The organism is Arthrobacter sp. MDT1-48-3, from assembly GCF_054511015.1.
This window is the reverse complement of record NZ_JBTNDL010000001.1, coordinates 893,633-947,658: the sequence shown is the minus strand read 5'-3', so window position 1 is coordinate 947,658 and position 54,026 is coordinate 893,633. Positions and strand designations below refer to the sequence as shown.

Here is a 54,026-nt window from a genome sequence, read left to right as displayed (position 1 = left end):
GATGAGCGATGCCACGAGGAGCCCGGCACCGAAGGCGATCAGGCCGGCTGCGAGGGGGTTCCCCGCGGCCTTGTCGGACAGCTGGCGAGGGGCGTCCTGCACGGCGTGTCCGGCGTGGAGGGCCTTGTCCTTCGCGGTCCCGGTGGCGGACTGGGCGGCACCCCGTCCACTGCCGGCGGTGTTCGCGAAACTGTCCTTGACGCCGGAGGCCTTGCCGGTGACGGAGTCCTTCACATCCCCGGCGGTGCCCATGACGGAATCCTTGACGTCTTCGGCCTTACCCATGACGGTCTCCTTCACGTTGCTGAAGCTGTTCTTGACCTTCTCGGTCTGCCGGTGCGCGATGTTCGCAGGGTTCACCTTGTCGGCCACCGCGTCGACGTCGGTGCCCAGTTCCTGGCGGGTGCGTTCGATATCTGCACGGATCTCATCTGGCGTCTGGCTCATCGGGTGTGCTCACCTGGTTTCAGTGTCGGAGGGATCTCTTTGACGGTCTCCGCTGTCTGAGGGAGACCCTTGATCTGCTTCATTTCCTTCTTGCCCTGCAGGGCGAGGACCGCTGCGATGATGCCCCAGATCACTGCGACGATGACGGCGGCCCAGCCGATCGGCATCAGCGCATCGAGTCCCCACATGAGTGCGAGGGAGAGGAACAGGAGGACGAAGTGGCCGCCGATCGCCGCACCGGCGAACATGCCGGCGCCCTTCCCGGCGTTCTTCGCCGATTCGGTCGCCTCGGCCTTCGCCAGGGCCACCTCCTGCCGCATGAGCTTGGAGAGGTCCTTCGTCACCTCCCCGAGCAGTTCGCCCACCGAGGCGTTGGCGGAGCGCTGCTCGGCCTCGGATGGTGGTGGAGCGGCGGCCTGGTGGGCGCCACCTGTGTATGCCTCACTCATCAGCGCAGGCTCCCGTCATTCGGCAGGGTGCCCACGGGAGGGGTGCCCGGGGGAATGGTGGGGTAGTCGTCCGTCGGGTCGACGAAGGCGGGGTTGGAGCCGGCGACATGCTGGCCCCGCGTGGTCTCACCGAATCCACCGGTGGCGGGAGTTCCGCTGTGCAGGTCGGAATCGACCTCGGTGTAGCCGGGGTAGGAGCCCGTGGTGGAGGTGCCGGTCGAGCTGGAGCTCCGGCCCGTGCCGGAGGTGCTGCCCGACTCGCGGTTGCCCGTGAGGCCCTTTGTGAGACGGCCCACGACCAGGCCGGATCCTGCCGCGATGGCGAGGAAGGTGCCCGGCTTGCGCCGTGCGAAGGCCTTGACGTCCTCGAGGATGTCGGAGGCGTCGCGACCCTCGAGCCAGCTCGCCGCCGAATCCGTGCGCTGCGATGCCTGCTGGACGATGTTGGCCACCATGTGGTTGTCCGACTTCTCAGCCATGGACTTCAGCTCGTCGGAGATGCCGCGGATGCCCTCGGTGATCTTCTGCTGCTGCGAACCGGCCTGGTTCTTCACCTCGGAGGTCACGGTTCCGAGCAGGTTCTTGGCCTGCGATCCGGCCTCGGCAGCAACGCTCTTCGCCTCGGAGGCTGCGGTGCCGGCTACGTTCTTGGCTGCTTCCTTGCCGTCCTGGCCCACCTGCTTGGCCTGGTCCTTGGCGACGGAACTCTTCGAATCACCGGATCCCGAGTTGCCACCGGTGAATTCCGTGGTGCCGAGCTCGGTGGTCTCCAGGTTCGAGGTGGACGACTCGTTGCCGGTCGTGGAGGGAACCAGGGGGTCCTGCGGCCAATTCTGCGTAGTCATGGTTCTTCCTAACGTTGATATTGCCGTTAAAGCGGACGTTCCATCGTGTTCTCGATGCGACGGTCCGGCATGTCGTGCTGGACTTATCACTGAAGCTAAGCATGCTTACATTCGACGGCGCAAGTCCTTTCTCCAGATCGCGCAACCTCTAAATAAGTACGCTTAGTATCTTCCGGAAATCCTAGGCGCACGGTTAGCGTCGGATCAAGAGGCCCTGCCTGCGGCCGCTTCCAGAAGGAGCGGACCCAACCCGGGCGGGGCCCGATGTGGGGAGGGTAAGCACCAGTGTTTTTCCACAAGCAAGAGCTCCAGTACAAGGCCAGCCCGGACAAGCCGGATGCCGTCTACGCGCGGAAGCTGCAGGAGGTCCTGGGCGGCCAGTACGGTGAGATTACCGTCGCCCTGCAGTACAGCTTCCAGGCATGGAACGCGCACATTCCCGGCAAGTACCGTGACCTGCTGTTCGGCATCGGCGCGGAGGAGATGGGACACGTGGAGATGCTCGCGACGATGATCGCGCAGCTCCTCGAGAAGGCCCCCCTCGGGATCACCGAGGACGCGGTCCAGTCCGATCCGGCCATCGCTGCCGTGCTCGGCGGGACGGACATGCAGCATGCGATCGTCGCCGGCGCCGGCGCCCGGCCGGTGGACAGCATGGGCAACCCGTGGCAGGGCAGCTATGTCACGGCCAGCGGCAATCTGCTGGCGGATTTCACGGCGAACGCGAACGCGGAGATGCAGGGCCGACTGCAGGTGGCCCGGCTGTACCACATGACGGACGACCACGGGATCCGGGACATGCTCTCCTTCCTCCTGGCCCGCGACACCATGCACCAGAACCAGTGGATCGCGGCAGCCCGCGAACTCCAGGAATCGAAGCTGGAGGAACTCCCGGTGCCGAGCAACTTCCCGCTCAAGAAGGAAGCCAGGGAGGTCTCCTACCAGTACCTCAACTTCTCGGACGGCAAGACCGCCTCCGAGGGCAGCTGGGCGGCCGGGCCGACGCCCGACGGCAAGGGGGAATTCACCTACCACGAAGGCCCCACCACCGGTGCCCCCATGCCGCCCGCAACCCATCCGGACTCACGCTTCTACGGCACCACGGAGATCCCGAACACCGTCGAGAAGATGGCCGGCACCGTGCAGGACAAGCTCAACCGCGAGTAACGCATCGCAGTACCCGAAGGAAAGGAGATCGTCATGACGAATACGAACAACCGCACGGTGGAGAGCGGACGTACCACCCTGCAGCGCACTGCCCAGGCCGTGGGCGTCGTCTTCCTGCTCGTCGGGATCCTGGGGTTCATCCCGGGGATCACCTCGAACTACAGCACGATGATGTTCGCCGGCCACCAGTCCGAGGCGATGCTGCTCGGCATCTTCCAGGTGTCGATCCTGCACAACATCGTCCACCTGCTCTTCGGCGTCGCCGGACTCGCCATGTCGAGGACGGTGTCGGGAGCACGCTCGTACCTCCTCGGCGGCGGGATCCTCTACGCCATCCTGTGGATCTACGGACTCGTGATCGGTCAGGAGTCGGCCGCCAACTTCGTGCCGGTCAACACGGCGGACAACTGGCTGCACTTCCTGCTGGCGGTCGGGATGATCGGCCTCGCCCTCGCCCTGAACCGCGGGAACCGTACGACGCGACGCGCCTGAGGCCGCAGCTCCCGCGCCAGGGCGCCAGGGTCCCGGGAGCAGGGATCACGTCGGCCCGGCGGGCATCCGTGCCCGCCGGGCCGGCGTCGTCCGGTGCAGGGACCTCCGGCCTCTGCACCCCCACGCGGGCAGAAGCGAAGTACGCTTAGCATCACTGCTCCGGATGGACGGTGCAGGTACGACGAACAGAAGAGGTCCTCGATGCAGCAGCCCTCCCCGCGCGGAGAGATCAGTGCCCTCGTCCTGGCCATCATCGCCGGCACCGCCGCGTCCGGGCAGGACTCCCTGGAGCGGCTCGATGCGCTCGTCGGTGCAGCGGTCCACGAGACGGCCGACATCCTGTACGACGACGACCTCCAACTCGCCCTCTTCTGCATGTACGAGCTGCACTACAGCGGTATCGACGGCGCGGGGGACGACTGGGAGTGGAATCCGGACCTGCTGCGGGTACGGCACCGGATCGAGGCTGCCTTCGAGCGCAGGGTGCGCGACGAGGTCGTCCTGCCCGAGCTGCCCGCAGCGACCAGCGAAGCCGTCTGCGCGGAACTCTTCCGCATGACCGGGGAGGACTCCGGCCCCAGTATGTCCCGCTTCGTGGCCAGGTCCGCGACGAACGACCAGTTGCGGGAGTTCCTCGTGCACAAGTCCGTCTACCAGCTCAAGGAAGCCGACCCGCACACATTCGCGATCCCGCGGTTGGCCGGCCGGGCGAAAGCAGCCCTGGTGGAGATCCAGGCGGACGAGTACGGGAACGGTCTGCCGGCCCGCATGCACTCGGCACTGTTCGCCCGCACCATGCGCGAACTCGGGATGGATGACACCTACGGCGCCTACCTCGATGCGGCTCCGGCGATCACGCTGGCCACCAACAACCTGATGTCGCTCTTCGGCCTCAACCGTCGGCTCCGAGGAGCGATCGTCGGGCACCTCGCCGCCTACGAGATGACGTCGTCCCAGCCCAACCGCCTGTACTCGCGGGGCTTCAAGCGCCATGGCTACGGCGAGGACACCCTCGAATACTTCGACGAACACGTCGAGGCCGACGCCGTCCACGAGCAGATCGCCGGGAGGGACATGGCGGGCGGACTCGTGGAATCGGATCCGCGCCTGCTGCAGGACGTGCTGTTCGGTGCCGCAGCCGGGCTCGCGATCGACACCCTCATGACGGTCCACATCATGGCGGCGTGGGAAGCCGGCCGATCCTCGCTGCGCGCCTCGGAATCGATGGCGTCGTGAGCGCCGGCACCACTCCTGCAGCCTCCGGACCGCTGCCCGAGCGTGCGCTCGGCTCCGGCAAGGCGGCTCCGGTCTCCGTCGTCGCCTGCCCCAACGGCCCACTGCTCATCCGGGGGGATTTCGAACTGGTCGGCGCGGACGGCGACGCCCTGCCCCGCACCCGGCGTACGGTCGCGCTCTGCCGGTGCGGAGCGTCCGTGCTGAAGCCGTACTGCGACGGGTCGCACAAACTGACGGGTTTCCGTTCCGAGCCCTGAACCGCACCATGGGACAGGATCGTCGACCGCATGACCAGTCCGGCATGCCGGACTGGAACACGAGAGGTGGGGGCACATGATCGACCTGAACAGCGACGTCGGTGAATCCTTCGGCAACTGGACGTTCGGCGACGACGCACGCATCATCGAGTCGGTCTCGAGCGTGAACGTCGCCTGTGGATTCCATGCCGGTGATCCCACCGGTATCCGGACCACGTGTGCGGCGGCCGCCACCGCCGGCGCCACGGTCGGCGCGCACCCCGGCTACCGCGACCTGGCCGGCTTCGGGCGGAGGTTCATCGACGTCAACCCGGTAGAGCTGACCGACGACGTCGTGTACCAGATCGGTGCGCTCCAGGGCCTGGCCCGGGCGGCCGGTACCGCAGTGAGATACGTGAAGCCCCATGGCGCCCTGTACAACACCATCGCCGTGCACGAGCGACAGGCGCGGGCGGTGGTGCAGGCGGTGCGCGAGGTCGACGGGACGCTGCCGCTGCTGGTGCTGCCGAACACGGTCATCGAGGCGGAGGCGCGGGCGGCCGGACTCCGCACCGTGGTCGAAGCCTTCGCCGATCGTGCCTACACACCCGACGGCGCGCTCGTGTCGCGGCGCGAGCCCGGAGCCGTGCTCCACCACGAGTCCGACGTCGTCGAGCACGTCCTCCGCATGGCGGCCGACGGCGAAGTGGTGGCGGTCGACGGATCCCGCATCCGCATCGCCGCCGAGAGCATCTGCGTCCACGGTGACACCCCCGGTGCCGTCGCCATGGCCGCAGCGGTACGGCGGGCACTCACGTCCGCTGGGATCACCGTCGGTGCATTCGCCTGAGGTGGCCGGCCCGGGAGGGCCGGCCGGCATGATGCTCCGGCCCGTCGGCGACCACGGGCTGCTCATCGAACTGCCCGGCCTAACGGAGGTGCTCAGTGTCCAGGCGCAGTTGCAGGCGGACCCGGTCGAGGGCCAGGTGGACGTGGTCGCGGCCGCCTGCACGGTCCTCGTCACGGTGCAGGAGGCACGGCAGGTGGCGGTGCTCGCGGCCCGGCTCCGCTCGGTCGACCCGTCGCTGCCCGTCGAGCGCGAGGACACGCTGGTCACCATCGGGGTGAGCTATGACGGCGCGGATCTCGCCGAGGTGGCCCAGCGCACGGGACTCAGCGAGGAGGCCGTCGTCGCAGCGCACACGGGCACACCCTGGGTCGCGGCCTTCGGAGGTTTCGCACCGGGCTTCGCCTACCTCACCGGCGGCGATCCACGGCTGGAGGTGCCGCGCCGGGTCTCGCCGCGCACCGCCGTCCCTGCCGGTTCGGTAGCACTGGCGGGGACGTTCTCAGCCGTCTACCCGCGCGAGTCACCCGGCGGCTGGCAGCTCGTCGGGCGGACCGATGCGGTCCTGTGGGACCCCACCCGTGCCGAGCCCGCGTTGATCCGGCCCGGCAACCGCGTGCGGTTCACCGCGGTCCGGGAGCTGGTCGAGCTCCCCGTCCGGACGGCCGGCACCCCGGTCGGTCCTTCCTCCGGGACACCCGACCGAGGCGAGGGGCTGTCCGTCGTCGCGCCCGGTCTCCAGAGCACGCTGCAGGACTTCGGCCGGCCCGGGCTCATGGCGCTGGGCGTCGCTGGAGCAGGAGCGCTGGACCGTGCCGCGCTGCGGCAGGTGAACAGGCTGGTGGGCAATGCGAGCGGGTACGCCGCCATCGAGAGCCTCAACGGCGGGCTCGCACTCGAGGCCGCGGGGGACCAGGTGCTGGCCGTCAGCGGCGCGGACGTGGACCTCACCATCTCGATGCCCGACGGGCGGGAGCGTACGCCGTCGCTCGGCGCTCCTTTCCTCCTGCGGGACGGTGAGGTGCTGCGGCAGTCGGTGCCGGCGTCCGGATTGCGTACGTACACGGCCGTCCGCGGCGGCTTCGCCGCGGACGAGGTGCTGGGCAGCCGTTCCACGGACTCGATGTCCGGGCTGGGGCCGCCCGCCCTCGCGGCGGGCATGTCGCTCCCCGTAGGACCACCGGCACCCGGCTCGACGGTCGGCGACCCGGAGGTCCCGCGGGAATCCCGCTCGCCGGCCACCCTGCGCGTGATCCCCGGCCCCCGGGCCGACTGGTTCGACGACGACGGCGGCCTCGACCGTCTGTGCGGCACGGACTGGACGGTGACGTCGCAGTCCAACCGCATCGGCCTGCGGCTCGACGGCCCTGCGTTGCAGCGGACGCGGCAGGGGGAACTCCCGAGCGAAGGAACGGTGCCGGGTGCCCTGCAGGTGCCGCCGTCGGGCCTGCCGGTCCTGTTCCTCGCCGACCACCCGGTCACGGGAGGCTACCCGGTGATCGCCGTCGTGATCTCCGAAGACCTGGACCGCGCCGCGCAGCTGCCGCCGGGATCCGTGGTGCGCTTCCGGTTCCCAGGCCCGGATCCAGGGGCTGTCGGACCCGTCGGATCGTAGGGGCATACCGGGCCTCGTAGGTCGCTTCCTCCACGAGAGCAGACGTGGCGCGCTCGTCGCCTCCGGGACGGTCCGGATCCTTCCCCGCACCGGCGGGTCGTCGCCACAGAGTGTTTCGCGGCCGGAAATACAGGCGAAACCGGAGGCCCATAGCGTTGGGAAGCACACCGAGTGCACAGGAGGCTGCCATGCAGACGCTGAGGGTTCGACAGGTTCCCTGGACCAACCCGGTAGCCATGGGGCTGCGGGAAGCGCTGCGGGCCGAGACGAACAAAGGCCACGCGCCGGGCACGCCCGAAGCGACCGACGACGACGGCGACCGGATCGCCGTCTTCCTCATCGCCTACGAGCTGGCCACCGGACAGCCGGTCGGCTGCGGAGGGCTGCGACTCCTGGATGCGCTGCGCGCAGATGTCGACTCCGTCTACGTGCTGCCCTACGCCCGCTGGTCGGGCGTCTCCCAGGCCATCATTCGGGAGCTGATCTCGTGGGCGCGCGCGCACGGCATCGCCGCCGTCGGACCGGACGCGTCCCTGGCGCAGCTGAACGCCCTGCAGCTCTGACCACGCCGGGGTCGGCCTGGAACCGCCGCCGTGCGCGCGTGTCCCCGGCCGGCGGGTAAGGCCAACCCGCGGGGAAGGCGCACCCCGGATCCGAGGGAGTCGTCCCCATGGCGAAGCGCCAGTGGCAGGGTCCCGACGGATTGCCTGCCACTGGCGCGAACGGCGCGATCACCGCCCGGGCGATGAGGACGCAGAGCGGTTACGTGCGCGGCGGTGCCCCGAGGTCCACGGGATCCTCGTCCGTCAGGTAGGCGAACTCGGAATGGGCAGAGATGTCGATGCCACGCAGCTCGTCCTCCTGCTCGATGCGGAGGCCCACCGTGCGCTGGATGACCTGGGCGATGACCCAGGTGACCACGAAGGAATAGACCAGGACAGCCACAGTGGCGAGCACCTGGATCCCCAGGAGGTCGAACCCGCCGCCGTAGAAGAGTCCGGAGACACCGTTGGGGGCGTCCTCGGTGGCGAAGAACCCGATGAGCAGGGTGCCCAGGATGCCGCCGATCAGGTGGACGCCGACGACGTCGAGGGAGTCGTCGAAACCGAGCCGGAACTTCAGTTCGATCGCGAGGGAGCAGACGGCTCCGGCGATCGCACCGATGGCGAGGGCGCCCAGCGGGCTCACGGCACCGCAGGCCGGGGTGATGGCGACGAGCGCGGAGATCAGGCCGGACGCCGCACCCATGCTGGTGGCGGCACCGTGCCTGAACCTCTCCACGAGCGCCCAGGCGAGCAGCCCGGCCGACGCGGCGACGGCCGTGTTCAGGAAGACGACCGACGCGGACTGGCCCGCGGACAGGGCGGACCCTGCATTGAAGCCGAACCAACCGACCCACAGGAGCCCGGCTCCCACGAGGACGAGCGGCCGGCTGTGCGGCTTGGCATGGTCCACGGTGGGCCAGCCGTGGCTGCGGCCAAGGACGAGCGAGAGGGCAAGGGCTGCGATGCCCGCGTTCATGTGGACCGCCAGGCCGCCGGCGAAGTCGATCGCACCGAGGTTGTTGGCGATCCAGCCACCCACCACGGAACCGTCCTCGGAACTGAAGGCGAAGACCCAGTGGGAGATCGGGAAGTACACCAGGGTGGCCCAGACGCCGGCGAAGATCATCCACGCCCCGAACTTCATGCGGCCCGCAGCGGCACCGGCGACCAGCGCCGTGGTGACACAGGCGAAGAACAGCTGGAATGCGGCGAACAGGATGGGCGGTATCGAGGCGGTGGGATCATCGGCGAGCAGCTGGCCGAGGCCGGCGTACTCGGCGACATCGCCGATCAGTCCGAGGCCGCCCACCGAGTCGCCGAAGGCCATCGAGTAGCCGAAGAGCACCCACAGCACGGCGACGAGGCTCGCCCCGCCGAAGCACATCATCATCATGTTGAGGATGCGGCGTGAGCCGACCATTCCTCCGTAGAACAGGGCCAGGGCCGGGATCATCAGACAGACGAGCGCGGCGCTGGCAAGAATCCAAGCGACGTTTCCAGAATCCATGGGAGGTCCATTTCCGTGATGGCGCCTGCGCGTGCCCGAGGGACGGAGCCCGGGGTCGCATGAGGGGTGGGTGCGGAGCCGGGATGGCACGCGGCGCTCAGCCATGGTAGTCAGCGGCACGTTTCAGCATCCGGCGGGCACCGTTAACTCTGTGTTACGACTCGCCCCGTCCCTAGCCGCCGGCAACCGACTGGATGATCAGGACCGTCGCGCCCGAGGGTACGGCGGTGCCGAGCCCGTCCAGGCGCCGTACGTCCTCGCCGTCGACGTAGATGTTCACGTAGCGTCGCAGCGCTCCGGTCTCCTCACGGATCCGCTGGTCGAGCAGCGGACGTCCGGCGCCCAGCCCGTCGAGCAGTGCCGCCACGTCTCCGGCGTCCGGCACGTCCAGCCGGACCTCGCTCCGCCCGTCGACGTAGGGGCGGAGGAGCGTGGGGATGAGGACGGTCACGGCAGCCATGGTGGGTCCCTGTCAGGAGGGAACGACCGCTGCGCGGACGGAGAGCACATCCGGGAGGTGACTCGCGACCTCGCGGAAGGTGCGGCCCTCGTCCGCGCTCGCGTAGACGGCTCCTCCGCGGGTCCCGAAGTAGACACCCGGGACATCCGCGGTGTCGACGCAGGCCGCGTCGCGGAGGACGGCGTTGAAGTCCGCCTCGGGCAGGCCGGCGGAGCTCGCCTCCCAGGTCGCACCGCCGTCGTCGGTCCTGTGCACCAGAAGACGCCCGTCCGGCGGGATGCGCTCGCCGTCGGCCTTGAGGGGGATGACCCAGGCCGTTCCGCTCCGGTGCGGGTGGGCGAGCATCACGAAGCCGAAATCCGCCGGCAGGCCCTCGGCGATCGACTGCCAGGAGTCCCCGCGATCAGTGCTCGTGTAGACGCCGTGGTGGTTCTGCGCGAACAGGCGGTCGGGATCGACGGCGTCGCGGGCCACCTTGTGCACGCACTGGCCGAACTCCGGGTTCGGGTCGGGCATGAAGTAGGCGCTGATGCCGCTGTTGCGGGGCTGCCAGGAGATCCCGCCGTCGTCGGAGCGGTAAACGCCTCCGGTGCTCATGGCCACGTGCAGAGTGTCGTCGGCGGGACTCGGCAGGACGGTGTGGGCGGCCGCCCCGCCGAAGCCGGCACCCCATTCGGTGCGGTGCGGGTGGTCCCACAGGCCCCTATTGAGCTCGAACGTCTCGCCGTGGTCGGTCGACTTCCAGACTGAGATGGGCTGACATCCGGCCCACACCACGCCCGGCCGGTTCTCCGCGTCGGGTTGGATCTGCCAGATCCGTTCGAGGGCTGCGCCGTCGTCCGCGCCGAAGCGGATACTGCCTTCCTTCGGCTCCGTCCAGGTCTCTCCGAGATCGTCCGAATGGGCGATGCAGGGGCCGAAGTGCCAGGACATCCGGCCGGCGAAGAGACGGGTCCGGCCGCCACGCGTATCGATCCCGACGCTCGGGATCTCCTCCATGAGGAACTTCGGCTCCGACAGCGTCCAGTTCTCCCGATCGGAGCTCCGCGCGAGCCACAGCCCCTTCTTGGTGCCGATGGCGAGGACGGTCGTCCCTGCTGCTGTCATGGCTGCCCCCGTTGGCATGGAACCGGTCGCGGACCGGAGATCGTGATGCGGATCACTTGGAAGGGTGCCATCCACCACTCGTTTTGTACAGGGCCGGCTACCCGCTTCTGTCCGCATGGGCAGCCGCCCGGCGAGACCGTGTCAGAGTGGGCATATTCGGTCACTGGGGGCGGAACACCCGTTCATCCTGGAGGAACCGTTGAGTCAGATCGTCCTTGCGAATGCCGCGCCGGCACGGCCGTGCCGCGGTACCGAGCACCCCCCGGACGGACGCCGCTGGTGCGTCGGCAAGTGCTGTATCGAAGCGCGTCCCGGGCTGCTCGTCCTGTGGTGGGCTCCCGGTTCCCTGCTCACACTCGCGGACATCCTCTCGTCCTACGACGGCATCCGTGAACTCTCGGACGGCTACCGCCTGCCCCTCGTGGTCCACGTGCAGGGCATGGTGGGGATGACCGCGGGCGCACGCGCCCTCCTGCTCGAAGGGGACCTCTCCTCCCGTGTCGGATTCGTCGGCACGGGACCGGTGGACCAGGTCATCGTGGCCTTCCTCGAGCAGGCATTGTCGGAGACCTGCTACTTCCGCAGTCCGGCCAGGGCCGAGGCGTGGGCCCGCGGGGCGGGGAGCGACGATTGACGGGTACGCCATCGGATCGGTCGTCGCTGCGGAGCGGCGCGCCTCCGGTCGCCGGCGGGGAAGAGGGCATACGTGACACCGCACCCGCCGTCGACCGGCAGGAAATAGCTCCGCTGATTTCCGGGGCTCTCCCTCGGGCTGGATCCGCGACTCCCTATTCCTTGCCGGCCGCTTCGTCCGGGTGCACACCGCGGCGGAGGACGGCCATTCTGTTCTCCGGTTATCGTGTCGTCACATGGACTTCCCGCCACCCGGATCGGGAAAGGACGCGTCAGCGACTTTCGTTATAGGCGTCGATGATCGATTGTGTGATGCGGCCGCGGGAACTCGGGTTGAATCCGTTCTCCTGGGCCCACTGACGGATCTGCTGCGTGTCCTCGCGCTTGGATCGGGAGGAGGAAGCCTTCGGGCTCCCGGCCGACTGCTTCCCCGAACCGGCTTTCCGGCCCTTGTCCACGTAGCCGGAGAGGGCGGAACGTAGCGCATTCGCGTTCTGCTCGGTGAGATCTATTTCATAATTCGTGCCGTCGAGGGCGAAGCGCACCGTTTCCTGCGCTTCTTCCCCACTGAGGTCGTCGACCAATTGGACCTGTACCCGCTGCGCCATCACATTCTCCTGTGTTGTCCGGATGAATTCGTCAGCCCCATATTCCCGACCCTATCCTGCAAACTCGCCGAGAGGAATGAATTGCACGGATGGTGGACGGCAGGTCCATTGTCGCCGAGGGCTTGACGGACGCTGCGACCGGCGGGCTCTGCTATTCCCCGCGCCCGGGCGTCCCGCGCTCGTCGATCACCGGGGGCAGCCCGAACGTCTCGAACATCTCGGGATACAGGAAATTGTGGTGGCCGACGATCAGTTTGCCATCGGTCTCGATGACCTGGATGGCCCAGGGCTTCCAGAGCCCGGGCTCCACGAGGTGGTAGTTGGCGAACCCGCCTGCGCCGTTGACGTCCAGCGGGAGGAGGCGCCCGCCCTCGCAGACGCTGCCCTCACCCACGAACCAGGCGCGGACATCCGCCGGGCCGCTGAGCCACAGATCGAAGGGCGGCATGGAGAGGACGACGTCGTCGCGCAGGAGCGAGACGAGCACCTCCATGTCGTAGGCCTCGAACGCCCGCAGATACCTGGCGAGCAGGTCCTTGTGCGCCGGATCCTCGAGGGGCATGGAGGTGGTCGGCTCGAAGCCCGCCATGGTCTTGCGGGCACGCTGAAGCGCGCTGTTGATCGAAGCGGTGGTCACCTCCAGCAGGGTGGCGACCTCGGCGGCGGACCAGCGCAGGACCTCGCACAGGATCAGGGCGCTGCGCTGCAGTGGCGGCAGGTGCTGCAGCGCAGCCACGAAGGCCAGCCGGATCGTGTCACGGGCCTCGGCGACGACGGCGGGATCACCCGAGGTGTCGATCACCCTCTCGTTCCGGATCGGCTGCACGAAGGCGCTCTCCGTGAGGGGTGCGCCGAGCACCGCGTCCGCGGTCCGCGTGGAGGGCCCGAGGTCCATGGGCCGGGCCCGGCGCTGGGGGCTCCGGAGCATGTCGACACAGACGTTGTGCGCGATCCGGAAGAGCCAGGTGCGCAGGGCGGACCGCCCGGCGAAGGAGTCCCTGCTGGACCAGGCCTTGATCATGGTCTCCTGCACGGCGTCCTCGGCCTCCGACGCCGCCCCCAGCATCCGGTAGCAGTATCCGGTGAGGTCGCGCCGGGACTCTTCCAGGAGTTCCTCGAACGGCACCCCTTCCCGCTGCATTCCTGGCGTCGTCCCTCGGGCGGTGGCGGGTTGCATGCACTGAGCCTAGCGATGGCTGTCCCTGCGCGGGAGGAGGGCTGCGCAGAAAATTCGGCCGGTATCGATGATTCTCCGGCCTCCGTGGCGTCTACTGGGACACGTTGCCATCACCGACGAACGGAAGCACCTCATGCGCAGACTCACAGCAGGACTCTTCTCCTCCGTGGACGGAGTGGTCGAATCACCCCATCTGTGGCAGTTCGACAGCTTCGACGCGGAACTCGGCGCCGGCATGGGCGAGATGATCGCCAGGGTGGACACCGTGCTGCTCGGCCGCCACGGCTACGAGGAGTGGGCGCAGTTCTGGCCCGCAGCGGAAGCCGCCGATCCCTTCGGTGGCTTCATCAACCCGGTCCGGAAGTTCGTCGCATCCCGGACCCTCAGTGGTGACCTGGGCTGGACCAACGCGTCCCTCATGGACGCACCCCTCGAGGAGTTCGTCCGCTCGCTCAAGCAGACGGACGGCGGGGACATCGCCGTGTGCGCCAGCATCTCCCTCGTCCGCCAGCTCCTGTTCGCCGGGTTGCTCGACTCGCTCATGCTCATGATCCATCCCGTGGTGGCGGGCACGGGCCGCCACCTCTTCGAAGCATCCGACCCGGTGACCCGCCTGGAACTGCAGGAGACGACCACCACCAGCAAAGGCAATGTCCTGGCCTCGTACGGGCTCCGCGGCGAATAGGAGGGAAAGACATGTCATTTCAGGCATACCTGGATGCGATCGAAGTGAAGACGGGGCTGACACCGCGCCAGCTGCTCGAGCGGGCGACCGCGCGCGGCCTCGCCACGCCGGGGACGAAGGCCGGGGAGATCGTCGCCTGGCTGAAGGAGGACTACGACCTCGGGCGGGGCCACGCCATGGCCCTGGTGCACGTCATCAGGAACGGCGCGACGATCAGTGGAAAGCATGTGGGCGCCGACGGTGCCCACCGGGACGAGTCGGCGGAGCTGTGGCTCGACGGCAGGGCGACCAGGCCGGCGGGTGAGGCGCCCTGACGCTGCGGCGATCCACCTAGACTTCTGGTCATGGCCGTCCTCATCGATCCGCCGTCCTGGCCCGCCCACGGGACCGTCTTCTCCCACCTGGTCTCGACGTCGTCGCTCGATGAACTGCATGCGTTCGCGGAGGCGGCGGGCATCCCGCGCCGGGCCTTCGACGAGGACCACTACGACGTTCCCGCGCGGCGCCATCGGGACCTCGTCCTCCGGGGAGCGCGGGAGGTCAGCGGGACGGAACTGGTGCGTGCGCTCATCGCGAGCGGGCTGCGGATCCCCGCCCGGCAACGGGCGCCCCGGCTCCGAGCCGCCCTGGCGTCCCGCTGGGAGTCGCTCCTGCCGGCGCAACCAGCCCTGGGTCGGGAACTGCTCGACCGATGGAGTGAGCCGCACCGGAAGTACCACACCCCCACCCATCTGATCGCCGTCCTCGAGGCGCTGGACGTCCTGATGGAACCGGCCGACGCGCTCCTGCGCCGGTCCGTGCTGCTCGCCGCCTGGTTCCACGACGCCGTGTACGAGGGATCGGCGGGGACGGACGAACAGGCGTCCGCACACCTCGCCGTCGAACGCCTCCGGGAACCGCTGGGCACGTCGGCGGCGCAGGAGGTCGGGCGCCTGGTCCTGGTCACCGTGGCACACGATCCGGCCCCCGACGACCGTTCCGGCCACCTGCTCTGCGATGCGGATCTCTCGGTGCTCGCGAGCCCTCCCGAGGCCTACGCCCGCTACACCGACGCCGTCCGGCAGGAGTACGCGCATATTCCCGATGATGCATTCACAACGGGGAGGCGGGCCGTGCTGCTGCGGCTGCTGGCCCTCGACCCGCTGTACCGCACGGCTGCAGCGCAGGGCCACTGGGCGGAGCGCGCGCAGCGGAACCTGATGCAGGAACTCGAGTCCCTGGTGTAGCCACGGGATGCCTCCTCCGGAGCACGGGTCTAGGATCGCCGCATGGACCCGATCGGCGCGGCACTGGCAGAACTGCAGGAACCGGACCGGACCTGCCTGCAGCGCATCATCGACATCGCCCGGTCCGCCCGTCCCGAGGCCGAGGCGGGTCGGAGCTACGGCCTCCCGGCCCTCCTGCTCCAGGGGAAACCGCTGGTCGGCGTCGGCGCTGCCGCGAACCACCTTTCGCTCCATCCTTTCTCTCCCGCGGTGGTCGAGGCCGTAGCGCCGTCGCTCGGTGGGTTCTCACTGTCGAAGGGGACCATCCGGTTCTCCGCGGCGCAGCCGGTGCCCGACGATGTCGTGCGGGAGATCGTGCGCCTGCGGAGCATCGAGATCACAGGGCCGTAGGGCGGGGCGCAGGACCCGTAACCGGTCGGGCCGCAGCGGGGCGTCGAAGCCGTCGTGGCCTCGCGCTCCGGTCACGGTTCGGCGCGAATTCCGGCGGTTCCATGGCCTTCCGGAAGGCAGCGGCCGAAGATGAGGCATGACGTGGTCGACAAGGCTGGGCGTCGTGGCCCTCGCAGCGGTGTTCCTCTCGGCGTGTGCGACACCGGGTGCTCCGCCGGGGCAGCCATCGGCTGCCGATCCCGGCGCGACCGGACCAGCGGACGCACCGCTGACGGCTGCACCCGCCGCGCCCGGGGCGGTCATCGGCCAGGGCACGGTCCTCCAGGTCGCGGACGCACCACCGCAGTTCTGCCTCGGCGGCGTGATGGAGTCCTACCCGCCCCAGTGCAGCGGACCCCCGATCGAGAACTGGGACTGGTCCCTGGCGCCGCAGTCCGAGTCGGCGTCGGGCGTGACCTGGGGCGCGTATGCGGTGACGGGCACCTGGAACGGCGCGGTGTTCACGCGGACCGGAGAGCCGATCCCCCTGTCCCTCTATGACGCCCTGCCCGTCGAGGACCCGCGTCTCGCCGAGGGTCGGCAGGGCCCTGCGAGCCCGGACGAGCTCGAGCGGATCCAGCAGGAGATCCTCGGGACCGGTGGGTTGCCCGTACTGGGTGGTGACCTGCACGACGGTTACCTCACGGTGACGGTGGTGTACGACGACGGCTCCGTCCAGACGCGGATGGACGCCGAGTACGGGGCGGATGTCGTCGTCGTGCTGTCCGCACTGCGGCCGCCTCGCTGACCGGACCGCCCAGCATCGGGGCGCGGGGTGGTCCAGTGCAGAAAAAGTCCTGCACGAAGCGCCGCCCGGGTGCCAGAATGGACAGAGCAAGGATGCCCGGCAGGCGCCGGAGCTTCCATGGGCGGTCAGGAAGCCGGCTGCCGGAGGAACCCTGCCGCGCTGCCCGTCGGGTGGTGGACACCGAGCGGCTTCCCGCCCCCGTCCGGGCCGCCCGAAGGAACCCCCCTATGCAAGGCTTGTGTACCGCCACCGCGATGAGGCACGCGGACCTGTCCCTGGCGATCGTCTGGGACCACTTCCTGAACATGGGAGGTTCGATCGGCCGGTTCGAGGTCGATGCCTACCTCCACGGTCTGATGGTCCTGCCGGCCGACGATCGCGACTGCGTCTCCCAGGCCGTCAACGAACTGATCGACGACCTGGCGATGTTCGGTTCCGACTCCTGCTGCCGCGCTCCCTACAGCGGCTCCGGCCCAGCGGGCGTCCACACCTTCCGGACCTGCTCGGCGACGGCACGCGGGCGGGCGGTCGCCGCCGCCGAGGGCACCAACCGGCCTACCGGTCCTGCAGGGCGTCGAGCGCAACAGCCATCGCCGCAGCAACCCGCCCGTCAAGCCGTGCGCCGGGAACGGTGACCAGGTACCTGTCGCGGAGGGACTGGCCGCGCTCCGAGCTCAGCAGGAGCGTGCCTGCCGGATCCAGGAAGTCGAAGTGGAACCTGAACGGTGACGGCAGGGAGTCGAGGACCGGCAGCATCTCCCAGAGCCGCCGGCCGAGGGCCACCCCGACGCTGCGCTCGCTGCCCGTCGCCTGGATGCCGGAGGCCTCGAGGTGCCAGGTGGAGCGCAGCAGGGATGCGCCGAAGTCCTTGCGGAAGCTGCCGATGGGCCGCCCGTCCGCGTCCAGGACGTCATAGGTCGCGCCGATGTCCAGCCGCTGCCGGGCCCGGAAGGAGAACAGGGGAAGCCGCCGCGACTCGTCCTGGTAGAAGGTGACCTGCTCCCTGAAGGCGGCGCGCTTCTGCTGGGCGAAGGCCAGCAGGTCGCCGGGACGGCCGTCCGCACCGGCCGTCCGTATCTCGTAGCGGTTCACCAGAAAGGTCACCTTCTGTGTGACCGTGAAGCGCTCCACGCCGTATGCCAGATCCATGCCGCCCCTGTCCTCGTCGGTCCGGGTCCCGCACGGGTGGCGGGACGGGTCCTCCGAAACTAACCAGTGGTGCGCCGGTGCACGTCGTCCCCAGGGTGGACACGCCCGTCGGCGCCAGGGGTGCGGTGCGGGTCCAGCGGCCGGCGTCCGACGACGACGGTGGCGCCGGTCTCCTCGAGGGTGCAGGACCACGCCTGGTAACCCCCGTCCGCGAGCAGGCGCACGCAGTGCTGCTCCTGGTCCTCCCCGACCTCGAACAGCAGGTGCCCACCCGGTGCCAGCCACTGCCGGGCCTCCCGGACGACCCTCCGCTGGACCGCCATGCCGTCGCGTCCGCCGTCGAGGCTGGCCAGGGGTTCGTGCACCCTCGCCTCGGCCGGCAGGGTCTGCACCCGCGCGGACGGCACGTAGGGGGAATTGCAGAGCAGGGTGTCGACGGAGCCCTTCAGGGTCAGGGGAAGCGGATCGAACAGGTTGCCCACGTAGAGCGCCGCGTCCCAGCGGGCGAGATTGCGGCGAGCCAGGTCGACGGCGGCACACGAGATGTCGGCTGCGTGCAGGCGCACGTCCCCGACGGCGTCGGCGAGCGCGGCCCCGAGCGCCCCGCACCCGCAGCAGAGGTCGAGGACCGTAGCGCCGGCCGCCGTCAGCTCGACGGCGCACGCCACGAGGAACGCGGACCGCTGGCGCGGCACGAACACGCCCGGGCCCACCTCCAGCCTCAGCCCCCGGAAGTCCACCCAGCCCAGGATGTGCTCGAGCGGGAAGCCGGCCAGGCGCTTGTCCAGCATGGCTGCCAGGACCTCGTCCGTTGCACCGCTCCCGGCGAGCAGGCGGGCCTCGTCCTCCGCGAACACGCATCCTGCCGAGCGCAGCCGCACCGTCAGTTCCGCCTCGGTGGGGCGGGTTCCGACGGGGGTCGGGGCGGAGTGCTGCATGGAACGGCCCTTCGGCGGAGGCGGCCTGGCACCACGAGGATAACGGGGATCAGGTGTCGGTGTCGCTGTGTGCCATCGCCACGGGCTTGGACTCCACGCTGCCCCGCTCGCGCAGGTAGACCGAGGCGCCCACCATCACGGCGATGACCATGAATTCGCTCTGCCAGTTCTGGAACGACTCGAACCAGAACCTCGAGGTTGCCAGATAGCCGAGCACCGACACCCCGGGCTGCCCGTGGCTTGCCTGCTCGTCGTTGTACGCCTCGCTGCCGCCGACCGCGTGCAGGAGGAAGGATGCCGCGAAGAGTGCGAAGAACAGGATGGACAGCGAGTGTTCATAGAGCGTGAGGGCCAGTCCTCCGCGCCGGACGGGCCACGGGGCGTCCTTGTCGCCTGCCGCATCCTGCGGGTCGTCGTCCTGCGGTTCGTGCTTGTCCGGCAGCTTCGATTCCGAGGAACCCCGCTGGAAGAGGTAGGCCGTGAGCACCACGTACATGCCCATCTGGAGGAACTCCGACTCCCAGTTCTCGAAGGTCGCCTCGAGGAAATCACCCGTCGCGAGGAACCCGGCCGGTGTCACGGTCGGTTCGCCGTGCGTGAGTTGTTCCTCGTTGTAGTGGAGCACCCCACTGAGCACCATCCCGACGAACGAGGACAGGAACAGTGCGAGGTTCGCGAGCAGGAGCCCGTGATCCCTCATCCAATGCTTCATCGTGGCACCCGTCCTTCCGATCGATCCCGCGCAGTCCGCGTCACTTCAACGCTAGGAAAGGCGGCGACGGGGCGGCAAGCGGAACCCGGGCGGCATCCGCGGTTGCATCGGCGCCGTTCCCGTGGGCTCCGGCTGGTGTCTTCCCGGGGAGGGCGGCGCCAGGGATAGTCTGACGGCATGCAACGCGTCGCGGTGATCTCGGACCTGCACGGGAACGTCACCGCCTTCACGGCCGTTCTGGAGAACCTCCGGCGGCGCGGCATCACCACCGTCTACAACCTGGGTGATGTGGCAGGGAAGGGGCCGCGCGGTTCCGAGTGCGTGCGCCTGAGCCGGCTGCACTGCGCCGTGACGGTGCGTGGGAACTGGGACGACTTCCTGCCGAGCGGGACGCCCGAGTGGCGGGACGAGGCAGGGTGGTGGTGGCACCACGAGCTGACGGCGGAGGACCGCCGGTGGCTGCAGGCCCTTCCGCTCGTCCACGACATCACCTTGAGCGGCCGCCGCATCCGGATGTTCCACGCCTCTGCACGGAGCGTCTACCACCGGGTCCACGCACGGCACAGCGACGAGGACTTCGAGGGCATGTTCGCGGCGACCGGACTGACCGGGAGTGGACCCCTGCCGGACGTGGTCTGCTACGGCGACATCCATGACGCGTTCGTGTCGACCAACCGGAGCCGCACGCTGGTGAACGTCGGCAGCGTGGGGAATCCACTCGACCAGCCGCAGGCGTCGTACGTGATCCTCGAGGGCGAGTCCGACGGCGGTCGCGACGATCCGTTCGGCATCCAGTTCGTGCGGGTCGCCTACGACGTCGAGGCGGAGATCGCCGTCGCCGCCGAGCTCGGGATGCCGGCCCTCCAGGCCTACGCCATCGAGCTGCGGACGGCCGTCTACCGGGGGCAGCACGCGCGGCTCGGGATGCTGGACGGGGGTCAAGCGTCCGGTCGGGGGCCGGCTGCTTGACCCCTGACCGACGCCCCATGTCCGTGCAAGCACATCGATGTATTCAACGTCAGTCCGCGGACACGTCCGGGCCATTTGCTGCGTATGTCCAGTGTGCGGCGTACTCCTCAAGGTGCGGGGTGAGCTCCCTCAAGATCGCCTCAGGTTGACAGTCGGGCCGGTGGCCGGAGGAGAGGCCGTGCTCCAGCATCCCCGCCATTGGGTATGATTTCTCTGGCCGTTTAGCAGCAGGCGGCCCACCACCTTCCTCTTGCCCAGCATCGCGCGTCGACCGGGGCGGGGTTGATGCAAAGGTTTGCCGTTGGCCGATCACGAGAAAGAGAAGAGTCCGGTGTTCCCGGGCCTGCTGCAGGACATGGTCCTCGACAGCGACGACGTGGAGGAGTTCCTGACCAAGCTGGTCAAGGTCGCAGGCCACACGCTGTCCGCCGAGGACGACGAGGTCCTGTGCGGCGTGACCCTTCTCCGTGCCCGCACCAAGACGACGGTCGCGAGCAACAGTCCGGACGCGCAGAAGATGGACGAGGTCCAGTACGAGTACAACGACGGACCGTGCCTGCGGGCCGCCCGCCTCGGCGTCGTCCACTACGTCTCCGACTTCGACACCGAGGAGCGCTTCCCCGAGTACAGCCGGGCGATCAGCGACCACGGCATCAAGTCCGCCCTTGGGGTGCCCATCCGGCTGGAGGGTGATGCAACGGCCGCGCTCAATTTCTACTCGCCGCTCACCGACGCGTTCACGGAGAGGGCGATCGAGGCCGCCGAGAGGTTCGCCGCGGAGGTGTCCGCGTCCCTCAGGCTCGCGGTGCGTATCGCGAGCCTGACCGAGTCCAGCGCCGACATGCGAGCGGCCATGGAGAGCAGGACGACCATCGACCTCGCCGTCGGCGTCATCATGGGGCAGAACAGGTGCTCCCAGGATGCTGCCATGTCGATCCTCAAGGCGGCATCCAGTGCGAGGAACATCAAGCTGCGGGACGTGGCGGCCTCCGTCCTGCAGTCGCTCGGACAGGGGCCCGCCAGGACACACTTCGAGTAGGGCGCACTCCAAGGGGAACGGGGAGCAATGGACGAGCGGAACCGGCGCGGGCGGATCGCCGACGCGTTCCAGCGGGCAGGCATGTCGGTCGCCGAGGCGTGGATCCAGTACTTCGCGCTGGGTGGCTCCCTCTCGGAGCTGGAGATCGACGCCTATCTCCGCGGGTCGGCGGATCTCCCGCCCCTCGAGTCCGACCTCCTCGCCGAGGCTGCGCGGGAGGCGTCCGGGCAGGGCGCCGCACAGGAGATCGGGCCGTCCGCCGGGACGGAGCTGCCGGGTGGCCAGGAGCTGGAGCTCATCCGCCAGCTGGGAGCGGCAGGATCGGTCCTCCTCGACGCCGGGACGGCGGAGCGGGAGCGGCTCCGGTCCCTGGCCGGAGTGCACCTCCTCGACACCCCGCCCGAAGAGCGGTTCGACCGCATCACCCGTCGGGCCGCCGAGCGGTTCGGCTGCGAGGTGGCGACGCTGGCACTGATCGCGGACCACCGGCAGTTCATCAAGTCCGCGGTGGGGAAGGCGAACCAGGACCTCGAGCGGACACAGGCCTTCTGCGACGCCACGATCCGGTCCGCCGGGCCCCTCGTCCTGCCCGATACCGTGCAGGACGAGCGTTTCCGCTCGCACCCCTTCGTCGCCGGTGAACCGCACATCCGGTTCTACGCCGGGTATCCCCTCCGCGGGCCGGGAGGATGGCTGATCGGGACACTCTGCGTCATGTCCACCTCGCCACGCCACTTCCCGCGACAGGACCTCGAGGACCTCGAGGTCCTCGCCCAGGAGATGCAGCACGAGGTGTATCCGGGCTGGAGGGCGTGGAGCCTCCTCTGAGGTGTCAGCCCTCCGCCGCGGGCCGATCCGTGAGCTGCACGTCAACGCTCCGCGTCTCCGAACCCCGCCGGGTCTCCACGGCTACCGTCTCCCCGGGATCCCGCCGGCGCAGCGCCGAGAGGAGATCCTCGGGCGCCGACAGCTCCTCGTCCCCGATCCGGGTGAGGATGTCACCCGGCCGGATGCCCGCGTCGTCGGCCGGTCCGCCCTCGGACACGGACAGGACCACCACCCCCGTGGTGTCCTGCAGGTCCAGCTGCTCGGCGATCTGGGGCGTGATCGCGCCCGGCGCCAGGCCCATGAAGGCGTGTTCCGCCGTTCCGTCCTCCCGGAGCTCCTCGGCCACCTCCGTGGCGGTCGGGGCGGGGATCGCGAAGCCGAGGGCGACGGCGCCCTGTGCGGGCGGGATGTAGGCCTCGCTGATGCCGATGATCTCGCCGCGGCCGTTCACGACGGCGCCACCGGAGTTGCCCGGGCTGATGGCGGCGTCGGTCTGGATGAGGTCGACGAGCGACTGGCTGGTCGATGCGGACCCCGGGATCTCCCGGTGCAGGCCGGAGATGATGCCCGATGTCGCGGTGTTCTCGAACCCGAGGGGGGACCCGATGACGACGGCGAGTTCACCGATGCGCGGCAGCCCGGACTGGAAGGTCGCTGCCGGCAGATCCGCGCGGTCGGCCCGCACGAGTGCGAGGTCGGACACCGCGTCGGTCGCCTCCACGGTCCCCGACACCCGCTGTCCGTCGGCGAAGGCGACCTCGACGTCGTCGTTGCCGCGGACCACGTGTTCGTTGGTGAGGATCAGGCCGTCCTCGGTGTAGATCACGCCGCTGCCCAGGCCGCCCTCGGTGAAGATGGTGACCACCGACGGCTGTACCGCGTCGACGATGTCCGGGATGCTCAGGTCCTCCTGCTGCCCGCCCGACTCCCCGGACGAGCTGTCCGACGAACCGTCCGACGAGCTGTCGGTCGCACCCCCGCCCTGCACCTGGGCGGGCGCGCTCGATGCGGGGTCGGGAGTGCCGGTATCGGTGCAGGCCGTCACGGCGAGCAGGAGGGCGAGGGTCAACGGGACCGCCGACGTGCGGATCCTGGTCTTCGGCATCATGGTGGCGTCCTCCTCGGATGGCCGGCTGTCCGGACAGCAGTGCGGCCGGGACGCGCGGTGTGCGCGTTCCGGATGATTAGACCGTACGAAGGCCGGCGGGCGGCGGACAAGGAGGAAAAAAGGACCGCCGGGGCTGGACAGGGCGACCGGAGGAGCGTCCCGCGCAGCGGGCGGTCAGGACCGTCCTTCGTCGTCGCGGTCGTGCCGGCGCAGGGGATGGTCGCGCCATGCGTCCCGGTCCGAGGGCTCCGGCCCGTAGCCGGGGCGCAGCAGCGGCTCGTCCGGGTCGTCCTCCGGATGGGACTTCCGTGGAGCTCCCCTGCGGTGCGTGAGCCAGTAGCCCCGGCCGATGCATGCGGCTGCGGCGAGGATGATGAGCAGGCCGATGGCCAGGAGCAGGGGAGCCTCGGCCGGCACCGGCGTGCCCGTCGACTCCGCCCGGGCGAAGTCCGAGACGGCCTGCGGCACGAAGAGGGTGCTGATGAACAGCAGGACCAGTCCTGCCAGGTACTGCCTGGTGCCGAGTTTCATGACTCCCCTGTGGCTGGGCGGTTCGTGCCGTTCCAGCTTAGGCCCTGCGGCCCCTCGGCCTACGCTGGGACGGTGCACGAGACCCTCCCCAGCAACCGTCAGCTCAGCCGCAGTATCCTGCGGCTCGCCGTGCCGGCGCTCGGTGCCCTCATCGCCGAGCCGCTCTTCCTGCTCGCCGACTCCGCGATCGTCGGGCATCTCGGCGTCGACGAGCTCGCCGGTGTGGGCCTCGCATCCACGGTGCTGCAGACCGCCGTCGGACTCATGGTCTTCCTCGCGTACTCGACCACTCCCGCCGTCGCCCGTCTCCTCGGTGCGGGCCGTCTGCCCGAGGCGCTCGCTGCAGGGCGCGACGGCGTGGGTCTCGCCGTCGCGCTCGGGGTCCTGCTTTCCGTCGCGGGCTGGGCCACCGCGCCCCGGCTCGCCTCCCTGCTGGGTGCCGAGGGCGCCGTCCACGCCTTCGCGGTCGACTACCTCCGCTGGTCGATGCCGGGGCTGACGGCCATGCTCGTGGTGCTCGCCGCCACCGGGGTGCTGCGCGGGCTGCAGGACACGCGCACGCCGCTGGTCGTCGCGGGCGCGGGCTTCGGCGTCAACATCGTCCTCAACTACCTGCTCGTGTACGGCGCGGGGATGTCGGTCGCCGGCTCCGCGCTGGGGACCAGCCTCGCCCAGTGGGGGATGGCGGCCGTGTACCTCGTGATGATCGTGCGTGCCTCCCGTCGGGAGCAGGTCCCCCTGAAGCCGTCCCTCCGCGGCATCCGCAGCACGGCGAGCGTCGGCTCGTGGCTCATGCTGCGTACGCTGTCCCTGCGCGTGGCGATCCTCGCCACCGTCCTCGTCGCGACTGCGCAGGGTCCCCTCAGCCTCGCCTCGCACCAGCTCGTCATGACGGTCTTCACCTTCCTCGCCTTCGCGCTCGACGCCCTCGCCATCGCCGCGCAGGCACTGATCGGCAAGGAGCTGGGGTCGGGGAACCGGCCGCTGGCCCGTGCACTGACGCGGCGGATGATCACGTGGGGGGTGGGCTTCGGCGTTGTCACGGGTGGCCTGCTCGCGGCCGTGGCTCCCTTCGTTGGGTGGATCTTCACCACCGACCCGGCCGTCCAGTCCGCCTTCGCGGCAGGCTTGTGGGTGCTCGCCGCGTCCCAGCCGGTCTGCGGCTTCGTGTTCGTGCTCGACGGCGTCCTCATCGGCGCGGGCGACGCCCGGTACCTTGCCACGGCCGGCGTCGTGAACCTCGTCGCCTACCTGCCGCTGCTGGCCCTCGTCGGCAGGGCGGAGCTGTCCGGCGGCGAGGGGATCGTGTGGCTGTGGCTCGCCTTCGGCATCGGTTACATGCTCGCGCGCGCGGCGACGCTGGGCTGGCGCGTCCGGGACGACCGCTGGATGGTCACCGGGGCGACGCGCCGCGGGGCGGAACGGGCCGGGTAGACGCTACGGCCCGCCTCGGGCAGGACGGGACTCCCGGCTCAGAGGTCGCCCAGTTCGTGCCACACCTCCAGGACGACGGCCCTCGCGTACTCCTCCGCCAGGTCCTCGTTCCGGTCGGCGATGGCGCGGGCGACGCCTTCGTGGTTGTCGAACGAGACGGGCGCCGGATCGGCCGGCGAGAGGCCGAGGTCTGTGCGGCCAGCGAGCACCTCCGTCACGATCCCGTGCAGGGACGCCATCATGTCGTTGCCGCTCGCCGCCAGCAGCAGTGCATGGAAGGCGATGTCGGCGTCGAGGTAGGGCTGCTCGTGCCCCCGGCCCGTCTCGCCGAGCACCCGCAGGCGGGTGGCGAGCTCGATCAGTTCGGCGGCGGTCTCGGGCGTCGCCCTGCTCGCGGCCAGGCGGGCGGCTGTCGGTTCGAGGGCGAGCCGCATCTCCGTCAGTCGGTGCAACTGGGTGACGCGTTCCGGTCCCAGGAGCCGCCAGCGGATCAGCTGGGGGTCCAGGACGTTCCAGGCGGCGACCGGGAGGACGGTCACGCCGACCCGCCGACGGGATTCGACCATGCCCATCGACTCGAGGATCCGCACGACCTCGCGGACGACGGTTCTGGACACTCCGGCCTCATCCTCCAGCCGTGCGAGCGTGATGACGCTCCCCGCCGGCCGGACGCCCTGGGCGATCTCGCTGCCCAGGCGCTCGAGGACGGCGTTGTGCAGCACGGGAGCAGGTGCGGCTGAGTGACTACTGCGCGTCAAAGATGTGATCTTTCTTGCTTCGAGCGTGATGTGCGTGCCAGACTACGGTTCCAAGCGCAAAGTCGCCCCGTCGTGGGCCGAACATCAATGGAGAGTTCTGTGGAAGATTGGACCCAAACGCTGGGCGCGGGACCCCTGCTGGGCATCGCGGCGGGCGCAGTCGCCCTGATCCTCATCCTGGTCATTCGATTCAAGGTACACGCGTTCCTGACGCTGGTCCTCGTGTCCCTCCTGACCGCCTTCGCCACGGGGATCCCCACGAGCGAGATCGTCACCACCCTGGTGACCAGCTTCGGTACCACCCTCGGTTCGGTCGCCCTGCTGATCGGCCTCGGGGCGATGCTCGGCAAGATGATCGAGCACAGCGGCGGCGCTCGGGTGCTCGCCGACAAGCTGGTCGACGTCTTCGGTGAACGGCGTGCACCGTTCGCCCTCGGCCTGGCTTCCCTGATCATGGGCTTCCCGATCTTCTTCGACGCGGGCCTGATCGTCATGCTGCCGATCATCTTCGCCGTCGCCCGACGCCTGGGCGGCACCAACGTGCTGCTGTACGGCATCCCGGCTGCCACCGCCTTCTCCGTGATGCACGTCTTCGTGCCACCGCACCCCGGCCCTGTCGCAGCGACCGAGCTCTACGGCTCGAACCTCGGCCTCGTGCTCCTCATCGGCCTGCTGATCGCCTTCCCGGTCTGGTACGTCACGGGCTACCTGTGGGGCAAGTTCGTGGCCACCAAGTACATCCTCCCGGTCCCGGCACTGTTCGGCACGCTCGACGCCGACCAGCCGACCAACCCGCCCAAGTTCTCCACCGTCGTCGCGATGCTGCTGCTGCCGCTGCTGCTCATCTTCATGAACACCGGCCTGGACTTCCTCGACGCCGCGGGCGTCGTCGACGCCGAGGAACAGACCTGGGTACAGGTGCTGAGCGCCATCGGCTCGTCCCCGGTCGCGCTGCTCATCTCCGTCCTCGTGGCCACAGCGGTACTCGGCCACCGGCGCGGCGAGAACGGCACCGCCCTGGAGAAGGTGCTCGACTCCGCGCTGGGCCCGGTCTGCTCGGTCATCCTCATCACCGGCGCCGGCGGCATGTTCGGCGGAGTGCTGCGTGCCTCCGGTATCGGTGACGCGCTCTCGGACTCCCTCGCCTCGATCGGGCTGCCGATCATCCTCGCCGCGTACCTCATCGCCGTGATCCTCCGCGTGGCCCAGGGCTCCGCGACCGTGGCACTGGTCACCACCGCCGGGCTCATGGCCCCCGCGGTTCTGGCCGGCGGCTTCAGCCCCCTCGAGATCGCCGCCATCACCCTGGCCAGCGCCGCCGGATCCGTGTTCGCCAGCCACGTCAACGACTCCGGCTTCTGGCTCGTCGGCCGGCTCATGGGCATGGACGTGAAGACCACGCTGAAGACCTGGACCGTTCAGCAGTCGCTCGAATCCGTGGCCGGATTCGGACTGACCCTCCTCGTCTTCTGGATCGGCTGATGACCCCGCACGCGTTCGACATCACCGGTCGGCTCGCACTGGTCACCGGCTCCTCGAGGGGCCTGGGGTACGCCCTCGCGACCGGCCTCGCCCAGGCCGGCGCCCGTGTAATTGTGCACGGACGCGACGCAGGGGCCGTGGCGGATGCGGCGTCGAGCATCGGTGAGGCGACCGGGACGGTGCCCGCCACCACGACCTTCGACGTCACGGACGCGGACGGGGCGGCCCGGGGTATCGCGGCGCTCGTCGCCGAGCACGGGGTGCCGGACATCCTCGTCAACAACGCGGGCATCCAGCGGCGCGCGCCGTTCAACGACTTCGACCCGGCCGACTGGGACGACATCGTCACGACGAACCTGTCGAGCGTCTTCTACGTCTCCCGGCAGGTCACCCGCGGCATGGCGGAGCGGGGCTCGGGCAAGGTGATCAACATCGGTTCGGTCCAGTCCATGCTCGCCCGGCAGACCATCGCGCCGTACTCGGCGACCAAGGGCGGGGTGGCCATGCTCACCAAGGGCATGGCTGCCGATTTGGCCAGGTTCAACATCCAGGTCAACGCCATCTCTCCCGGCTACTTCGCCACCGAGATGAACCGTGCGCTGGTCGAGGACGAGGCGTTCAACACCTGGGTGATCAACCGCACCCCCGCCCAGCGGTGGGGGAGGTTCGAGGAGCTCGTCGGGACGCTCGTCTACCTGGCCTCCGACGCATCGACCTTCGTGTCCGGTCAGAACATCTTCGTCGACGGCGGGATGACGTCCGTCGTCTGACAGCCTGCACGGCGGCTGCGGCCGCCCGGCGTCGAATCGAAAGGGAAGGCACCACATGAGAGCCCTCGTCATCAACGGCAAGCTCGACCTCGTCGAGGCCGAGCTGCCGACACCCGAGCCCGGTCCGGGCCAGGTCCGGCTCCGGATGGCCTTCGGAGGTGTCTGTGGATCCGACCTCCACTACTACAACGAAGGCGCCAACGGGGAGTACGTCGTGCGCGAACCGCTCGTCCCCGGTCATGAGGTGTCGGGCACCGTGGACTCCGACCCATCCGGTGAGCTTGCTCCCGGGACGCCGGTGACGGTCCATCCCGCGACGTTCGGGCGTCCGGAACACGGCATCGAGGACCGCAGGCACCTGTGGCCCGGGGGTGCCTACCTCGGCAGCGCCTCCACCTGGCCGCACACCCAGGGCGGGATGAGCGAGTTCCTGCTCGTCGACAAGCACATGGTGCGTCCGCTCCCGTCCGGGCTGCCGCTGCGTCGGGCCGCCCTCGCCGAGCCGCTCGCCGTCGCCCTCCACGGGATCACGGTCGCCGGAGGGGTTCGGGGCAAGCGGGTCCTCGTGTCCGGTTCCGGGCCCATCGGCCTCCTCGCCATCGCTGCCTGCCTCGCCGAGGGCGCCGCCGAGGTCGTGGCCACCGATGTGCTCCCCGGCCCCCTGGAGCGCGCCCGACGCCTCGGGGCGCACGGCACCGTGCAGGTCGGCACCGAGGAGATCCCGGCCCTGGCATTCGACGTCGTGCTGGAGTGTTCCGGCGTTGCGGCCGCCGTCAGCACGGCCCTGCTGGCCGCCCGCCGGGCGGGCATCGTCGTCCAGGTCGGCATGGTGCCCAACGAACCCCGGGGCATCAATCTCGCCCCGCTGATCTCGAAGGAGCTCCAGCTCCGCGGGGCCTTCCGGTTCGACGACGAGATCGACCGGGCCATCGAACTGCTCGACGACACCCCGGGGATCGAGAACGTCATCACTCACGAGGTCCCGGCCGACCGCGCGCTCGAGGCCTTCGCCGTCGCCCGGGACTCCGAGACCTCCGGCAAGGTCGTCATCTCGCTGTGGCACGGCGAGCGATGACCCCGGGAGCAGCTCCGGCCGGGCCGGTCGTGATCGGCGTGGACCTCGGCACCACCAATACGAAGGCGGTCGCCTTCCGGACGGACGGCACGCTCGAGGCGTCCCATGCGGCGGGCTATCCGCTCGACGAGCCCCACCCGGGGCAGGCGGTCCAGGATCCGCAGCTCATCCTCGCCGCGGTGCTCGAGTCGGTGCGTGAGGTCGTGCGCCAGGTGGGCGCCCAGCGCGTCGCAGGGCTCTCGTTCAGTTCGGCGATGCACAGTCTCATCGGACTCTCCCCGACCGGGGAACCGCTCACCGAGGTCGTCACGTGGGCCGACACCCGGTCGCGTGTCCAGGCCGAACGGCTGCGTGCGTCGGTCGGCGGGCTCGCCCTGCACCGGCGCACGGGCACCCCGGTGCACCCGATGTCCCCGCTCCCGAAACTCGTCTGGTTCCGCGAGCAGGAGCCGAAGCTGTGCGAGAGCATCGGGTTCTGGGTCGGCATCAAGGAATTCGTGCTGCTGCGGATCTGCGGCGCGCTGGTGGTGGACCACTCGATCGCCTCCGCGACCGGCCTGATGAACATGAGCACCCTGGCGTGGGACGAGGAGGCGCTCGCGCTCGCAGGCATCCAGCCCGAGCAGCTGCCGGAGATCGTCCCCACCACGACCGTGCTGCCCGCCCTCACGGACGACGCCGCTGCCGCGATGGGTCTGCCCGGCACGACGCCCGTCGTGGTCGGCGCCGCGGACGGTCCCCTCGCCAACCTCGGCGTGGGCTCCGTGCGCCCCGGCGTGGCGGCCTGCTCGATCGGTACCAGCGGAGCGCTGCGCGTCGCGGTCGACCGGCCCGCGGTGGATCCGCTCGGCGGCGTGTTCTGCTATGCGCTGACGTCCACCCGGTGGGTGGTCGGCGGCGCGATCAACAACGGTGGGGTGGTGCTCGGGTGGGCCGGTGACGCGATCGCCCCCGACCTGGCCGAACCGCCCGAGGAGGAACTGCTGGCCCTGGCAGCGCGGGTGGCTCCCGGATCGGGCGGGCTGCTCATGCTCCCGTACCTGCTCAGCGAGCGGGCGCCCCACTGGAGTTCGCTGCCTCGCGGCGCCTACGTCGGTCTCACCAGGGCGCACCGCAGGGAGCACCTCGTGCGGGCCGCGCTCGAGGGCGTCTGCCTCCAGCTGGCGCTGGTGCTCCACTCGATGCGTTCCGCCGGGCTCGACGTCACCCACGTCCGCGCGACCGGGGGTGTCATGCGCAGCCCCCTCTGGCGCCAGCTCCTCGCCGACACGTTCGGGATGCCGATCGAATTCGCGCACGGGCAGGAGGGCTCGGGCTTCGGCGCGGCGCTGCTCGGGATGGAGGCTCTCGGCCTCATCGAGTCGATCGACGTCGTCGCCGACATGGTCGAGATCGAGGAGACGGTGCGCCCCCAGCCGGCCGCCGCCGCGGTCTACGCCTCCCTGCTGCCGGTCTTCGCCGAGCTGTACGACGCCCTCGTCCCGGCCTTCACGTCCCTGCGCCGGCTCGCCCCGTCCCTGCCGATCGAACTCGACTCCGGCGCTCCTCCCGGCCCCGCCCCGTCCGCTCCGCCGCTGTGAGACCGCGACCCCGGGCTCTGGCGCGTCCGCCACGGGAGCGGGAGGATGGAACGACGACGAACGAGTGCAGGGGAGGCCGGAGTGCCGGAGGTGACGGTGGGAGTGCCCACGGTGGCAGACGTGCTGGCGGAGCTGGCGGAGCTCGAGGACCCGCGGATCCGCGCGGTGAACGAGAAGCACGGTGACGACCACGGGGTGAACCTCACCTCGCTGCGCGCGCTCGCAAAGCGGCTGAGGGCGCACCACGATCTCGCCCGGGCGCTCTGGGCCACGTCGGACACCGCAGCGCAACTCGTGGCGCTGCTGATCTGCCGGCCGAAGTCCTTCGGGCACGACGAACTCGACGCCATGCTGCGCCAGGCACGCTCGCCGAAGGTGCACGACTGGTTCGTGAACTACGTGGTGAAGAAGAACCCGCACGCCGAACGGCTCCGCCTCGAGTGGATGGCCGATCCGGATCCCGTCGTGGCCAGTGCGGGCTGGGCTCTCACCAGCGAGCGCGTGGTCAGGAAGCCCGAGGGCCTCGACCTGCCCGGGCTGCTGGACACCATCGAGGCCAGCATGAAGGAAGCGCCGGACCGCCTGCAGTGGGCCATGAACCACACGCTCGCGCAGATCGGGATCGAACACGAGGCGCAGCGGGCCAGAGCCCTCGACATCGGGGAACGGCTCGAGGTCCTGAAGGACTACCCGACGCCGCCCAACTGCACCTCGCCCTTCGCGCCGAGCTGGATCACCGAGATGGTGAGCCGGCAGGAACGGGCCTGACCCGGCCGGTCCCCGCCTCGACGTCCTGCGGCAGACTGGTGAGAGCAACAATGGCCGAGCGAGAGGAGCGCCTTCCCGTGACCGTATTCCATCCGGACCTCGCCGTCGGACGGTGGATCCCCCCACTGTCCTTCGGACCGCGCCTGGCGCGTCTCGCCAACGTGCCGCGCAGGAGTGCCACCGACATCCCCGAGGACCTCCTGGTCGACGACATCGCCGTGCCCGGTGCCGATGGCGCGCCCGACGTGGGCGTGCGCCTGATCCGTCCGAGGACTCTGGTGGGAAGGGCACCCGCTCTGCTGTGGCTGCACGGCGGAGGCATGATCCTCGGGAGCAGTTCCCAGGACGATGCGACCAACTTCGCCTTCGCACGCACCCTCGGGATCACCGTCGCGTCCGTCGACTACCGGCTGTCGCCGCAGCACACCGCGCCGGCCGCCCTCGAGGACGCGTACGCGGCCTCGACCTGGCTCGCGGCCCACGCGGAGGAGCGGGGTATCGATGCCGATCGGATCGCGATCGGAGGACAGAGTGCCGGTGGAGGGCTCGCAGCAGGTCTCGCGCTCCTCACCCATGACCGAGGCGGGGTGCGGCCCGCCTTCCAGTTGCTGGTGTACCCGATGATCGATGACCGGACCGTGGTGCGCACCGACGCGGATACCCGCCACGTGCGGGTATGGACCCCGGGGAGCAACCGCTTCGGCTGGACGTCGTACCTCGGCCGAGCCCCGGGCGGCCCCGGCGTGTCACCCTATGCGGCACCGGCCCGCCGGGAGGACCTCACCGGGCTGCCGCCGGCGTGGATCGGCGTGGGGTCACTCGACCTCTTCTTCGACGAGGACACGACGTACGCGGCGAGGTTGGAGGAGGCGGGCGTGCCCTGCGAACTCGTCGTCGTGGACGGCGCGTTCCATGGTTTCGACACGCTGTTCGCGCGGAAGGGAGTCTCCCGGAGGTTCTGGCGGGCCCAGGCCGATGCCCTGCGAAACGCGCTGTTCACCGGGTAGGGACGGGGCGGCGGGTGCGTTCCGAGGACTAAACTGGACTCGCCGGAGATCGCCGGTCCCGCACCCCGTCCAGAGAGGTCTTCGATGGCTGCTGCACCGCCCGACCCCGGCGCCGGGTCCGACGCGTCCGAACTGTCGGTCTGGAAGCCGTTCCTGGCCCGTGCCGGGGTGGGCGCCGTCTTCGGTCTCGTGACCGTCTTCTGGCGCGAACCCTCCACCCTGGTGATGTCCGTCGCCGGCGGGCTCTACCTCCTGCTCACGGGCGCGGCCTACCTCTGGACGCACCGCCTGCCATACAGGGCTTCCCGCACGCGGCTGCTGCCCGACATCGGTGGCGGACTGCTCCTCGGTGCGGGTATAGCGAGCCTCGTGTTCCTCGATGACCGCAGCTTCGCCTTCGCCGGCGCGGTCGCCCTCGTCGTCGCCGGCGGGGTCGAAGTGCTGCGCGGACTCACGGCCCGCGGTTCCGTGATGGCACGGGACCTCGTGATCGTCGGGACGGTGGCGGTCGTCACGGGCGCCCTGCTCCCGCTCGTCGAGCACCTCGGAGCCCATGCACTGCTCGGTGTGGCCGGTGGCGGGGCGCTGCTCACCGCCGTCGTGCTCGGGATCGCCGCCCTGAGCTACCGGCACGATTCAGCGCTGAGCGCACCGGCCACTTCCGGCGCCCGGGGCGAGCCGGACCCCGTAAACTAGAGTCTCTACAGCTCGTAGAAATATTGCATCACCGGAAGGAGTGCCCGTGGCCAAGCGCCAGCCTGGGAAGCCCTCGCAGGGTCGATTCCGCCACGGCATCAAGGCACCGCTCGTGTTCTCGGCCGTCCTGGCCCTCGTGGCCGGGGTGGCGACGTCGATCTTCGCCACGGGAGGCGGCAGCAACGTGCTGCGCGTCGACCTCGGCCTCACGGCGGCAGGGATCGCGTTCATCGTCTCCCTCGTCATCTGCGCCATGCTCATGATGGCGGAGACCCCGAACTCCGAACACCTCAGCAAGGGCTCCGGTGTCAACCGCTCGTCGGCGAAGCCGGACCGGAAGGTGGCGCCCGCCCCGCCCGCCGCGGATCCCGGGCCCGACGACGAACCCCGCTACGGCCAGCGCCTGCCACGGCAGGACACCTGACCGACCAGCCTCCGTCGGGTCCCCGCCCGGATGCCGGCCGGCCGCCTCCCGCTGGGGCGGGACTTTGCCGGGGTTCCCACCCCGCACCAATCAGTACATGAGGTTATGTACTATTGGCGGATGGCTACGCTCACCCATCACTCGGTGCTCGCCAGGTTCGGCTACGCCCTCTCGGATCCGGTCCGCGCCCGCGTCCTGCTGGCCCTCCGGGATGCCCCGTCCTATCCGGGTGACCTGGCCGAGCTGGCGGGCGTGAGCAAGCAGCGGTTGTCGAATCACCTGACGTGCCTGCGCGGATGCGGGCTGGTCGTCGCCGTCCCCGAGGGGCGGCGGGTCCGGTACGAGCTGGCGGACCCGGAACTGGGGGACGCACTGACCGCCCTCCTGAGCGTCGTCGCGGTCAGCAGCCCCGAGTGCTGCTGCACCGCTGACGAGAATCACGTCGACGGAAGGGCCTGCTGCTGATGAGCACTCACACGTCGATCGGGTCGGGCCAATCACTGCGACCTGCGTCGACCGCGGAGCGTCGCGTGATCCTGTCCCGGCGCATCCGCCTCTTCGTCGCCGCGACGATCACCTACAACGTCTTCGAAGCGGTCATCGCGATCAGCGCCGGCACGATCGCGTCCTCGAGCGCCCTGATCGGCTTCGGGCTGGACTCGATCGTCGAGGTCCTCTCCGCGGCCGCGGTGGCCTGGCAGTTCGCGGGCCGCGACCCGGAGGCCCGCGAGAAGACCGCGCTGCGCCTGATCGCGTTCTCCTTCTTCGGCCTCGCCGCTTTCGTCAGCATCGACGCCGTCCGCAGTCTGCTCGGCGGGGCTGCGGCAGATCACTCCCTCGTCGGGATCGTCCTCGCTGCAGCCAGTCTCGCCGTGATGCCGTTCCTGTCGTGGGCCCAGCGCCGCGCCGGACGCGAACTGGGCTCCCGCTCGGCCGTCGCGGACTCCAGGCAGACCCTGCTCTGCACCTACCTGTCCGGCGTCCTGCTGGTCGGGCTGCTCCTCAACAGCACCCTCGGCTGGTCCTGGGCCGACCCGGTCGCCGCCCTGGTCATCGCCGCCGTCGCCGTCAAGGAGGGCCGCGAAGCCTGGAAGGGCGATTCCTGCTGCGCCCCGAGCCTCGGAAACCTCGGAGACGGCGGGAGCGTTGATACCGGGAGGGACACCTCCGACAACGGCCAGGACGCCTGCTGCCCGCACGAGTAGGAAGACGAGCAGGCCTTCAATCCACCGGTCCCGGCATCGTGTCGGGACCGGGCACGAGAACGCATCCAGCCGACGAGGAGACACCACCGTGCCGACCCCCTTCCCCAGGACGAAGCCCCGGACGACGACGGGCCTGAGCCTGCAGGACCGCATCACGATCGGGCTCATCGCCGCGGCGGCCGCTGTCGAAGCCGCGGCGCAGCAGGGCAGGTTCAGGGACAGGCACGCGCGCCTGGGTGAGACGCAGGCGCAGTGGGGCCACGCCGATAAGGATCGGTCGCCGGTCTTCCGCGGCTACGCCGAGGAGTTCGGTCTCGACCTGGCCGCCTCCGACGCCGCCTCCGACGCCGCCTCCGACGCCGCCTCCGACGCCACCGTCGAGGATCGCGCGACGATGGAGCGCATCCAGAAGGACAAGGCCGACGGCGTGGCGCCCGACGTCCAGGGAACCCCGGCGTTCTTCCTCGACGGCGAGAAGATCCAGCCCTCGAGCGAGGAAGAGTTCCGCCGGCTCATCGAAACCGCCATCAGCCAGGAGGAGCCGTCAGCGCAATGAACAACCTCTCCCGCGAGCGGTCCCCGAGCACGGCGGCGGGACCCGACACCGACACGCCACCCTTCGCCCGCCCCCGAGCCTTCGGCCTGCTCCTCCTGGCCACCGGCATCACCGGCTGGATCGCGGCCGCCATCCTGATCCTCGAGAAGCTTCAGCTCCTGCAGGACCCGGACCACGTCACGAGCTGCGACATCAATCCCTGGGTGTCCTGCGGACAGGTCATGGAGACCTGGCAGTCGGAGCTCTTCGGCTTCCCCAACCCCTTCATCGGTCTCGTGGGTTTCACCGTCATCATCACCACCGGCATGGGCCTGCTGGCCGGTGCCCGGTTCGATCGCTGGTACTGGGTGGGCGTGCAGGCAGGTGTCACGCTCGGTGTGGTGTTCGCGGCCTGGCTGTGGAGCCAGGCCCTGTTCGAGATCTACGTCCTCTGCCTCTACTGCATGATCGTCTGGGCGGCGATGATCCCCCTGTTCATCCTCACCACCGTCCGGAACATGGTTCACGGCGTCATCCCCGCACCCGTCGCCGTCACCCGATGGCTGGCGGCATGGGTGGGTCCCGTCATCGCCGTCACCTACATCGCCGTCGCGGCCTCCGTGTTCTTCCGCTTCCTCCACGTCTTCATCTGAACCGCCCCCGCAGGCGGACGGCGGGGAGGGTGCGCTCGGTAGGGCGGCCCGGTCAGGGCCCTGTGGACCCGTCCCGCCGGTGCGTGGAGTGATGGCGGACGGGTGGCGGCCCCGAAGGATCCGCCACCCGTCCGCGAGTACGCTGCATCAGCGGCCGGTGCGACGCTTGCTGTAGACGTCGAAGGCGACGGCGAGCAGGAGGACGAGTCCCTTGATGACCTGCTGCCAGGCCGCGTCGACGGAGAGGATGGACAGCCCCTGGTTCAGGACGCCCATGACCAGGCCGCCGATCACCGCGCCCACCACGGTCCCGACGCCGCCCTGCACAGCCGCACCGCCGATGAAGACGGCGGCGATGGCGTCCAGTTCGAAACTGCCTCCCGCCGATGCCACGGCGCTGCCGGCACGCGCGGTGCTGACGACGCCGGCGAGGCCTGCCAGGAAGCCCATGTTCACGAAGATGAAGAAGTTGACCCACTTCGTCTTCACACCGGACATCATGGCCGCGTAGAGATTCCCGCCCATCGCATAGACGTGCCGGCCGAACACGGTCCGTGAGAGCAGGAACGAGTACAGCAGGACGAGGGTCGCGAGGATGATCAGGATGATCGGTGTACCGCGGTTGTACGCGAGCAGGTAGCACAGGTACATGATGGCGACGACGGCGATGGCGATCTTCAGGACGAAGGACAGGGTGCGCTCGCGGGGGAGGTTGAGGCGCCGGAGGTCGGCGCGCCCCTTGAGCTGCTGCGCCACGAGGGCCAGGGAGGCCAGCGCACCGATGCCGAGCGTGATCAGGTCCGGTGTGCCGGTGGCAGGGAGCGTGCCCGAGCCGATCGAGTTGAAGGCCCGCGGCAACCCGCTGATCGTTCCGCCGGTCAGCAGCACGAGGGCCACGCCGCGGAAGACCAGCATGCCCGCGAGGGTCACGATGAAGGCCGGTATGCCCACGAAGGCGACCCAGAAGCCCTGCCAGGCCCCGATCAGGGCGCCCACGAGGAGCGACAGCGCGACGGCGGCACCCCACGGGAGTCCCCAGCTGTTCATGGAGAGCGCAGCCACGGCGCCGACCGTCGCGACGATCGAGCCGACGGACAGGTCGATGTGCCCCGCGATGATGACGATCACCATCCCGATCGCGAGGATGAGCACGTAGGCGTTCTGCTGGATCAGGTTGCTCACGTTGCCCGGGTACAGGAGGCGCCCGCCGGTGAGGACCTGGAACAGCAGGATGATGACGGCGAGGGCGGCGAGGATGCCGTACTGCCGCATGTCGACCCGGCGTCGCCTCTTCTTGGCGGGATCGGGGCGAGGCGGGACGGGAGCCGTGGCCTGCTCGGGCGTGGTGGTGGTCATGAGGCCTGTGCTCCTTGGTTCCTGGCGGCGGTCATGTGGCGCATGAGTTCCTCCTGGCTGGCGTGGGCGCGATCCAGCTCGCCGGTGAGCTTGCCTTCCGCGATGGTGTAGATGCGGTCCGAGAGCCCGATCAGCTCGGGCAGCTCGCTGGAGATGACGATCACCGCTTTGCCCTGGGCCGCCATCTCGTTGATGATCCCGTAGATCTCGTACTTGGCGCCCACGTCGATGCCCCGCGTCGGTTCATCGAGGATCAGCACGTCGGGGCCCGAGTAGATCCACTTGCTGAGGACCACTTTCTGCTGGTTCCCGCCCGAGAGGTTACCGACCACCGAGGTGACGCTCGGCGTCTTGATGTTCATCTGCCGGCGGTACTCGTCGGCGACGGCGTACTCCCGGTGGCGGTCGATGATCCCCAGCCGGGCGAGCTTCCCGAGGGCCGCTGCCGAGACGTTGACGGTGATGCTGCCGATCAGGTTCAGGCCGTAGCGCTTGCGGTCCTCGGTGACGTACGCGATCCCGTTGCGGATCGCCTCCCCGACGGTCCGCGTCTGGATCTCCACGCCGTCCTTGTAGACGCGGCCGGAGATGCCGGTTCCGTAGGAGCGACCGAAGATGCTCATGGCCAGTTCCGTGCGGCCCGCCCCCATGAGTCCCGCGAATCCGACGATCTCGCCGGCACGCACGGAGAACGACGCCCTGTCCACCACGGTCCGCTCCACATCGATGGGGTGGTGGACGGTCCAGTCCTCGACCCGGAACTTCTCCTCCCCGATGGAGGGCTCGCGCGGGGGGAACTGGTGGTCCAGCGGGCGCCCGACCATGGCTCGGATGATGCGGGTCTCGATGTCGTCGCTGTCCGTGACGGCGAAGGATTCGATGGTCTGCCCGTCGCGGATGACCGTGACGGTGTCGGCGATCGCGCGGATCTCCTTGAGCTTGTGGGAGATGATGATCGACGTGATGCCCTGCGTCCGCAGCTGCTCGATCAGGCTCAGCAGATGGGCCGAGTCGTCGTCGTTGAGGGCGGCCGTGGGCTCGTCGAGGATGAGGATCTTCACCTCTTTCGACAGGGCCTTGGCGATCTCGACGAGCTGCTGCTTGCCCACCCCCAGTTCGAGGACCTTGGTGGCGGGGTTCTCCTGCAGGCCCACCCGGGCGAGGAGTTCCGTGGCCTGCAGGTTCGTCCTGTTCCAGTCGATCACCCCGCCCCGCTGCACCTCGTTGCCCAGGAAGATGTTCTCGGCGATGGACAGGTACGGACTGAGGGCGAGTTCCTGGTGGATGATGACCACGCCGTCGCGCTCGCTGTCGTTGATCGAGCCGTAGGCGACCGGCTTCCCGTCGAGCGTGATCGTGCCGTCGAAGCTGCCGTGCGGGTAGACACCGCTGAGCACCTTCATCAGGGTGGATTTCCCGGCGCCGTTCTCGCCGCAGATGGCATGCACCTCGCCGCGCTCCACGCTCACCGAGACGCCGTCGAGGGCCCGGATGCCGTTGAACTCCTTGACGATGCCGTCCATCTCGAGGATGACGTTGCTCATGCTGTTCTCGCTTCGCTCTAGGGCAGGACGGGGGGGGGGGTGTTGGTGCGCCCCCTCCCGCCCCCCGTTGTCCGGGAACGACGTCTGTTGCCTTCACGAAGCCGGACTCCACGAGCGTGGGCTCGACGTCGTCCTTCGCCACGACCACGGGATCGAGGAGGTAGGAGGGGACGACCTTGGTGCCGTTGTCGTAGGTCTCGGTGTCGTTGACCTCGACCTCCTCGCCGGCGACGATCGCCTGGATCATCGACTCCACCTGGCCGCCGAGCTCGCGGGTGTCCTTCCAGACGGTCATCGACTGCTGGTCGGCCAGGATCGCCTTGACGTTGGCGACGTCGGCGTCCTGTCCCGTGATGAGCGGCCAGTCCGTGCCCGGCTTGTAGCCGGCGGCATCCAGGGACGCCTCGATGCCGAGCGCGAGGCTGTCGTTGGGTGAGAGCACGACGTCGACCTTGTCACCGCCGGTGTAGAACGACTGCAGGCGGTTGTCCATCTCGGCCTGGGCGTCGTCGGAGCCCCAGCCGAGGATGCCGATGGCCTTCCAGCCGTCGTTGTCCGCCGGCGACTTCCCGGAGGGGACGACCAGCTGGCCCGACTCGACGTAGGGCAGGAGGACGTCCCACGCCCCGGCGAAGAAGAACGCGGCGTTGTTGTCGTCGGGGCTGCCAGCGAAGGGCTCGAGGTTGAACGGGCCCTTGCCGTCGGCCAGTCCGAGCTGCTCCTCGATGAACTGGCCCTGGAGCTGGCCCACCTTGTAGTTGTCGAAGGTGGCGTAGTAGTCCACGGCCTCGGTGCCGTTGATCAGGCGGTCGTACGCGATGACCTTGACGTCCTGGGACGCTGCGTCCTCGAGGGCGGGCCCGAGGGTCTGGCCGTCGATGGCCGCGACGACGAGGATCTTCGCCCCGCCGGCCACCTGGTTCTGGATCTGGCTGATCTGCTGGTCCGTCTTGTTGTCCGCGTACTGCAGGTCGACGGTGCAGTCGGCGGCTTCGAGCTTCTCCTTGAGTCCCTCGCCGTCGTTGATCCAGCGCTCGAGGCTGCGGGTGGGCATGGAGATGCCGACGTTGCAGCTGGTGGTGGCGTCATCGCCCTCGGCTTCGGGGGCGGTCGATCCGGCCGGCGCACAGGCCGACATTCCCGCTGCGACACCGACTGCCAGCAGGAAGGCCGAGACATTCTTGATCGTGGTCATGGGTTGAGCCTTTGAAAAGGATCCGTCCGGGTGGCGGCACGCCCGGGGCAGGGGCCGGAGGTAACGGTCGGCATGCCTTGGTGTGCCTTATGGCTGGATCGAGCTGATACAACGCTGTAGCGCCCGGTCGATGTCACCATCGACGATATGTAGGCGAAGACAACATATCCGTGGAAGGCAGGCTGCGACAAGGGTGTGGGCGAACGTTATCGAAGTGAGACGTTCGGGGGTGATCAGGCGCTCCGGGCCTTCCGGGCGCGGTAGGCCTTGACGTGCGTGCGGTTCGCGCAGTTGCCCATGTCGCAGAAGCGCTTCGAGCGGTTGCGGCTGAGGTCCAGCACCACTCCGTCGCAGTCCTCGGCCGCGCAGGAGCGGAGGCGGTCGAGTTCGTGACTGCGGATCACGTCGGCCAGTGCCATGGCCGCCTCGGTCGCCATCCGCTCCTCGAGCGGCGCCTCGGGTGCTGTGGCATGGAGGTGCCAGTCCCACTCGTCGTGCCGGACGAGCTGGGGGAGTGCATTGGCGCGCCGCAGGATCGCATTGACGAGCGCGACGGCGTCGTCCTCGTCCGCGAACCAGAGGACCTCCAGCTCGGCGCGCAGTGCGCGCACGGCGTCGAGTTCCGCCTCGGTGTGTGTCCGCGAGCCGGAGAAGCGCTGCTCCTCGAGGAAGCGGTCCAGGCCTTCCAGGGTGTCCAGCGGGTCGACGTCGTCCTTCGCACTGTTGATGAGTGCGGCCGCGGACGCGAGCGCCACCTCCGTGTCATAGGTGAAAGACATGTTGACTCCTGACATCACGAACCCCTAGTGTCACGACCATAACCACTTGTCACTCATGACACCACTTCCCGACCCGAAGGAGCGGACGTGCCCCTGCGCCCCACCGCCGGCCTCTGGCTGGCAATCGTCTCCGCCGCGACGTTCGGCGTCTCCGGACCGTTCGCCAAGTCCCTCCTCGAGATCGGCTGGAGCCCCGGCGCCGCCGTGGGGCTCCGGATCGGGGGTGCCGCCGTCGTGCTCCTCGTCCCGGTGCTGATCGCCCTGCGAGGCCGCTGGGCGACACTCCGCGGCAATGCCCTGACGATCGTCATCTACGGGACCACGGCGATCGCCCTGTGCCAGCTGTTCTACTTCAATGCCGTGCAGCGCATGTCCGTCGGGGTGTCGCTGCTCCTCGAGTACCTGGCGCCCGTGCTGATCGTCGGCTTCCTGTGGCTGCGCTCGCGGAAGGCGCCGCAGGTCCTCACGATCATTGGTTCCGTCACGGCCGTCCTCGGACTGCTGCTCGTCCTGGACCTCACGGGTGACACCCGGCTGGATCCCGTGGGCGTGCTCTTCGGTCTCGCCGCGGCCGTGTGCCTCGTGGTGTTCTTCCTCATGTCCGCGAAGGTGGACGAGTCCCTCCCCCCGCTCGTGATGGCCGGCGGCGGGATGGTGGTCGCGGCGGGAACCATAGTGGTCCTCGGCCTGACGAACATCATGCCGTTCCGGTTCGTGTTCGCCGACGTCTCCCTGGCCGGGGCGACCTACAGCTGGATCGTGCCGGTCGCCGTGCTCGTCCTCGTGGCGACGGTGGCCGCCTACGTGACCGGGATCCTCGCCGCGCAGCGCCTCGGGTCCAAGGTGGCCAGCTTCGTGGCGCTGACCGAGGTGATGTTCGCGGTGCTCGCGGCCTGGCTGATCCTCGGTGAGCTGCCCGGACCCCTGCAGCTGCTCGGCGGGCTCCTGATCGTGGCCGGCGTGGTGTGCGTGCGGCTGGACGAGCTGCGGAGCGCGGACGCCGCAGGGACTGCCCTGCTCGACCAGCCCAACCCGGTGGAGCCGTTGCCGCGGGGGTGACGGCGCGGACGAAGCAGCGCCGTCATGCTGGGTCGGGTTTCCGGCGGTGAGGTGAATGTCGATAGAGTGCCTACACATGGCTCAGCAGGGGGCTCGACCAACGCCTTCCCACGGAGTCGATGATGAGCCCTCACACCTCACCTGCGAGACCGGACCTGGTGCGCCGACCGGCCCAGGAAGCCATCGCACAACCGCGGCCCAACTACTTGCGCATGTCGATGCGGGAACTGCGCGTCCACGCCAACCGCCTGTACCAGGCCCTGGACATGGAGAACCCGCCGGAGAAGGCTCGCTACGAGTACCGGCTGGTCAGCGCCATCCTCCTGATGCGCGCGGACCTCGCCCGACACCGTCTTGCGGTGCAGGCGCATACTGAGGCATGACCACTCGCCCGAAGACCGACGATCCGCTCGTGCTGCCGGTTGTCCTGCCGGCGCCGACCCCGGCGAGTGTCCGCCGTCGTCCATCCCACCTGGCGACTGAATCCAACACCTCCCTACGAGGACTCGCCAAACGACGATCGGACTCGATGACGCGACTGGGTGCTCGAGCAACCCGGGGCAGCCGACAGTCCGTCGTCATGCCTGGTGCTGCGCCTGTCGTCGCTCCTGGCATTGCACCTCCTGCGCTCACCGTCCCGAGCTCGCCCTGATCGCGACGGGCGCAGAACACGGCGATACCGATTCCAGGAGGGCCCTGGCCGGGCTCCCGCACCTGAGGGATCTCAGCCAGGACCACAGAGCCCGATCATCGCGGTCGCCCCAGAGGACGAAGGAGACGAGAAGCTGATGCGCATCTTCACTCGCCACGCAGCCCGGCAGCCCACGGTCACGGACGTTCGTGCCTTCCGCACGGCGGGACGGGGGGCGGCCTCGACCCCAGCCGACGAGGACAGTTCCGGGTCGGCGACCGCCCGGAAGCAGGAAACCCGTCCATCCTCGGAGACTCCACGCGCCGTCGAGCGCATCCGACGCACGATCGCACCAGGATCAGGACGACTGCTCACCCATGCGCGCGGGTCCGTCCTTCGGACGTCTCCATGCTGACAGTTGCCGAACCACACTCCGATCCCACGGCCGCGCACGAACCTCGTCCGCTACTGGTTGCAGTACGCGAGGCTGCCTCAGTGAATCCTGCCCTCGAATGGGCTGCGCGTCGTGCGCGTGACACCGATCGTGCGTTGATGCTCGTTCACGCTGTTCCGAGTGCGGATCTGATGCCGCCCGGCACCCGATACGGGCCTGTCGTCGAACGGGGCAGAGCTCTGCTGCGGGCCGAGTCGCTGCGCCTGGAGGCGCGATCACCGGGACTCAGGACGAGTACGTACCTGCATTGCGGAGATGTCGTCCATGCTTTGCTCGGCCTGTCCGCCGGAGCTTCTCTGCTCGTCGTCGGAGCGGACAGGATGAACACCCGCACAGGCGTCTTCCAGGGATCCGTGGCGATCGAGGTCGCGCTCGGGTCCGCGGCTCCCGTGCTCATCGTCCCGCTCGGTCATCGAGGTGGTGGTCAGAACGGGACGGGGGCAGGACACGTCGTCACGGGCGTCGACGGGTCCGCGGAGTCCTACGAAGCGTTGAGACGGGCAGCTTTCGAAGCCAACCGGATGCGGACACCCCTGAGAGTTGTGGAGGCCGTCCGGCCGTCCTCACCGGCCACGGAGGCGCGGACAGTCAGTACGTCGGCGATTCTGAGCGCACTTCGGACCGCGTACCCGGCCCTGATGGTGAGTTGGATCGTCGATACGGTGCATGCGCCTGCCCGTGCGCTGGCTCGACACAGCCGGGATGCCTCATTGCTCGTCATCGGGCGGCACGGGAAGGGTGCGAGAGCAGGGATGGGACTGGGATCTGTCACCCACGCGGTCCTGCTGCGGCCTCCCTGCCTCACCCTCGTCATCCCGGCACCGGATCAGATCCATCGGCGTCCAGGCGTCTGACCTCATACGCGGGGAGTTGCTATGTCGACCTGGGCGGCGACGCGGACGGAGGTGGCCGTGAGCCGCGCGGGTACCCCGGTACCTCGTCAGTCGAGGAGAGGAAGTCGCACGAACTCGGCTCTGGGGCGTTGGGGGAGCTCATCGATCAGCTCGTTCACAGCAATGGCAACGGTGTTCCGTTCGCTCTGCGACAGTTCGTACACGCCGTGCAGATAGGCGTCCATCTCGAAGAGCTCCAGCTGCCCGCCGATCGCGTAGTAGTGGACCCATAGATCTGCAGACGTCAGACCGGCATGATGGACTGCCAGATGAGTGCTCCGTTGTTGCGTGTACGCGGTCATACCATCGCCTGCTCAGGCTTCAACCGGGAACGATCATGTCCATGTTCCTGAAAACACTCCTGGGGACCCGGACCGGACCCAGACGAACACCTTTATAAGCCAGCTTACCCTCTGTGTTACCCACAAGACCTGGCAGAAGCTCGCTGACCGGCTGGAAGGGCCCAGCAGGTGTCCACTCCTGACCGCGACGGCTGCCGCACATGAAGCAGCAGGGGCCGGCACTCCCCGACGGTGCCGGCCCCTGCTGCGGTCATGTTTGTCGAAGTCAGCCTTCGACGGCCGCGATCTCGTTCGGAGTGCCGGGGAGCTCGTCCGAGGACGTGATCTCACCGGTGGCGATGTCGACGGCGTGGAGCTTCTTGGCTGCGGGATCGGTGATGTACGCGGTGCCGCCGACGACCTTGATGGCAGGGTGCGGATCCTGCCATTCGACCGGGCCTTCCCACGCGTCGATGACCGGCAGGGAGTCGGTGATCGCACCGGTCTCGGGGTCCATCGAGTGCAGGGCTCCGTCGGAGGCGAGGATCAGGACCTCGTCGTTCGGTCCGCGGGCCACGTCACGGAAGGTGTACTCGACGCCCTCGGGCAGGTCGATCACCTTCATGGTCTTGGTCTCGGTGTCGATCAGCGTGAGCTGGTGCAGGAGGTAGCCCTCGAGGTCGGGGTCGTCCTTGTAGTCGCCGGTGATGATGGGGCTGGTCTCGCTGACGTACGCGTTGCCCATACGGCCGAATTCGTCCGGCGCGTCGATCTTGGTGATCTCGCCGTTGTCGTAGACGAGTGCGCCGTCGCTGCAGCCGAACACGACGGCCTCGTTCATGGCCGTGCCCTCCCCGTGGACGGAGGGGCACTTGTCGCTCGTGGCGACCTCGTTGCCGTCGGCGTCCAGGACCTCGATGCCCGAGCGGCTCTCGGAGTTGCCGACGGTGGTCAGGAAGGTGCCGTCGTCAAGGACGATGGAGACACCGTGGTGGGCTTCTTCGCCTTCGATGACCTCGGTCGCCGGGAGGCTTTCGGGATCCTCGAGGAGATCGTCGGTGGTGTAGATGGTGGTGTCGCTGGTGCCGTCGGCGTAGAGGATGGTCTTGTCGCCGTGCTGGACCACGTGGCCGGCGGTGTCGGCCTCGAACATGAGGTCCGTGAGCTTCGGTTCCGCCTGCTGTGAGCCGGAGGAGTCGGTCCACGTGCCGAGGTCCAGGACCTGGAAACCCTCGGGCACGGTGACGAGGGCGTGGCGTCCGTCGCCTGCGGGGTTCAGGCGCGTGAAGCCGTCGATGGGCAGGTCGCCCTCGAGCTCCAGTGTGGTGCCGTCGAGGACCACGATCCCGCCGTCGTAGGTCAGGGCGACGCGGGGCGTCTGCTCGCCGGCTGCAGCGGCTGAGGTGGTGGTCTCCGGCATGGCGGACGTGTCAGCCGCCGGTTCCGAGGGGGACCCGCAGGCGGTCATCAGGAGGGCGGAGGTAGCGACCGTGGCTGCGAGGGCCAGGCGCTTCGGGCGGTACGGGAGCGGGTTCGTTGTCATCATCGTTCTTTCTGTGTTCTGGACTTTCAAGGAGAGAGTCCGGCGGCGATGCGTTCGGTGTTGGTGCGCATCATGGTCAGGTACGTGTCTGCGCCCTCGCCCGGGTCGGTGAGGGATTCGGTGAAGAGCTCGACGACGTCGACGTCGATGTTCGCGCCGTCGGCGAGTACCTGGACGAGGCGGTCGGGTTGGGAGGACTCGGCGAAGATCGTGGTCACCTGTGCTTCCTCGATCGCTCCGACGAGGTCGCGGAGATCGGAGGCACTGGGGGAGGCGAGGGTGGTGCCTCCCGGGATGACGGCTCCGATGAGCCGGAAGCCGTACCGTTCGGCGAGGTAGCCGAAAACGTGGTGATTGGTGACGAGGTTCCGCCGCTCCACCGGGATGGCCGCGAAGGCTTCGGTCATGGTCCGGTCGAGGTCGGTGAGCTCGGTCTTGTAGGCCGAGGTGGAGGACTCGACGGCTTCCGGGTCGATGTCGTCGATCCTCAGGGTCTGCTCCTGAAGTTCGTCGACGACCTCGATCATGAGTGTCGGGTCGGTCCAGAAGTGGGGGTCCATGGACCCCTCGGATTCCCCCTCCGCATAGGCGAGGGGTTCGATGACGTTACCGGCGACGAGGAGGGGTACGTCGTCGGACTGGGCGCTGTCGATGTGCTGCTGGAGCCCCTCTTCGAGGCCGAGCCCGTTGGTGACGATGAGATCGGCCTGCCGCATCATCGCCCCGTCCTGCGCGGAGATCTCGAAGGAGTGCGGGTCGGCATTGGGTTGCATGAGGACGCGGACATCGGCCTCGTCGCCGACGACGTTCTGCACGACGTCGCCGAGGATGTTCGTGGTGACCACGATGACGGGCTTGGTGCTCCCGGCGGTGGCGCACCCGGAAGCCCCGACCATCGTTGTCACGGCCAGGACCAGTGCCACGTACCTACGTGTTCGAGTCATCGCCCGACCTCCACCAGGTGCGCGGGGACGGTGTCGGTGTCGAACGTGCGGGCGATCCGGGCGTTGTCGGCGAAGTCGATCTCGAACAGGGTGTGTTCGGCCGGGGCATTGAGGTATGCGCGCTGCTGGTCGACGGTCAACTCGACCCCGGTCATCAGGTCGGGGTCGTGCAGGGTCTGGGGTAGCAGGGGTCCGGTGGCGGCAATCACCTCGTCGGTCTCGGCGGTGAGGACGAGGATGCGGCCGTCTGCGGCGAGGGCGACGACATGGCCTTCCCGGTCGTCGACCGCGGAGACCTGCAGGAGCGGGACTTCGGTCGGGACGAACTGCCATGAGCGTTCCCGGGTGTCCAGCAGCCAGGCGCCCTGGTCCCCGGCGACGGCGGCGACCGTGGGGCGGCCTTCGCGGGCCCGGAACTCCGTGGCCTTGGGCGCGTCCATGTCGGCCGGGTAGGGGATGCGCTCGTAGCTGACCTGATCGCCGTCAAGGGTTGCCAGGAGGGCGCCGTCGTCGCAGCCGATGACAGTGCCGACAGCTGTGGCGATGGTGCCCTGGGCGTCCACGCACTCGGCGGACGTGCCGTCGATCGGTCGACCGTCCTTGCCGTATGCCTGCACGGACGCGGCGGTGCCCGTGCTGCCGGGTTCGGTGAGGAGGGTGAGGTCCGAGAGCGGGACGAGCATCCCGGCATGTGGTTCTCCGGAGAGTTCGGTGCGGACATCGAGCTCGCCCCTGGCCAGGGCATCGTTGTCGAACACAGTGCCCTTGCCGCTGTCGGGGAAGTAGACGCCCGTCCCCGATGAGGCGGAGGTGACGACGGCTTCGCCGTCGCCTTCGACGGTGCCGATGGTTCTGGGTTCGCCGCTGTAGTAGTGGAAATGGTCCTCGTGATCCCACGTCCACATGCCGCTGTCGACGATCGTCAGGGCTCCCGTGGTCGCTGAGGACGCGAAGAGGTACCGCCCGTCCGTCGAGGTGCTGCTGACCTCGGGGACATCGCCGACGGTGGTGGTCGTTCCATCGGCGAGGTTGAGCAGGACGATCCGTCCGCCGGTGTCCAGGGTCATCAGGTGAAGCTGCGGTTCAGCGACTTCCGTGGAGCCCTCGAGTGTTCCGTGACCGTCGCCGATCTGGGGCGAGGCCGGACTGGAGGCGGCCGGAGGGCCACTGGCGATATCCGCGGAGGGGCCGGACGGGGTGGTGGTGGAGCAGGAAGTAAGAGTCAGGGCGAGCAGAGGGAGGCAGAGCACAAGAGTTTCAGGCGTTCGCACGAAGGGCTTTCTGTGATGGACGTTCCGGTTCCGAACCGGCTGGACGATCGACGTTCTGTGGAGAACTGTCAGAAGAGGTGGTGCGCCGGGTCATGCCGCGGACGATGCTCGACATGGCGGCACAGGCGATGGCGGCAAGGGCGATCGAAGCGCCGGCGGCCGTCCCGTGATGCCACGAAGCCAGGAGCCCGAGGAAGACCGAGAACGCCCCGATCAGGGCCGCAAGCCCCATGGTCGTCGGGATGCGCGTGGTCCACGCGGCAGCGGCGACAGCAGGGGCGAGGAGCAGTCCGATGACCAGCAAGGCGCCCACCGCCTGGTAGGAGGCGACGACGGCCAGGGTTACGAGTCCGACGAGGAGTACCTGGGCCGGCCGGGGACGCAGTCCCATGACGTGGGCGACGCGGCGGTCGAAGGCGAGGGCGACGAAGGAGCGGTGGAAACCTGCGGCGATCAGTACCGTGAGGATCAGTGCGCCGGCAAGGAGCTGAACCTCGCTGGGCCCGATGGCAAGGACGTCGCCGAACAGGATGGCTGTGGCATCGGTCGCGAAGCTGCGGGAGTGGGAGATGATGATGACCCCCGCGGCGAGCATGCCGACGAAGAAGAGACCGATGCTCGTGTCATGGGACAGCCGGCCCCGCCGGGCGAGGAAGCTCACGCCAAGACTCATCACCACGGCACTGCAGGCCGCGCCGAGGATGACCGGGACACCCGCCAATGTCGCGAGGGCCACGCCGGGCAGCATTCCGTGCGCCATCGCCTCCCCGAGGAACGCCATGCCCCTGATGACCACCCACGTGCCGACCACGGCGCAGATGGCGGCGCACAGCGAACCGCCGATGAGAGCACGCAGCATGAAGTCCGTGGAGAAAGGTTCGAGGAACAGGGTCACCCTGCCACCCTAGACTTAAATGAGTTTCGTTCTCAATATGCTAGTTTCGTGGGATGCCTTCCGCTCGACGCGCCTCCTCCCCGCCTCAGCAGCACTTCAGCAGATCCAGCCCGCACCCGTCGGACTCGGGGGCTGGTTCATCGGGGCCGATCGTGCTGACGGACGTGTGGTTCGATCACGACGGAGTCGATGCTCTGCGCGGCATCACCCTGTCGATCCAGCCCGACGCCGTCACGGCGATCGCTGGACCCAATGGCTCAGGAAAATCCACGCTGCTGGCGGTGCTTGCCGGGGTGCTGGCACCCCGCCGCGGAACGGTGTCGACACTCCGGAATGCGCGCAGGGCGCTTGTCGTCCAGCGCAGCGAAGTCTCCGACCGCATGCCGCTCACGGTTCGCGACGTCGTAACCATGGGTCGCTGGTCCACGGCGGGAATGCTGCGACGCCTGCACGCCGAGGATCACCGCATCATCGATGAGTGCATCGACCTCGTCGGCCTGGCCGGCTATCAGAGCCGGCCCCTGAATGCGCTGTCGGGAGGGCAGCGACAACGCGCCTTCCTGGCTCAAGGACTCGCACAGCGCGCGGACATCGTCCTGCTCGACGAGCCCACCACCGGTCTGGACGCCACCACACGGGCCCTCGTGGCAGAGGTTCTGGTCGCGGAACGGGGTCGCGGGGCAACCGTCGTCTGCGTCTCCCACGACGAGACCACCCTTGCCGCGGCCGACCACATCATCACCCTCGATGCAGGCCGCATCTCGCCCGACTCCGGAACGTCTGGTTGCCCGGCCATCCCGCGGTCCCATGCGCGGGTCGACGGAGCCGGGGTATGCCGGCGGGGCTGATCCGAGGACGGAGGCCTGGATCCCTGTCTGCGGATACGGCGTGTTGCGTAGTCGGACGTGGAGCCATCAGCTCAAGGGCGCTCAGAGGCCGTCGGGAGGACTTCGAATCACGGTGCACATGAGAGGGGGTGCCAGCTGTCGCCGGCACCCCCTCCGATGAGTGTTGGCAGTTACTTGGTGGTCATTGGGCCGAATGTCGCGTCGATGTCGGCCATCTCCATATCGGCCGTGGCCTGGATCAGGTCGAGCAGTTGGGGGTCGAGCCCGGGGGCGAACTCCTCCAGCCGCTCGGGGGCGATCTCCGACGGCACGCCCTCGGGGGCCTGCTCGCTGGCGTCGAGGGTCGTTCCGTCGTTCGACGGGGACAACCCCTGGTAGATCTTGCCGGCCTCCGACTGACCCTTGAGGTCGAAGGTGTACTGCTTGCTCTGCAACCCCAGGTCGAGGAGCTTCTTGACCTCGGGGAACTGCTCGGCGTTGGTCTTCGGGATCGGTAGCAGCGACTTCCAGTTCACCCCGAGGGTCTCGAGGGCCTTCGCGTAACCGTTCTCGTGGGCCTGGTCGCGGACGATCAGGTAGGAGATCGTGGAGCGGGCGGTCTTGTTGTCGGTCATCTCGTACATGCGGCACTTCTGCAGCCGGCCGGTCGCCTCGAGCATCAGGTTGTACAGCAGGTCAAGGGGAAGGTTGCCCGAGTTGTACACGTAGCTGCCGCTCCAGGGATTGCCCGCCGAGTCGACGGGCAGTGCACCCTGTGCGCCCACGAGGTAGTGGTGGATGTTGCCCTGGGACAGGGCCAGGTTCAACGGGATCGCGCCACCGGCCCCCGGGGTGTCCAGCGGATCCTCGAGCTTGCCCTGATAGCGGGGGGAGCCGTCGAGGAGCCGGGAGATCGTGGTGCCGATCAGCTCGACGTGGCTGATCTCCTCGGTGCCGATGCCCTGGATCAGGTCGCGGTAGGGCTTGGCGGCTGCGCCACGGAAGTTCATGCTCTGGAACAGGTACTGCATCATGGTGCGCATCTCGCCGAACTGCCCGCCGAGACCTTCCTGCAGGGCGTTGGCGGCGGCTGGATCCGGCTCGTCGGGGATGATCTCGTTGATGAGCTGCTGAACGTGGAAGAACATGGAACCTCCTGATGACAGGCGGAAAAGGAAGCCGCCTTACCTTCACCTTCCACCGCCGGACCCGAGACCACAAGTGGGCAGCGACCTGCTGCGAGGGAGTTCGAACGAATGCCTGGAGTGTGCACCAGCGCGCAGCGGTATCAGGGGCGAAGCAACTAGTCGTAGGAATGCCGACCTGGACGTTTACATGAGGGACAGGGTGAAGGAGAGGACGAAACCGGCGGCGGTGCTCATGGCTACTGCGGGTCCCCCGTGTTCATAGGCTTCGGGCATGAGGGTGTCGGCCAGGGACGCGATGACAGCGCCGGCGGCGAAAGCCAGGGGCAGTGAGATGGCTTCCGGGTCTGCCCCTGAGAGGGGACCGGCGCCGATGAGGACGGCGGCAACCAGGAGGACGGCACAGGCTCCCCATAGGCCGAGTATCTTCGACGTCGATGAGCCCTGGGAGCGCATGGATGATGCTCCGACGAGGGCTTCGGGGAGGTTGGAGACGAAGATCGCAGCCAGCAGGGCAAGGCCTCCGGTGCCTCCGCCCAGTGCCACGCCGAGGGCGACGTTCTCCGGGACCCCGTCGAGCGTGACGGCGGCGAGCAGGGCCAGGCCTGCCGCGCCGCGTACTGAGGCTTGGGACGCGGGATGGTCCGAAGCGGCAGCGTCGGTGTCCAGTTTCGCGCTGCCTTCGTGCTCGTCGGCCGGTGCGGGATCCTCGCCGGCTTGGGCCCATCGATCGAGCAGGGCGCTGAGGACGGTGAAGACGAGAGCGCCTGCAAGCAGGCCCAGTGCTGCCCGCCAGATACCACCCTGTTCGAAGGCGTCCTCGAACAGTTCGAAGGCCAGGGCTGTGATCAGAGATCCTGCGGCGAAGGACAGCAGGATTGCCAGCACCCTCTTGGGCAGGTTGAACCGCACACCGACCAGCGCCCCGATGATCAGCGCGCTGGAGGCCACCACACCGAACACGAGCGACATCATCATGCGGCCAGTATGCGACCACGACAGGGGCCAGGCCAACGACGACGGCGAGAAGCCCTTCTCTCAGGATCTACTTCGACACGCACTGCAGTGCGCCTTTCCACCTCCCGTCGGTAGTAGGGCGCTTCTCAAGAGTTCTCGGCGGCGTCACTCACACCGACAACAAGCCGTTCCTGACTTGGTTGCAGAGGAATCACGCTGATCTTCCGGCGCATCCGGATGCCGGCGTATGAACGTGAGTCCGCCGATCTCTTTCGAGCATCGCGTCGTCAGACGCCTTCGGTGGTGCACAGGTTCAGGAGCGCGGCGACCGGAGGCGTGAAGGTGTTCAGGTGCCGATGATGGTGAGCCAGCCGGCGAGGGCGAGGAGGGTGATGATGAGGACGGGGATGGTCAGGAGGATCCCGGTGCGGAAGTACTGGCCCCAGCCGATGTGGATGCCCTTGCGGTCCAGGACGTGGAGCCAGAGCAGGGTGGCGAGGCTGCCGATGGGGGTGATCTTGGGGCCGAGGTCGGACCCGATGACGTTGGCGTAGATCATCGCCTCCTGCGTCAGCCCGGTTGATCCCGCGGCCCCGATGGCGAGGGAGGCGATGAGGACGGTGGGCATGTTGTTCATCAGGGACGCGAGGACCGCGACGAGGACGCCGACGCCGAGCGCGGTGATGAGCACGCCGTTGTTGCTGATGGCCGAGAACACACCGGCGAGTTCGTCGGTGAGGCCCTGGTTCCGCAATCCGTAGACGACGAGGTACATGCCGATGGAGAACAGGACGATCTGCCAGGGTGCTTCCTGCAGGATCCGCGGGGGGGGGTCCGACCGTTCGGGAGCGTAGCCGCACCGCCACCAGCTGAGGAGGGGGACGCATCGTCGTCCACGTCCGAGCTGAACGTGCCAGAGGCCGGGTGGGCACTGTTCGCTGTGGCACCGGTGGGGCGGTGGGCCGCTCCGACAGTTTCGTAGTCGAGGTCGGCTGCCTGCCCTGCCGCATCGATCTCGGACACAGGTTCCTGCATCGCCGGGACGGGCATGCGTGGGAAGAGGAAGGCAGGTTTGCGGGATGCCACCAGCATGAGGACCACTGCGCCGACACCTGCCACGGCGGACAGTGGGATGTGCAGTGGTTCGGCGGCGAAGTAGCCGATGAGCAGGACTCCGAGAATGACCCACCCGGTCTTGAAGGTCAGGGGGTCCGCGATTGCCGACTCGGGTGTCTCGAGGGCGCTCATGTCGTAGGTGCGGGGGATCACCGTGCGGAAGAACAGCAGGAGAACGCCGAGGCTCGCGGCGACGGACACGATGCCGACCGGGACCATGACCGCGGCGTAGCGGGCGAAGCTGATGTCGAAGAAGTCGGCGGTGACGATGTTCACGAGGTTGGAGACGACCAGGGGCAGGCTCCCGGCGTCGGCGATGAAACCGCAGGCGATGACGAATCCGAGGGACGCCTTCGCGGGGAATTTCAGGGCCAGGAGCATCTGGATGACGATCGGCGTGAGGATCAGCGCCGCTCCGTCGTTCGCGAACACGGCCGCGATCGCGGCACCGAGCAGGACGATGAGGGTGAAGAGCAGACGCCCGTTGCCTCTGCCCCAGCGGGCGACGTGCAGGGCCGCCCATGTGAAGAACCCGGATTCGTCGAGGATGAGGGAGATGATCACGATCGCGACGAACGCGAAGGTCGCGTTCCAGACGATGTCCCACACGACCGGGATGTCCGACAGGCTCACCACCGTGGTCAGAAGCGCGAGGACCGCGCCGCCGAGGGCGGACCAGCCGATGCCGAGGCCTTTGGGTTGCCAGATGACCAGGGTCAGGGTGGCGAGGAAGATCAGGACGGCGACCACGGTCATGGCAGTCATAGCAGCAGGGCTCCTAGCAGGAGGGCAGGAAAAGACGCATCGACGAACTCACCTGTGGGTGTGAGGTGAGGTTGTAACGGGCTCGGAAGCGAACACCGGGCGCCGGCAAGAGAACATGACTGTTGTCGCCCGGTGAGAAGCCCTGGTGCTGGGGTCAGCGAGTGGTGAGGGTTGCGTGGAGGGCGGTGACGCGGTCGAGGATGTCGTCGCGGACCAGGCGCATCCGCTCGATCCCGTCGATGCCGCGTTCG

The 54,026-nt window shown here is 68.8% G+C and carries 60 protein-coding genes and 2 pseudogenes (2 of these 62 running past the window's edge); 34 read left to right on the top strand and 28 right to left on the bottom strand.

Going from position 1 to position 54,026, the window contains the following annotated elements; translation table 11 throughout:
• The 3 genes in view from ACX80L_RS04725 to ACX80L_RS04715 are tightly spaced (each overlapping or abutting the next) and all read right to left on the bottom strand, a layout consistent with a single transcriptional unit that may run on beyond the window.
• Positions 1 to 447, bottom strand: the 5' portion of a protein-coding gene (locus tag ACX80L_RS04725) for a DUF3618 domain-containing protein (RefSeq protein ID WP_133079953.1). It extends 249 nt beyond the left edge of the window; the window shows 447 of its 696 coding nt (coding positions 1–447); the start codon lies at positions 445 to 447; the stop codon falls past the left edge of the window.
• A complete protein-coding gene (locus tag ACX80L_RS04720) occupies positions 444 to 896 on the bottom strand; it encodes a phage holin family protein (protein ID WP_133079952.1) in 453 nt (150 codons plus the stop codon). Before ACX80L_RS04720 ends, ACX80L_RS04725 begins: the two co-directional genes overlap by 4 nt.
• Positions 896 to 1,741 (bottom strand): hypothetical protein, encoded by an 846-nt coding sequence (locus ACX80L_RS04715; RefSeq protein WP_459287999.1) that lies wholly within the window; start codon positions 1,739 to 1,741, stop codon positions 896 to 898. Before ACX80L_RS04715 ends, ACX80L_RS04720 begins: the two co-directional genes overlap by 1 nt.
• 285 nt (positions 1,742 to 2,026) lie before the next feature.
• Between ACX80L_RS04715 and ACX80L_RS04710 the strand changes: the two genes are divergently transcribed.
• The 7 genes from ACX80L_RS04710 to ACX80L_RS04680 all read left to right on the top strand — a co-directional run bounded on the left by ACX80L_RS04710 (position 2,027) and on the right by ACX80L_RS04680 (position 7,897).
• Complete coding sequence (locus tag ACX80L_RS04710; RefSeq protein WP_459287997.1) at positions 2,027 to 2,908, top strand: manganese catalase; 882 nt, start codon at positions 2,027 to 2,029, stop codon at positions 2,906 to 2,908.
• A gap of 33 nt (positions 2,909 to 2,941) precedes the next feature.
• Positions 2,942 to 3,400, top strand: coding sequence for a DUF4383 domain-containing protein (locus ACX80L_RS04705; protein ID WP_459287995.1), 459 nt, complete (start codon positions 2,942 to 2,944; stop codon positions 3,398 to 3,400).
• A 201-nt stretch (positions 3,401 to 3,601) separates the two neighbouring features.
• Positions 3,602 to 4,636 (top strand): iron-containing redox enzyme family protein, encoded by a 1,035-nt coding sequence (locus ACX80L_RS04700; protein ID WP_459287993.1) that lies wholly within the window; start codon positions 3,602 to 3,604, stop codon positions 4,634 to 4,636.
• A complete protein-coding gene (locus ACX80L_RS04695; protein WP_459269156.1) occupies positions 4,633 to 4,893 on the top strand; it encodes a CDGSH iron-sulfur domain-containing protein in 261 nt (86 codons plus the stop codon). Before ACX80L_RS04700 ends, ACX80L_RS04695 begins: the two co-directional genes overlap by 4 nt.
• Before the next feature lie 76 nt (positions 4,894 to 4,969).
• Complete coding sequence (locus ACX80L_RS04690) at positions 4,970 to 5,722, top strand: LamB/YcsF family protein (protein ID WP_459287991.1); 753 nt, start codon at positions 4,970 to 4,972, stop codon at positions 5,720 to 5,722.
• A 28-nt stretch (positions 5,723 to 5,750) separates the two neighbouring features.
• Positions 5,751 to 7,334, top strand: a complete 1,584-nt coding sequence (locus ACX80L_RS04685) for a 5-oxoprolinase subunit B/C family protein (protein WP_459288095.1) — start codon at positions 5,751 to 5,753, stop codon at positions 7,332 to 7,334.
• A gap of 188 nt (positions 7,335 to 7,522) precedes the next feature.
• Positions 7,523 to 7,897: a GNAT family N-acetyltransferase gene (locus tag ACX80L_RS04680; protein WP_459287989.1), complete on the top strand. Its 375-nt coding sequence runs from the start codon at positions 7,523 to 7,525 to the stop codon at positions 7,895 to 7,897.
• A 199-nt stretch (positions 7,898 to 8,096) separates the two neighbouring features.
• Here ACX80L_RS04680 and ACX80L_RS04675 read toward each other — a convergent pair whose 3' ends face one another.
• The 3 genes from ACX80L_RS04675 to ACX80L_RS04665 form a co-directional block, all read right to left on the bottom strand.
• Positions 8,097 to 9,386, bottom strand: coding sequence for an ammonium transporter (locus ACX80L_RS04675; protein WP_459287987.1), 1,290 nt, complete (start codon positions 9,384 to 9,386; stop codon positions 8,097 to 8,099).
• Between the two features lie 172 nt (positions 9,387 to 9,558).
• Positions 9,559 to 9,846, bottom strand: coding sequence for a MoaD/ThiS family protein (locus tag ACX80L_RS04670; protein ID WP_459287985.1), 288 nt, complete (start codon positions 9,844 to 9,846; stop codon positions 9,559 to 9,561).
• A 12-nt stretch (positions 9,847 to 9,858) separates the two neighbouring features.
• The gene (locus tag ACX80L_RS04665) at positions 9,859 to 10,953 is read right to left on the bottom strand and encodes a WD40/YVTN/BNR-like repeat-containing protein (RefSeq protein WP_459287983.1); all 1,095 of its coding nucleotides are present in this window, start codon (positions 10,951 to 10,953) and stop codon (positions 9,859 to 9,861) included.
• Positions 10,954 to 11,152: 199 nt separating this feature from the next.
• On the opposite strand from ACX80L_RS04665, the gene ACX80L_RS04660 reads away from it, so the two are divergent.
• Positions 11,153 to 11,587 (top strand): hypothetical protein, encoded by a 435-nt coding sequence (locus ACX80L_RS04660; protein ID WP_133079942.1) that lies wholly within the window; start codon positions 11,153 to 11,155, stop codon positions 11,585 to 11,587.
• Between the two features lie 271 nt (positions 11,588 to 11,858).
• Here ACX80L_RS04660 and ACX80L_RS04655 read toward each other — a convergent pair whose 3' ends face one another.
• Positions 11,859 to 12,194, bottom strand: coding sequence for an Lsr2 dimerization domain-containing protein (locus ACX80L_RS04655; protein WP_133079941.1), 336 nt, complete (start codon positions 12,192 to 12,194; stop codon positions 11,859 to 11,861).
• Positions 12,195 to 12,345: 151 nt separating this feature from the next.
• The gene (locus ACX80L_RS04650) at positions 12,346 to 13,371 is read right to left on the bottom strand and encodes a sigma-70 family RNA polymerase sigma factor (protein WP_459287981.1); all 1,026 of its coding nucleotides are present in this window, start codon (positions 13,369 to 13,371) and stop codon (positions 12,346 to 12,348) included.
• A gap of 133 nt (positions 13,372 to 13,504) precedes the next feature.
• Between ACX80L_RS04650 and ACX80L_RS04645 the strand changes: the two genes are divergently transcribed.
• The 6 genes from ACX80L_RS04645 (at position 13,505) to ACX80L_RS04620 (ending at position 17,094) form a co-directional block, all read left to right on the top strand.
• Positions 13,505 to 14,056: a dihydrofolate reductase family protein gene (locus ACX80L_RS04645; protein ID WP_459287979.1), complete on the top strand. Its 552-nt coding sequence runs from the start codon at positions 13,505 to 13,507 to the stop codon at positions 14,054 to 14,056.
• A gap of 11 nt (positions 14,057 to 14,067) precedes the next feature.
• The gene (locus ACX80L_RS04640) at positions 14,068 to 14,370 is read left to right on the top strand and encodes a DUF4287 domain-containing protein (RefSeq protein ID WP_133079939.1); all 303 of its coding nucleotides are present in this window, start codon (positions 14,068 to 14,070) and stop codon (positions 14,368 to 14,370) included.
• A gap of 30 nt (positions 14,371 to 14,400) precedes the next feature.
• Complete coding sequence (locus tag ACX80L_RS04635; RefSeq protein ID WP_133079938.1) at positions 14,401 to 15,282, top strand: DUF4031 domain-containing protein; 882 nt, start codon at positions 14,401 to 14,403, stop codon at positions 15,280 to 15,282.
• A 42-nt stretch (positions 15,283 to 15,324) separates the two neighbouring features.
• A complete protein-coding gene (locus tag ACX80L_RS04630) occupies positions 15,325 to 15,672 on the top strand; it encodes a DUF1801 domain-containing protein (protein ID WP_133079937.1) in 348 nt (115 codons plus the stop codon).
• 136 nt (positions 15,673 to 15,808) lie between these two features.
• Positions 15,809 to 16,459: a hypothetical protein gene (locus tag ACX80L_RS04625; RefSeq protein WP_459287976.1), complete on the top strand. Its 651-nt coding sequence runs from the start codon at positions 15,809 to 15,811 to the stop codon at positions 16,457 to 16,459.
• Between the two features lie 254 nt (positions 16,460 to 16,713).
• A complete protein-coding gene (locus ACX80L_RS04620) occupies positions 16,714 to 17,094 on the top strand; it encodes a hypothetical protein (protein WP_459287974.1) in 381 nt (126 codons plus the stop codon).
• Here ACX80L_RS04620 and ACX80L_RS04615 read toward each other — a convergent pair.
• Genes ACX80L_RS04615 through ACX80L_RS04605 form a run of 3 tightly spaced genes read right to left on the bottom strand, consistent with a single transcriptional unit; the run spans position 17,015 to position 19,258 of the window.
• Entirely contained in the window at positions 17,015 to 17,608 is a 594-nt protein-coding gene (locus ACX80L_RS04615; protein ID WP_459269167.1) for an LURP-one-related/scramblase family protein, read from the bottom strand. The genes ACX80L_RS04620 and ACX80L_RS04615 overlap by 80 nt on opposite strands.
• Before the next feature lie 59 nt (positions 17,609 to 17,667).
• Positions 17,668 to 18,546 carry a putative protein N(5)-glutamine methyltransferase gene (locus ACX80L_RS04610; RefSeq protein ID WP_459287972.1) on the bottom strand — a complete coding sequence of 293 codons (879 nt, stop codon included), beginning with the start codon at positions 18,544 to 18,546 and terminating at the stop codon, positions 17,668 to 17,670.
• Positions 18,547 to 18,595: 49 nt separating this feature from the next.
• Positions 18,596 to 19,258, bottom strand: a complete 663-nt coding sequence (locus tag ACX80L_RS04605; protein WP_459287970.1) for a DUF6766 family protein — start codon at positions 19,256 to 19,258, stop codon at positions 18,596 to 18,598.
• A gap of 177 nt (positions 19,259 to 19,435) precedes the next feature.
• Here ACX80L_RS04605 and ACX80L_RS04600 point away from each other — a divergent pair, with 177 nt between their 5' ends.
• The 3 genes from ACX80L_RS04600 (at position 19,436) to ACX80L_RS04590 (ending at position 22,094) form a co-directional block, all read left to right on the top strand.
• A complete protein-coding gene (locus ACX80L_RS04600) occupies positions 19,436 to 20,227 on the top strand; it encodes a metallophosphoesterase family protein (protein ID WP_459287968.1) in 792 nt (263 codons plus the stop codon).
• 301 nt (positions 20,228 to 20,528) lie between these two features.
• Positions 20,529 to 21,266: a GAF and ANTAR domain-containing protein gene (locus tag ACX80L_RS04595; protein WP_459269170.1), complete on the top strand. Its 738-nt coding sequence runs from the start codon at positions 20,529 to 20,531 to the stop codon at positions 21,264 to 21,266.
• 27 nt (positions 21,267 to 21,293) lie between these two features.
• Entirely contained in the window at positions 21,294 to 22,094 is an 801-nt protein-coding gene (locus ACX80L_RS04590; RefSeq protein ID WP_459287966.1) for a GAF domain-containing protein, read from the top strand.
• A 4-nt stretch (positions 22,095 to 22,098) separates the two neighbouring features.
• Here the strand turns inward: ACX80L_RS04590 and ACX80L_RS04585 are convergent, their stop codons facing one another.
• Together ACX80L_RS04585 and ACX80L_RS04580 are read right to left on the bottom strand one after the other, a co-directional pair.
• Positions 22,099 to 23,202 carry a S1C family serine protease gene (locus tag ACX80L_RS04585; RefSeq protein WP_459287964.1) on the bottom strand — a complete coding sequence of 368 codons (1,104 nt, stop codon included), beginning with the start codon at positions 23,200 to 23,202 and terminating at the stop codon, positions 22,099 to 22,101.
• A 174-nt stretch (positions 23,203 to 23,376) separates the two neighbouring features.
• On the bottom strand, positions 23,377 to 23,733 hold the full coding sequence (locus tag ACX80L_RS04580; protein WP_459269173.1) for a hypothetical protein: 357 nt from the start codon (positions 23,731 to 23,733) through the stop codon (positions 23,377 to 23,379).
• Positions 23,734 to 23,805: 72 nt separating this feature from the next.
• On the opposite strand from ACX80L_RS04580, the gene ACX80L_RS04575 reads away from it, so the two are divergent.
• Positions 23,806 to 25,167 (top strand): MATE family efflux transporter, encoded by a 1,362-nt coding sequence (locus ACX80L_RS04575; protein ID WP_459287962.1) that lies wholly within the window; start codon positions 23,806 to 23,808, stop codon positions 25,165 to 25,167.
• 38 nt (positions 25,168 to 25,205) lie between these two features.
• On the opposite strand, the gene ACX80L_RS04570 is transcribed toward ACX80L_RS04575, so the two are convergent.
• On the bottom strand, positions 25,206 to 25,925 hold the full coding sequence (locus ACX80L_RS04570; RefSeq protein ID WP_459287960.1) for a FadR/GntR family transcriptional regulator: 720 nt from the start codon (positions 25,923 to 25,925) through the stop codon (positions 25,206 to 25,208).
• A gap of 99 nt (positions 25,926 to 26,024) precedes the next feature.
• On the opposite strand from ACX80L_RS04570, the gene ACX80L_RS04565 reads away from it, so the two are divergent.
• From ACX80L_RS04565 to ACX80L_RS04510, 12 genes are all read left to right on the top strand, one after another.
• Positions 26,025 to 27,407, top strand: a complete 1,383-nt coding sequence (locus tag ACX80L_RS04565) for a GntP family permease (protein WP_459287958.1) — start codon at positions 26,025 to 26,027, stop codon at positions 27,405 to 27,407.
• Positions 27,407 to 28,177 carry an SDR family oxidoreductase gene (locus ACX80L_RS04560; protein ID WP_459287956.1) on the top strand — a complete coding sequence of 257 codons (771 nt, stop codon included), beginning with the start codon at positions 27,407 to 27,409 and terminating at the stop codon, positions 28,175 to 28,177. The genes ACX80L_RS04565 and ACX80L_RS04560 overlap by 1 nt, the downstream gene beginning before the upstream one ends.
• A 55-nt stretch (positions 28,178 to 28,232) precedes the next feature.
• The gene (locus ACX80L_RS04555) at positions 28,233 to 29,252 is read left to right on the top strand and encodes an L-idonate 5-dehydrogenase (protein WP_459287954.1); all 1,020 of its coding nucleotides are present in this window, start codon (positions 28,233 to 28,235) and stop codon (positions 29,250 to 29,252) included.
• On the top strand, positions 29,249 to 30,832 hold the full coding sequence (locus tag ACX80L_RS04550; RefSeq protein ID WP_459287952.1) for a gluconokinase: 1,584 nt from the start codon (positions 29,249 to 29,251) through the stop codon (positions 30,830 to 30,832). Before ACX80L_RS04555 ends, ACX80L_RS04550 begins: the two co-directional genes overlap by 4 nt.
• Before the next feature lie 45 nt (positions 30,833 to 30,877).
• Positions 30,878 to 31,600: a DNA alkylation repair protein gene (locus ACX80L_RS04545; protein ID WP_459287950.1), complete on the top strand. Its 723-nt coding sequence runs from the start codon at positions 30,878 to 30,880 to the stop codon at positions 31,598 to 31,600.
• 77 nt (positions 31,601 to 31,677) lie between these two features.
• On the top strand, positions 31,678 to 32,607 hold the full coding sequence (locus ACX80L_RS04540) for an alpha/beta hydrolase (protein ID WP_459287948.1): 930 nt from the start codon (positions 31,678 to 31,680) through the stop codon (positions 32,605 to 32,607).
• Between the two features lie 84 nt (positions 32,608 to 32,691).
• Entirely contained in the window at positions 32,692 to 33,303 is a 612-nt protein-coding gene (locus ACX80L_RS04535; protein WP_459287946.1) for a hypothetical protein, read from the top strand.
• Positions 33,304 to 33,349: 46 nt separating this feature from the next.
• Complete coding sequence (locus ACX80L_RS04530) at positions 33,350 to 33,727, top strand: hypothetical protein (RefSeq protein ID WP_459287944.1); 378 nt, start codon at positions 33,350 to 33,352, stop codon at positions 33,725 to 33,727.
• Positions 33,728 to 33,847: 120 nt separating this feature from the next.
• Positions 33,848 to 34,192, top strand: coding sequence for a metalloregulator ArsR/SmtB family transcription factor (locus ACX80L_RS04525; RefSeq protein ID WP_133079919.1), 345 nt, complete (start codon positions 33,848 to 33,850; stop codon positions 34,190 to 34,192).
• A complete protein-coding gene (locus ACX80L_RS04520) occupies positions 34,192 to 34,932 on the top strand; it encodes a cation transporter (protein ID WP_459287942.1) in 741 nt (246 codons plus the stop codon). The genes ACX80L_RS04525 and ACX80L_RS04520 overlap by 1 nt, the downstream gene beginning before the upstream one ends.
• A gap of 88 nt (positions 34,933 to 35,020) precedes the next feature.
• The gene (locus tag ACX80L_RS04515; RefSeq protein WP_459287940.1) at positions 35,021 to 35,488 is read left to right on the top strand and encodes a DsbA family protein; all 468 of its coding nucleotides are present in this window, start codon (positions 35,021 to 35,023) and stop codon (positions 35,486 to 35,488) included.
• Positions 35,485 to 36,120 carry a vitamin K epoxide reductase family protein gene (locus tag ACX80L_RS04510; protein WP_459287938.1) on the top strand — a complete coding sequence of 212 codons (636 nt, stop codon included), beginning with the start codon at positions 35,485 to 35,487 and terminating at the stop codon, positions 36,118 to 36,120. The genes ACX80L_RS04515 and ACX80L_RS04510 overlap by 4 nt, the downstream gene beginning before the upstream one ends.
• 147 nt (positions 36,121 to 36,267) lie before the next feature.
• On the opposite strand, the gene mmsB is transcribed toward ACX80L_RS04510, so the two are convergent.
• The 4 genes and pseudogenes from mmsB to ACX80L_RS04490 all read right to left on the bottom strand — a co-directional run bounded on the left by mmsB (position 36,268) and on the right by ACX80L_RS04490 (position 40,994).
• A complete protein-coding gene (gene mmsB / locus ACX80L_RS04505) occupies positions 36,268 to 37,476 on the bottom strand; it encodes a multiple monosaccharide ABC transporter permease (protein ID WP_133079916.1) in 1,209 nt (402 codons plus the stop codon).
• The gene (gene mmsA / locus ACX80L_RS04500) at positions 37,473 to 39,020 is read right to left on the bottom strand and encodes a multiple monosaccharide ABC transporter ATP-binding protein (RefSeq protein ID WP_133079915.1); all 1,548 of its coding nucleotides are present in this window, start codon (positions 39,018 to 39,020) and stop codon (positions 37,473 to 37,475) included. The genes mmsB and mmsA overlap by 4 nt, the downstream gene beginning before the upstream one ends.
• Before the next feature lie 79 nt (positions 39,021 to 39,099).
• Positions 39,100 to 40,215 (bottom strand): annotated as a pseudogene (chvE, locus tag ACX80L_RS04495) (multiple monosaccharide ABC transporter substrate-binding protein); the annotation flags it as partial.
• A gap of 233 nt (positions 40,216 to 40,448) precedes the next feature.
• Complete coding sequence (locus ACX80L_RS04490) at positions 40,449 to 40,994, bottom strand: CGNR zinc finger domain-containing protein (protein ID WP_459287936.1); 546 nt, start codon at positions 40,992 to 40,994, stop codon at positions 40,449 to 40,451.
• A gap of 87 nt (positions 40,995 to 41,081) precedes the next feature.
• Here ACX80L_RS04490 and ACX80L_RS04485 point away from each other — a divergent pair, with 87 nt between their 5' ends.
• The 3 genes from ACX80L_RS04485 to ACX80L_RS04475 all read left to right on the top strand — a co-directional run bounded on the left by ACX80L_RS04485 (position 41,082) and on the right by ACX80L_RS04475 (position 43,992).
• Positions 41,082 to 42,053: an EamA family transporter gene (locus ACX80L_RS04485; protein ID WP_459287934.1), complete on the top strand. Its 972-nt coding sequence runs from the start codon at positions 41,082 to 41,084 to the stop codon at positions 42,051 to 42,053.
• A gap of 122 nt (positions 42,054 to 42,175) precedes the next feature.
• Positions 42,176 to 42,436 (top strand): hypothetical protein, encoded by a 261-nt coding sequence (locus ACX80L_RS04480; RefSeq protein WP_133079911.1) that lies wholly within the window; start codon positions 42,176 to 42,178, stop codon positions 42,434 to 42,436.
• 656 nt (positions 42,437 to 43,092) lie between these two features.
• Positions 43,093 to 43,992, top strand: a complete 900-nt coding sequence (locus tag ACX80L_RS04475; RefSeq protein ID WP_459287932.1) for a universal stress protein — start codon at positions 43,093 to 43,095, stop codon at positions 43,990 to 43,992.
• Between the two features lie 86 nt (positions 43,993 to 44,078).
• Here ACX80L_RS04475 and ACX80L_RS04470 read toward each other — a convergent pair whose 3' ends face one another.
• The 5 genes from ACX80L_RS04470 to aztB all read right to left on the bottom strand — a co-directional run bounded on the left by ACX80L_RS04470 (position 44,079) and on the right by aztB (position 48,965).
• Positions 44,079 to 44,333, bottom strand: coding sequence for a hypothetical protein (locus tag ACX80L_RS04470; protein WP_459269432.1), 255 nt, complete (start codon positions 44,331 to 44,333; stop codon positions 44,079 to 44,081).
• A 265-nt stretch (positions 44,334 to 44,598) separates the two neighbouring features.
• Positions 44,599 to 45,855, bottom strand: coding sequence for a zinc metallochaperone AztD (aztD, locus tag ACX80L_RS04465; RefSeq protein WP_459287930.1), 1,257 nt, complete (start codon positions 45,853 to 45,855; stop codon positions 44,599 to 44,601).
• 26 nt (positions 45,856 to 45,881) lie between these two features.
• Positions 45,882 to 46,799, bottom strand: coding sequence for a zinc ABC transporter substrate-binding protein AztC (gene aztC, locus ACX80L_RS04460; RefSeq protein ID WP_459287928.1), 918 nt, complete (start codon positions 46,797 to 46,799; stop codon positions 45,882 to 45,884).
• Positions 46,796 to 47,866, bottom strand: coding sequence for an ABC transporter (locus ACX80L_RS04455; protein WP_459287926.1), 1,071 nt, complete (start codon positions 47,864 to 47,866; stop codon positions 46,796 to 46,798). Before ACX80L_RS04455 ends, aztC begins: the two co-directional genes overlap by 4 nt.
• Positions 47,867 to 48,056: 190 nt before the next feature.
• A complete protein-coding gene (gene aztB / locus ACX80L_RS04450) occupies positions 48,057 to 48,965 on the bottom strand; it encodes a zinc ABC transporter permease AztB (RefSeq protein ID WP_133079906.1) in 909 nt (302 codons plus the stop codon).
• A gap of 152 nt (positions 48,966 to 49,117) precedes the next feature.
• Here aztB and aztA point away from each other — a divergent pair, with 152 nt between their 5' ends.
• Positions 49,118 to 49,813 (top strand): zinc ABC transporter ATP-binding protein AztA, encoded by a 696-nt coding sequence (gene aztA / locus ACX80L_RS04445; RefSeq protein ID WP_459287924.1) that lies wholly within the window; start codon positions 49,118 to 49,120, stop codon positions 49,811 to 49,813.
• A 170-nt stretch (positions 49,814 to 49,983) separates the two neighbouring features.
• Here aztA and ACX80L_RS04440 read toward each other — a convergent pair whose 3' ends face one another.
• The 5 genes and pseudogenes from ACX80L_RS04440 to ACX80L_RS04420 all read right to left on the bottom strand — a co-directional run.
• Positions 49,984 to 50,940, bottom strand: a complete 957-nt coding sequence (locus ACX80L_RS04440; protein ID WP_133079904.1) for a manganese catalase family protein — start codon at positions 50,938 to 50,940, stop codon at positions 49,984 to 49,986.
• A gap of 183 nt (positions 50,941 to 51,123) precedes the next feature.
• Positions 51,124 to 51,915 carry a ZIP family metal transporter gene (locus tag ACX80L_RS04435; RefSeq protein ID WP_133079903.1) on the bottom strand — a complete coding sequence of 264 codons (792 nt, stop codon included), beginning with the start codon at positions 51,913 to 51,915 and terminating at the stop codon, positions 51,124 to 51,126.
• A 325-nt stretch (positions 51,916 to 52,240) separates the two neighbouring features.
• Positions 52,241 to 52,669 (bottom strand): ArsB/NhaD family transporter, encoded by a 429-nt coding sequence (locus ACX80L_RS04430; protein WP_459287921.1) that lies wholly within the window; start codon positions 52,667 to 52,669, stop codon positions 52,241 to 52,243.
• 299 nt (positions 52,670 to 52,968) lie between these two features.
• A pseudogene (locus ACX80L_RS04425) lies at positions 52,969 to 53,766 on the bottom strand (ArsB/NhaD family transporter); the annotation flags it as partial.
• A gap of 163 nt (positions 53,767 to 53,929) precedes the next feature.
• Positions 53,930 to 54,026: the final stretch of an arsenate-mycothiol transferase ArsC gene (locus ACX80L_RS04420; protein ID WP_459288093.1), read on the bottom strand. It continues 290 nt past the right edge of the window; 97 of the gene's 387 nt are visible here — the last part of the coding sequence; the start codon falls outside the window, past its right edge; it ends in the stop codon at positions 53,930 to 53,932.

Excerpts from the sequence above, each read along its gene's own strand:
- ACX80L_RS04435 (WP_133079903.1), bottom strand. The coding sequence starts at position 51,915 with ATGATGATGTCGCTCGTGTTCGGTGTGGTGGCCTCCAGCGCGCTGATC.
- ACX80L_RS04650 (WP_459287981.1), bottom strand. The coding sequence starts at position 13,371 with ATGCAACCCGCCACCGCCCGAGGGACGACGCCAGGAATGCAGCGGGAA.
- ACX80L_RS04640 (WP_133079939.1), top strand. The coding sequence starts at position 14,068 with ATGTCATTTCAGGCATACCTGGATGCGATCGAAGTGAAGACGGGGCTG.
- ACX80L_RS04655 (WP_133079941.1), bottom strand. The coding sequence starts at position 12,194 with ATGGCGCAGCGGGTACAGGTCCAATTGGTCGACGACCTCAGTGGGGAA.
- mmsA (WP_133079915.1), bottom strand. The coding sequence starts at position 39,020 with ATGAGCAACGTCATCCTCGAGATGGACGGCATCGTCAAGGAGTTCAAC.
- ACX80L_RS04615 (WP_459269167.1), bottom strand. The coding sequence starts at position 17,608 with ATGGATCTGGCATACGGCGTGGAGCGCTTCACGGTCACACAGAAGGTG.
- ACX80L_RS04705 (WP_459287995.1), top strand. The coding sequence starts at position 2,942 with ATGACGAATACGAACAACCGCACGGTGGAGAGCGGACGTACCACCCTG.
- ACX80L_RS04455 (WP_459287926.1), bottom strand. The coding sequence starts at position 47,866 with ATGACCCTGGACACCGGCGGACGGATCGTCCTGCTCAACCTCGCCGAT.
- aztD (WP_459287930.1), bottom strand. The coding sequence starts at position 45,855 with ATGACAACGAACCCGCTCCCGTACCGCCCGAAGCGCCTGGCCCTCGCA.
- ACX80L_RS04560 (WP_459287956.1), top strand. The coding sequence starts at position 27,407 with ATGACCCCGCACGCGTTCGACATCACCGGTCGGCTCGCACTGGTCACC.
- ACX80L_RS04670 (WP_459287985.1), bottom strand. The coding sequence starts at position 9,846 with ATGGCTGCCGTGACCGTCCTCATCCCCACGCTCCTCCGCCCCTACGTC.
- ACX80L_RS04620 (WP_459287974.1), top strand. The coding sequence starts at position 16,714 with ATGAGGCACGCGGACCTGTCCCTGGCGATCGTCTGGGACCACTTCCTG.
- ACX80L_RS04470 (WP_459269432.1), bottom strand. The coding sequence starts at position 44,333 with ATGACCGCGTACACGCAACAACGGAGCACTCATCTGGCAGTCCATCAT.
- ACX80L_RS04715 (WP_459287999.1), bottom strand. The coding sequence starts at position 1,741 with ATGACTACGCAGAATTGGCCGCAGGACCCCCTGGTTCCCTCCACGACC.
- aztC (WP_459287928.1), bottom strand. The coding sequence starts at position 46,799 with ATGACTCGAACACGTAGGTACGTGGCACTGGTCCTGGCCGTGACAACG.
- ACX80L_RS04585 (WP_459287964.1), bottom strand. The coding sequence starts at position 23,202 with ATGATGCCGAAGACCAGGATCCGCACGTCGGCGGTCCCGTTGACCCTC.
- ACX80L_RS04430 (WP_459287921.1), bottom strand. The coding sequence starts at position 52,669 with ATGTACCTCGTCGTCTACGGATTGCGGAACCAGGGCCTCACCGACGAA.
- ACX80L_RS04510 (WP_459287938.1), top strand. The coding sequence starts at position 35,485 with ATGAACAACCTCTCCCGCGAGCGGTCCCCGAGCACGGCGGCGGGACCC.
- ACX80L_RS04490 (WP_459287936.1), bottom strand. The coding sequence starts at position 40,994 with ATGTCTTTCACCTATGACACGGAGGTGGCGCTCGCGTCCGCGGCCGCA.
- ACX80L_RS04535 (WP_459287946.1), top strand. The coding sequence starts at position 32,692 with ATGGCTGCTGCACCGCCCGACCCCGGCGCCGGGTCCGACGCGTCCGAA.
- ACX80L_RS04480 (WP_133079911.1), top strand. The coding sequence starts at position 42,176 with ATGAGCCCTCACACCTCACCTGCGAGACCGGACCTGGTGCGCCGACCG.
- ACX80L_RS04545 (WP_459287950.1), top strand. The coding sequence starts at position 30,878 with ATGGAACGACGACGAACGAGTGCAGGGGAGGCCGGAGTGCCGGAGGTG.
- ACX80L_RS04580 (WP_459269173.1), bottom strand. The coding sequence starts at position 23,733 with ATGAAACTCGGCACCAGGCAGTACCTGGCAGGACTGGTCCTGCTGTTC.
- ACX80L_RS04475 (WP_459287932.1), top strand. The coding sequence starts at position 43,093 with ATGCTGACAGTTGCCGAACCACACTCCGATCCCACGGCCGCGCACGAA.
- ACX80L_RS04550 (WP_459287952.1), top strand. The coding sequence starts at position 29,249 with ATGACCCCGGGAGCAGCTCCGGCCGGGCCGGTCGTGATCGGCGTGGAC.
- ACX80L_RS04440 (WP_133079904.1), bottom strand. The coding sequence starts at position 50,940 with ATGTTCTTCCACGTTCAGCAGCTCATCAACGAGATCATCCCCGACGAG.
- ACX80L_RS04525 (WP_133079919.1), top strand. The coding sequence starts at position 33,848 with ATGGCTACGCTCACCCATCACTCGGTGCTCGCCAGGTTCGGCTACGCC.
- ACX80L_RS04680 (WP_459287989.1), top strand. The coding sequence starts at position 7,523 with ATGCAGACGCTGAGGGTTCGACAGGTTCCCTGGACCAACCCGGTAGCC.
- ACX80L_RS04665 (WP_459287983.1), bottom strand. The coding sequence starts at position 10,953 with ATGACAGCAGCAGGGACGACCGTCCTCGCCATCGGCACCAAGAAGGGG.
- ACX80L_RS04675 (WP_459287987.1), bottom strand. The coding sequence starts at position 9,386 with ATGGATTCTGGAAACGTCGCTTGGATTCTTGCCAGCGCCGCGCTCGTC.
- ACX80L_RS04605 (WP_459287970.1), bottom strand. The coding sequence starts at position 19,258 with ATGAAGCATTGGATGAGGGATCACGGGCTCCTGCTCGCGAACCTCGCA.
- mmsB (WP_133079916.1), bottom strand. The coding sequence starts at position 37,476 with ATGACCACCACCACGCCCGAGCAGGCCACGGCTCCCGTCCCGCCTCGC.
- ACX80L_RS04690 (WP_459287991.1), top strand. The coding sequence starts at position 4,970 with ATGATCGACCTGAACAGCGACGTCGGTGAATCCTTCGGCAACTGGACG.
- ACX80L_RS04685 (WP_459288095.1), top strand. The coding sequence starts at position 5,751 with ATGATGCTCCGGCCCGTCGGCGACCACGGGCTGCTCATCGAACTGCCC.
- ACX80L_RS04590 (WP_459287966.1), top strand. The coding sequence starts at position 21,294 with ATGGACGAGCGGAACCGGCGCGGGCGGATCGCCGACGCGTTCCAGCGG.
- ACX80L_RS04520 (WP_459287942.1), top strand. The coding sequence starts at position 34,192 with ATGAGCACTCACACGTCGATCGGGTCGGGCCAATCACTGCGACCTGCG.
- ACX80L_RS04600 (WP_459287968.1), top strand. The coding sequence starts at position 19,436 with ATGCAACGCGTCGCGGTGATCTCGGACCTGCACGGGAACGTCACCGCC.
- ACX80L_RS04720 (WP_133079952.1), bottom strand. The coding sequence starts at position 896 with ATGAGTGAGGCATACACAGGTGGCGCCCACCAGGCCGCCGCTCCACCA.
- ACX80L_RS04700 (WP_459287993.1), top strand. The coding sequence starts at position 3,602 with ATGCAGCAGCCCTCCCCGCGCGGAGAGATCAGTGCCCTCGTCCTGGCC.
- ACX80L_RS04610 (WP_459287972.1), bottom strand. The coding sequence starts at position 18,546 with ATGCAGCACTCCGCCCCGACCCCCGTCGGAACCCGCCCCACCGAGGCG.
- ACX80L_RS04645 (WP_459287979.1), top strand. The coding sequence starts at position 13,505 with ATGCGCAGACTCACAGCAGGACTCTTCTCCTCCGTGGACGGAGTGGTC.
- ACX80L_RS04555 (WP_459287954.1), top strand. The coding sequence starts at position 28,233 with ATGAGAGCCCTCGTCATCAACGGCAAGCTCGACCTCGTCGAGGCCGAG.
- ACX80L_RS04635 (WP_133079938.1), top strand. The coding sequence starts at position 14,401 with ATGGCCGTCCTCATCGATCCGCCGTCCTGGCCCGCCCACGGGACCGTC.
- ACX80L_RS04630 (WP_133079937.1), top strand. The coding sequence starts at position 15,325 with ATGGACCCGATCGGCGCGGCACTGGCAGAACTGCAGGAACCGGACCGG.
- ACX80L_RS04625 (WP_459287976.1), top strand. The coding sequence starts at position 15,809 with ATGACGTGGTCGACAAGGCTGGGCGTCGTGGCCCTCGCAGCGGTGTTC.